Source organism: Natronobacterium haloterrestre (assembly GCF_900112205.1).
In the GTDB taxonomy this organism is placed as follows: Archaea; Halobacteriota; Halobacteria; order Halobacteriales; family Natrialbaceae; genus Natronobacterium; species Natronobacterium haloterrestre.
On the sequence record NZ_FOKW01000008.1, the window covers coordinates 114,813 to 169,356 of the forward strand.

Below are 54,544 nucleotides of genomic sequence, written 5' to 3' on the forward strand. Positions count from 1 at the left end.
GACCGCCGGGACCCGTGTCGATCGGCAGTTTATCGAGCGCCTTCGATGCCGTCGATTTCGACGTCCTCGAGCTGTTTCCAGTCTGGACGCTGTCGTCGAAGCCGCTCCCGAAGACGCCGCTTGGGTCGTTCCAGTTCTCGAGCCCGGAGCAGTTGTGGTTCTCCGGGAGCCGATGGTCGGCACAGTAGGTGCCGCCGCAGTGCCGACAGTTGTACGGCATATTGTCGTCTTTCCCACACACGTCGCACTGGGCCATTGGGCTGAGGTAAGGGGGGAGTCGTCAAGGGATTTGGGGTTCCGTCTCAGGACCCAGGACGACGACCGCCGAGGCATCGAACGCCGCGAAGCACCACTGACGTCGCCGACGGCCGGGCCCGCCGGTACCGCTCGACGGACTGTACACTTTTGGCTCCCCGGACCCCATATCGAGGCGTGCAAGAGTACGAGCGCAAGCAACTGCTCGAGCGCGTCGAGCGCGAGGGCGCGACCGTCGGCGCGGACATCCCGGAGACCATCGAGGTCCAGGGCGAGGAGATCGATCTCCGGACCTTCGTCTTCGAGATCAAGCGCCGTGACACGGTCCCGCCCGGGGAGCGCGACCGCGTCGAGCAGGCCAAGAAGAACCTGCGACGCGAACGGCTCGAGCGCCTCGAGCAAATCGAGGAGGGCGACATCTCCCGCGAGAGGGGCGAGGAACTCGCCGGCAGCATCATCGGGATCGACCGGGCACTGAACGCCCTGGAGAGCCTGGGGCCGACCGACCTCGAGCGCGAGCAGAAGGCAAAGCAGGCCCAGGATCGCAAACGCTGGATGTCGTTCCTGAAGAAAGCCCTGGGTCAGGACGACGATCAGGGCAAACGGAGGGGTCGGTGATACCGATGGCGACCAACGCCGAAATCGCCGGCCGGTTCGAGGAGTTCGCCGACCTGCTCGAGGCCGACGACGTCGAGTACAAACCCCGGGCGTACCGGCGCGCGGCCGAAAACGTCCGCTCGCACCCGACGCCGATCGCCGACTACGTCGCCGAGGGCGACCGCGACGCCATCGAGGACATCGACGGCGTCGGCGACGCCATCGCCTCGAAGATCGTCGAGTACGTCGAGACCGGGTCGATCGACGAACTCGAGGAACTGCGCGCCGAGTTGCCGATCGACATCGCCGACATCACCCGCGTCGAGGGCGTCGGCCCGAAGACGGCCGGCAAACTGTACCGCGAACTCGGGATCGAGACCTTAGACGACCTCGAAGAGGCCGCCGAGAACGGCGAGATCCAGGAAGTCAAGGGGTTCGGCCCCAAGACCGAGCAGAACATCCGGGACAACCTCGAGTTCGCCCGCCAGGTCGGCCAGCGCTACCTGCTCGGCGAGGGACGCCCGCTCGCCGACGACGTACTCGCCTTCCTCGAATCCCTCGAGGAAGTCGATCGCTGTGAAGTCGCGGGCTCGATCCGCCGGTGGCGCGAGACGATCGGCGACGTGGACGTGCTCGCGGCGACGGACTCCCCGGAAGCGGTCGTCGAACGGTTCGTCGACTGGGACTCCGTCGACGGCGAGATCGAGTCCGGACCCGCGAAGGCCAGCGTCCGGGTCGGCGAAATTCGGATCGACCTCCGGGTTGTCGCACCCGAGGAGTTCGGCTCCGCCCTGCAGTATTTCACCGGGAGCAAGGACCACAACGTCACCCTGCGCAACTACGCGATCGACCGCGGGATGAAACTGAACGAGTACGGCGCCTTCGACGTCAGCGACCTCGAGGACGCCGAGGAGGGCCAACGCGTCGGCGACCGCGTCGCGGGCGAAACCGAGGAAGGAATGTACGAGGCCCTCGGGCTCCCCTGGATCCCGCCGGAACTCCGCGAGGACCGCGGCGAGATCGAGGCCGCCGAGAACGGCGACCTGCCGGACCTGCTGACCCGGGCGGACGTCCGAGGCGACCTCCACACCCACACCGAGTGGTCCGACGGGAACAACACCGTCGCAGCGATGATCGCCGGGGCCGAAGAGCGAGGCTACGACTACTTCGGGATCGCGGACCACGCCGAAGGGCCGGGCGTCGTCGGCGACATGGGCCTCTCCGACGAGGAGATCCTGGAGCAGGTCGAGGTCGTCCGCGAGGCCGGGGAGGACAGCGACCTCGAGGTCTTCGCGGGGATCGAGGCCAACGTCGACGCGACCGGCGAGATCGATCTCGGCGAGCCAGTCATCGACGCGCTCGACGTCGTCGTCGCCTCGCCCCACAGCGCGCTCGACCAGGACGCCGAGACCGCGACCGAGCGGCTCGTCCGAGCGATCGAGAACCCCGCGATCGACGTGCTCGGCCACCCCAGCGGCCGACTGCTCAACGAGCGCTCGGGCCTCGAGTTCGACGCCGCCGAACTCGGCCGGGCCGCGGCCGCCCACGACACCGCCCTCGAGGTCAACAGCAATCCCCGCCGGCTCGACCTGTGGGGGAGCGCCGTCCAGGCCGCCGTCGAGGAGGGCGCACCGATCGCGATCAACACCGACGCCCACCGGCCGGCGACCCTCGAGTACGTCCGCTGGGGCGTTCACACGGCCCGACGCGGGTGGGCCGAGCCCGCGGACGTGATCAACACCTGGGACCTCGAGGACCTGCGCGCGTTCCTGCACTGATGCGGCTCCTCCTCGACGTCATGTGCGGCGGGCTCGTCCCCTATCTGCGGCTGTGTAATCACGACACCGCCTACGCCGGCGAGCGGGGCCGGGACCTCGAGGGCGACGACGCCGTGGTGGTCGTCGCCGAAGACGAGGACCGGACGGTCGTAACCCGCGACGTCGCGCTCGCGAACCGGACCGCCGACTCCCCGGGGTCGATCCTCCTCGAGGCCCACGAAGTCGAGGCCCAGCTGGTGGAGCTGGCGACGGCCGGCGTTCCCCTCGATATCGCGGCCGAACCACGGTTTTGCGGTCGGTGTAACGGTCAGCTCGAGCGAGTCGATCCGGACGCCGTAGACGACCTTCCCGACTACGTTCCGGGTCCACCCTCGCGAGGGGTCGACGCGAGCGGGAACGGAACGGGCGACGGAACGAACGCCGATCGCGACCGGCCGTCCGACCTCTGGCGATGCATGGATTGTGGCCAATACTTCTGGCGCGGCAGCCACTGGGATCGCATGGCGGCGACGCTGCGAGCGGTCCGGTCCGACGGAGGGGAGAAAGGGGGCGACGGGTAACCGACGCTCGAGTCGACCGAAGCGTGGACTCAGTACACCGCGACGTCTTCGAACCGCCCGTCGTAGGCGATGTGTCGGGGATGGGTCGGCTCGATCCCCGATAGAAAGAGCCGATCCACCTTCTTCCAGGTGTTCTCGTAGGCGAGATGGCCGAGTTCGCCCGCCGTCGTCGTCCACCGCCCGAGACCGTTCCGGTACACGATCCGCCGCCGGACACCGTCTTCGAGGGCGGCACGGAGGTCCGCCACCGTCTCGATCGCGGCGCCGAGGACCGTGTGGGAGATCCCGACGGTCCGCGGGAGGTGGGCGTACGACGACGTAAACGGCGGCAGATCGACCGACTCGGCGATCTCGCGCGCCCGACGATTGTGCATCGGGAGGTGTTTCGGGTTGAAGATCTCGACGGCGTCGATCAGGCCGGCGTACCGGCCGACGTCGGTCCCGGTGAGACTCACGTTGGCGAACTCGGGGTGGGGAGCGAGCACCGTCGCGTCCTGGCGCTCGAACTCGTCCATCGCGGTCTCGAGCGGGATGAAGTCCGGGACCGGCTCCTCGAGGCCGATCGCGAGGACGTGTTTGCGTTCGTACCAGGGGCCGGTGAAGACCTCCCGAGCGGGCACGACCAGCAAGTCGTCGGTCGAGTAGCGCTCGGCTTCGCGCCGGATTTCCGGGAGCCGGGTGAAGTGTGGAGCGTAGACGATCGCGTCGAGGCCTGCCTGCTCGGCCCGCGCCACGACCTCGTCGTCGAGCACTTTCACGTGGCAGTCGACTCGGGTGATGCCGTCGGCGTCGCTGTCTCGGTTGGCGTCGATCCCATCGGCGTCGTGGTCCTCCTCGACGCCGTCTCCGTCGCCGTCGTCACCATCGCCTTCGCTCTCGCTCACGCCCGACGATAACGGGACAAACGAGTTATTCGTTCTGATTCCACCGTTCCGGTCCGCTCGAGTCGTCCGTCGACCTCGGCGGGTTGTCAACGCCGGAGCGAACGGTTATATCGACTCGAGCGGACGACGAAAAGACCATTAGGTCGGCCCACCGACTACCCCCAAATGGCCTGGGAATGCGGAATCGACGGCTGCGGGGAGGTGTTCGCCGACGTCGAGTCGGCCGTGGTCCATCAGGCGACCGAACACGAGCGCCGGGAGTGCAAGGTCTGTGGCACCGTCGTTCCGGACGGCTACCTTGCGATCCGCCACGCGTTCAACGAGCACAGCCGCGCGGAGTACGTCCGGGCCTACGGGGCCGACGCCGAGGACGTCCGCGAGCGCGAGGAACTCCTGGACGAGATCGAGTCCGAAGCGGACATGGAGACGATCGCGACCGAACTGAAACGCTAGGCCGGCGTGCGTGGCGGTACCGTCAGTCCTCTCGCGAGCGACGTGATGGCCAGATCGACGACGTCGTCGTAGTATCCCTCCCGGTAATTGTCGAACTCCTCCCGGTGGATGGCGAGGTAGCCGATCGTCCCCATCACTCCGAGAACGGTGATAGGATCGTGTTCTGCGAGCGGACCGTCGCTCCGTTCCTGTAGCGATTCGACGATCGGGACGTAGTCGTCCATCTTCTTCTGACCGATCTCCTCCATCTGTTCCTGGGAGAGGCCGTTCAGGAACTCCTCGCGGTACTGGATCAGCGGGTTCTGCTCGGCGAACTCGACGTAACACCTGAACAGCCGTTCGAGCCCCTCCCGTGGCTCGTCGACGCCCTCGAGTTCCCCCTCGAGTTCCTCCAGAAACTCCTCGGATTCGCGTTCGATGATCTCCGCGTAGAGTTCGGACTTGGAGTCGAAAAATCGGTAGAACGTGCTCTTGGCGATCCCGACCGGTTCGGTAACGTCGTCGACGTTCGTCTTCCGTGGCCCGTACAGCCGTAGCAGTTCGCGGCCGGTTTCGACGAGTTCGTCCCGGATTCGGTCCCGTTCGTCGTCGCTGAACCCGCGCATATCTACAGGTGGGTGCTGAAACTCAAAAACAGATCGGTCGTCATTCATGACTTCATGACCACAAGAAGTATTTAGTCATAGAGTCAAACCCGATCATGGCATCGATCGAAGTGACGGATCTGACGAAGGAGTACGGGGATCTGGTGGCGGTGGACTCGCTGTCGTTCTCGGTCGAGGAGGGGGAGGTATTCGGCTACCTCGGACCGAACGGGGCCGGTAAGACCACGACGATCCGGACGATTCTCGGATTGCTCGCACCGACCTCGGGGACCGTCTCGGTCCTGGGGACGGACGTGCGCGACGAGGACGCGCTCGTCGAGACGAAACGACGAATCGGCTACCTGCCCGCGACGCTCGGGTTCGACGAGGACGTGACCGGAAATCGGGTGCTCGACTACCACGCATCGCTCAAAGGTGATCCGCGGCGCTCGGAACTGGTCGATACCTTCACGCCGCCGCTGGACCGCCCGATCCGCGAGTACTCGACCGGGAACGAGCAGATGCTCGGGCTCATCCAGGCGTTCATGCACGACCCCGACCTCGTCATCATGGACGAGCCGACCTCCGGACTGGATCCGCTGAAACAGGAGCAGTTCAACGAGTTCGTCGACGCCGAGCGCGAGCGAGGGACGACGATTTTCTTCTCCTCGCACGTCCTGAGCGAGGTGCGCCGCGTCTGCGATCGGGTCGCCATCCTGCGGGACGGCCAGCTCGTCGCGCTCGAGGACGTCGAGTCGTTGCTCGAGAAAGGCGGCAAGCGGGTTCGCGTCCGGACTCCGGACGACGTCGCGACCGCGGTCGAGGGGCTGGACGGTGCCGTCGACGTCGTCGAACTCGAGGACGGCGTGCAGTTCACGTACGTCGGCGAGTACAACGCCTTGCTCGAGCACCTGACGAACTACGACGTATTCGACATCGACATCAGCGAACCGCCGCTCGAGGACGTCTTCATGCACTACTACGGCGCCGACGCTACGACCGCCGTTCGCGACGCGGAGGGTATCGATGCTTGAGACGTTCTACTACGAGACGGACCGGAACGTTCGCGGAACGCTCGTCTTCGTCGCACTGGTGAGCGTCTACACCGCGTTCATCGTCGCCCTGTTCCCCTCGATCGAGGCGGCGGGCGTCGACATCGACCAGGTCGTCGAGGCCTACCCCGAGGCAGTTCGACAGGCGATGGGCGTTCAGTCGATGTCCACCATCGAGGGGTTCCTCGCGACCCAGATCTACACGTTCATCTGGGTGCTGTTGATGGGACTGTACTTCGCCTACCGATCCGCCGGACTCGTCGCAGACGACGTGGAACGGGATCGGATGGATCTGTTGCTCTCGCTTCCGATCTCCCGGTCGCGTCTCGTCCTCGAGAAGTTCGCCTCGGTGCTGGTCCCGATCGTCGCGCTCAACGTCGGCGTCGGCGCCGTCATCTACGCGGTCGGGTTCGCCATCGGCGAGTCGATCGACCTGCTCGATATGACGATGGTCCACTTGCTTTCGATTCCATACTTGCTCGCGTGTGCGGGGATCGGACTCGTCCTCTCGACGGCGGTCGACCGGGCAGACGTCGCACAGCGCGTCGCGATCGGCATCGTGTTCGCGCTCTACCTGGTCGAGACGATCGCGGCGAGTACCGACGGGTTCGAACCACTGCAGTACGTCAGCCCCACCCACTACTACGATCCGACGGCGATCCTCCTCGAGGAAAGCTACGCCTACGGTGACACACTCGTCTTGCTCGCCGTCACTGCGCTGCTCGTCGTCGCCGCCCAGTTCGTATTCCAGCGACGAGACATCTAACGCTCAGTCGTTCTCGAGGTTCGTATTCAGTGGATAGCGCGGAGCAGTCGAGCAAAGAGCGTCGATACTCGCCAGTTCGGTTTGGTCGTCCGCGTAGTAATCGACGAACTACCGCTCGTCACTGTCCAGCACGCGGATCTGGTCGCCCCGCACCGTCACCGGAATCGGGACCGTCGCGCTCCTAAATTTTACTGCGTCGGGTTCGCTCACGGCGTTCGCTCACCGCTCCTTGCAAAATTTAGTACAAAACTTCCCCGGCGTTCGCTTCGAGGATCTCGCGTCGCTCGATCCTCGTATCGCTCACGTCGAGCGAACCGACTCGCTATCGCTCGTCGGAATCGAGGACGCGGATCTGGTCTCCCCGCACCGTCACGGGAATCGGGACCGTCGCGCTCCTAAATTTTACTGCGTCGGGTTCGCTCACGGCGTTCGCTCACCGCTCCTTGCAAAATTTAGTATAAAACTTCCTCGACGTTCGCTTCGAGGATCTCGCGTCGCTCGATCCTCGTATCGCTCACGTCGAGCGAACCGACTCGCTATCGCTCGTCGGAATCGAGGACGCGGATCTGGTCTCCCCGCACCGTCACGGGAATCGGGACCGTCGCCTCGTACAGTTCGACGGTCACCTGGTCTTTGCCCTCGTCGATGCGCTGGACCTGCGCCTTCTCGCCCTTGAACGGGCCCGCGATGAGTTCCACGATGTCGCCCTCGGCGATCCCCTCGACGTCCGGCTTCGGCGAGAGGAAGTGCTCGACTTCCGAGATGTCGGACTCGCCGGGGACGATGCTCCGGGCGTGGGGAATGTCGTCTAAGACCCGCTGGAGGACGGCGTCGCCGTCGGACTCGACCATCACGTAGGAGGTCAGCGAGTCCGGCGCGAGCGCGGCGTGGATCTCGGGCTCCTCGCGGTTGATGATCATGTCCGCGACGGTGCGTTCCTGGCTCGCGGTCGTCTTGACTGCGTAGATACCCATCAGACGCCACCACCGGTCAGCACGAGCATTATCGCGCCGATGAGGAATCCCATCAACCCGACGAGCAGGATGCCAGCACCGGCGATCTTCGACACCTGAAGGAACTCGTTCGTCGTGGGTGTCGTCGCCATCTTCAACACCCTGACGTACGAGCTGAGATCGTAGGGAACGTCCATATCTATGTGTTCACAACGCGGGGCCTTTTATCTGTCTTTCGTGTCGGCTGGACGGTTCGTTCGATCTGAATCCGAGACGGGACGCGAGACGGGGCCGTTCGACTGGATCGACGTTGCACTCGACGGCCGGAGGTCCACGTCACTGGACGACGAACGACCGGTGTCATGGCCGAAGACGATAGCGACAGAACCAGCGAACGCGAGGCGGAACGGGAGGCCGAAATCGAGGACGAACTCGAGCGAATCGACCGTGATCCGGACGAGGTCGACGGCGGCGACGGCGACCTCGGGACACAGAACGCGCCGCGGGACGAGGAGATCGAGGACCTCGAGGACGCGGAAGAGCAACCGGAGGAGAGCGCGGAAACCGGCGGCGACTGACGACTCTCAGGGGCCCTCTACCGGCGGTCGTTCCTCGAGGGTCAACTCGACCGTCTCCCGCTCGCCGTCGCGAACGACGTCGACGTCGATCGTCTCCCCCGGCGACGTCTCGAGCGCCAGGTACGACGCGAGTCGCTCCTCGTTCGGGATCTCCTCGTCGTCGATGGCGACGATCACGTCGCCGCCCGCGGGAACCGGCACGCCGTCGACGGTCGCCACCTCGTCGGCCGGTTCGAGCACGCCACTGGCCGGCCCATCTGGCCTGACCTCGCGGACGAGGACGCCCCGCGGCTCGTCCAGTTCGTTCGCCTCGGCGATACGCGGATCGACGGGGTCGACCCCGACGCCGACGTAGGAGTGGGGGTACTCGCCGTCCGCGGCGAGCGCCGGCACCACCCGCGCGGCCAGTTGGGAGGAGATCGCGAACCCGATGGTCTGTCCGGCCCCGGCGAAGACCACGCCCAGCACCGACCCCTCGAGGTCGACGAGCGGGCCGCCGCTGTTGCCCGGGTTGACGGGCGCATCAGTCTGGATCGCCGCCGGAATGGAGAACCCGGTGGGACTCGGCAGCGAGCGATCGACCCCGCTGACGATCCCCTGTGTAATCGAGGCGTCGAGTCCGAGCGGGTTGCCCAGCGCGACGACTTCCTGCCCGACCGCCGGCCGCTCGTCGGCCAGCGAAAGCCCGTCGACGACGTCCGGGAAGTCGTCGACCTCGAGGACGGCGAGGTCGCTGTACTCGTCGGTGCCGAGGACCGTGGCGGTTCGCCACTGCTCGTCGGTGAACTGGAGTTCGACTTCGTCCGCGTCCCGGACCACGTGTGCGTTCGTGACGACGTGGTCGTCGACGACGAACCCGGAGCCGAGTCCGCCGGGACCCGGCCCGTCCATCCCCGAGACGGAGACAAGGACGACGTCGTCGATGATCGACTCGTAGACGTCGACGTAGCGCCCGTCGCTTGCGTCCTCGCCTTCGTCGTCCTGTGCGGCTCCACTGGCGACCGCCGTGCCGGAGCCGACGATTCCGAACCCGACGGCGGCCCGGAGCAATCCGCGACGTGTGGTGTCGATCGGAGTCTGCGTCACGCGCGCTTCCACCTCGAGCAGTGGTATAAAACCGAGGCCAGCACGGCCATCCCGTCGAATTGTGGGGCGACCGCGAACCACGACGACGTTCCGCCGGCCGAACTCGACGGGAACCGGCGGTTCAGTTCCTCGAGCGCGGGCCTCCCCCTCGAGGACCCCGAGACACACGCGACCGATCGCGGAGCGTCGTCGTGACTCGTACTCCCGGCCGCTGCCGGCCGACGCTTATTGGCTCGAGCCCCCGACGTATCGGGCACTGACACACGCCGGCCGAGGAATCGCCGTTCGACCGTTCCCGTAGCTTCACCCCACGTCCGAGCGCTCTCCAGATGGACTACCCACCGCTTCGCGATTACGGCGTCATCGGCAACGACGACCGCTGCGCGCTCGTCAGCAGAACCGGCTCGATCGACTGGTGTTGCTTCCCGCACCTCGAGGACGCGAGCGTCTTCGCCCGAATCCTCGACGCCGACCATGGCGGGCACTTCGCGGTCTCCCCGAGGGCGGCCCACGAGTCGAGCCACCGCTACGTCGACCGGACGAACGTCCTCGAAACGACCTTCGAGACCGAACGCGGGCAGGCGACCGTGACCGACTTCATGCCGATCCGGAACGGACGCAAACCCGGCTCCGGCCGCGGCCGCGACGGCGGCCACGACTACGCGTTCGACTTCGACGACGAGGACGACGCCAACCGCTTCCAGCAGGCGATCTACCGGCGGCTCGAGTGCGAACGCGGCGACGTCGAGTTCGGCCTCGAGTTCGCGCCCCGGTTCGACTACGCCCGGGTGACGCCGACGTTCGAACGGATCGCGGACGGCGTCGTCGCCCGTGGCGACGACCGGTCGCTGTTTCTGTACACGGGTTGGGAACCGCCGCTCGACGACCTCACGGTCTCGGAGTCCGACGCGACCGTCACCGGCACCGTCTCGCTCTCGGCCGGCGACCGCTGCTGGACCGGCGTCCAGTACGGCGGCCGGGGGCCGCTTTCGTCGATCGACCTCGAGACCTGCATCGACGAGACGAAACGCTACTGGCGCGACTGGCTCGGCACCCGCGACGGCGCGCCCGGAACGATGCCCGAGCGGTGGTACGAGGCCGTCGTCCGGTCGGAACTCGTCCTGAAGCTACTGATCCACCACGAGACGGGCGCGATCCCGGCGGCGGCGACGACGTCGATCCCCGAGAAGATCGGCTCCGACCGGACCTGGGACTACCGGTACAACTGGATCCGGGACGCAAAGTTCACCGTCCAGGCGTTACACGACACGGGCCACGAACGGGAGGGTCGGGAGTACTTCGACTGGTTCGCCGACGTCGCCCGCACGGACCCCGCCGAGATCCGGCCCCTCTACAGTCTGCACGGTGAAACCGGCGACGCGGTCGCCGAGCGAACCCTCGAGCACCTCTCGGGGTACCGCGACACGGGTCCCGTCCGTGTCGGGAACGCCGCGGCCCCGCAGCAACAACTCGACGTCTACGGGACGATCGTCCAGGCCCTTTATGAGACGGTCCAGTTCGACGTGTCGGTCCCGATCGAGGACGACTGGGACGCGATCCGCGACATCGTCGACTACGTCTGTGCACACTGGGACGAACGCGACGCCGGGATCTGGGAGTTTCGCGAGGAGCAGCGACACTTCCTTCACTCGAAACTGCTGTGCTGGGTCGCGCTCGACCGGGGAATCGTGCTCGCGCGGGAAAACGACCTCGAGGCCCCACTCGAGGAGTGGGAGGGGAGCCGAGCGGCGGTCCGCGAAGCGATCGAGGAACGCGGCTACAGCGAGTCGGCCGGGAGCTTCGTCCAGTACTTCGGCAGCGACGAGGCCCTCGACGCGACCGCGCTGTTGCTCCCGATCTACGAGTTCCTGCCGCCGGAAGACGACCGCGTCCAGTCGACGATCGACGCCGTCATCGAGCGACTGACGACCGACGACGGTCTCGTCGTCAGGTTCGTCGACAGCGAGGTCCGCGAGGACGAGGCGGAGCCGTTCCTGCTGTGCTCGTTCTGGCTGATCGACGCGCTGGTCCTCTCGAACCGCCTCGAGCGGGCCCGGGAGTACTTCGAGTCGGTGCTCGAGTACGCCAGCCCCCTCGGCCTCTACTCCGAGAAGGTCGACCCCGATACCGGCGAACTCCTGGGGAACTTCCCGCAGGCGTTCTCCCACCTCGGCCTGATAAACAGCGCGACGTACCTCTCGCGGGCGCTCGAGGTCGACGGCGACGTGTCCCCGGAGAACTTCGACCCGGGCCACGTGGAAACGCTGTTCAGGCGGTGAGAGGTATCCTAACGCCCCAAATCAAAGATTTGCTGGCTCGACGAAGCTAGGCTTCGTCGAACACCGTTGAGCAACGCTCAACGTACTCGACGAGGCTTACGCCTCGTCAAACAACTCCTCACCCTCGACCATATGCTCCTCGACCGCGTCCAGATCCAGGGTCACGCCGAGGCCGGGCTTCTCGGGGATTTCGATGTAGCCGTCCTCGATGACGTCCTCCTCGACGAGATCCGACCACCAGCCGAGTTCGTAGGAGTGGTACTCCACCGCGAGCGAGTTCGGAATCGCCGCGCCGACGTGGGCGCTCGCCATCGTCGCGACCGGCGAGGCGACGTTGTGCATCGCGACCGGAACGTAGTAGAGATCCGCCAGGTCCGCGATCTTCCGGGTCTCGCGCATCCCACCGACCTTCGGCATGTCCGGCGCGATGATGTCCACCGCCTGCTCCTCCAACAGTCGCCGCTGGCCGTGTTTGCGGTAGACGTTCTCGCCGACCGTGATCGGCGTCGTCGTCGACTGGGTGACTTCCCGCTGGACGTCGTGGTTCTCCGGCGGCACCGGGTCCTCGAGCCACCAGACGTCGTACTCCTCGAGGCGCTTCGCGAGGCGTTTCGCGGAGCCACCAGAGAAGGTCCAGTGACAGTCGAACGCGACGTCGGCCCGGGAGCCGACGCGCTGGGTGACGGCTTCGACGATGCTTGCCTTGTGTTCGATTTCGGGTGCGCGGAGGTGGCGGTTCGCGCGGTCTTTCTCGTGGCCGGAGGGGACGTCGAGGTCGAACTTCAGGGCGTCGTAGCCGAGTTCGGTGACGACGCGTTCGGCCTCGTCGGCGCAGGCGATCGGGTCCGCTTCCGCTTCGGTGTGACAGTCACAGTAGACCCGGACCTCGTCGCGGTACTTTCCGCCGAGCAACTGGTAGGCCGGCACCTCGAGGATCTTGCCCGCCAGATCGTGTAGCGCGACCTCGATGCCCGAAATCGCGGTGACCGTGACGCCGCCGATCGAACCCTCGCCGGACATCTTCTGGACGAGGTGTTCCGTGAGGCGATCGATATCCAGCGGATTCTCCCCGCGCAGGAACGGGGCCATCCGTTCGATGAGTTCCGGCGCGCCCGCCCCCCAGTAGGCCTCGCCGGTGCCGACGATGCCCGCGTCGGTATAAATTCGGACGAGGGTCCACGGGAAGTTGCCGTCGACCATCGTCGTCTGGACGTCCGTGATCTCGACGTCCCGGCCGTCCCCGCGCTCGCGGGTCACGTTCATCGTCTCCGCCGACAGATCCCGCATCGTGTATTCCGCGTTCGGATCGCGGAGGTTCGAGTAATCGACTCCCATAGCAAAAATCACTACTCGGGAATCAAGTAATTGTTTTCATCACGGTCCGGCCGTCGGCTCGAGGTCCGTGCCGACTACAGAGAGCCGAACTCGACGGCGGTTTTCACGACGTCGTCGCCGGTTTCGAACGCCGCGTCGTACTCCTCGAGGCCGTAGACCCCGGTCACGAGGTCGTCGGTGAACCAGTCGGGAAGCTGGGAAAGCGTGTCGACGGCCGATTCGAACTGGCCGCGGTGGGAATTGACCGTGCCGACCAGCGCCTTGTTGTGCAGGACCATCTCGCGGTGGAGGTGACCGCCGTCGACCTCGAACTCCCAGGGTTCGGGGACGCCCAGCAGCGCGCCGACGCCGTTCGGTGCGAGCGCGTCGACCGTCTCGACGGCGTGTTTCGCGTATCCCGTCGCCTCGTAGGCGAAGTCGACGGCCTCGTACGCGTCGGGGATCTCGGCGACCGGCGTCTTCCGCGAGTCGACGTACGTCGCGCCCAGTTCCTCGATGATGTCGATCGTGGGGTCGGGCCGGTCGCGCCGCCCGAGACAGTACGTCCGGTCGAACTCGTAGACCTTCTCGAGCATCGCCAGCGTGAGCAGCCCGAGCGAGCCGTTCCCGAGCACGAGGGCGGACTCGGGGTTCCAGTCGAACGCCGACCGCGAGGCGAAGGCGTGCTCGAAGGCTTTCTCGGAGATGCTGATCGGCTCGACGAGGAAGCCAAGCGCCGCGAGTTCCTCGGGGATCGAAACGAGGTACTCCGCCGGGCTGGTGAAGTACTCGGACATGAACCCGTGTTCGCCGACGATCCCGCGCTCGACGTACTCGCCGTCGGGCGCCATGTCCGGTTCGCCCCGCTCGAAGTACTCGTTGGTCCCGCCCGCGGGCGGTCGGCGCACCGTCGGGACGACGATCTCCCCCTCCTCGAGGTCGGTCCCGTTCGGATCGGCGACGACGCCGACCGCCTCGTGGCCCAGGACGAGTCGATCTTCGCCGGGGGGCAGTTCACCGTGGTGTCCCGCGATGACTTCCTGGTCGGTCCCGTCGACACCCACCCGCAGCGTCCGCACCAGCGCCTCGCCCGTACCTGGCTCGGGCTGTGGCCGCTCGACGAGCGTCGGCTCGCCGGCGCCTGGTTCGACAGCGATCGCTTTCATACTCGAACCAACGGACCGGGTCGCTAAAGTATTTACCCTATCGGTAGTAAATTGTAGAACGTCCCGACCGGCTGGTGATCGCGACGACGATCGACGGCCGGATCGCTCGAGGGGGAAGCGATCGGCAGGAAAACGAGGGATCGGATGACCGGGGACCGGCCGGACTCACTCGCTTCGCGCTTCTTCGACCGCCTCGACGAAGGCGGCGGCCGACTCCCGAACGCGGTCCATGTCGCCGTCGGCGATCGCTTCGTCGTCGACGATCGCGCTGCCGGCACCGACCGCGAGTGCGCCCGCCTCGAGGTACTCCCCGGCGTTTTCCGCCGAGATACCGCCGGTCGGAATCACGTCGACGTCCCCGAGCGGGCCCTTGATCGCGCCGATGTGGCCGGGGCCGACGGTAGAGGCCGGGAACAGTTTGAGTACGTCGGCACCGGCCTCCATCGCGGTTACGGCCTCGGTCGGCGTCATGATGCCGGGCGCGGCGAGAACGCCGTGACGGTTACAGGTACGGACGACGTCGACGTCCAGGTGCGGCGAGACCACGAACTCCGCGCCCGCGTCGACCATCGACTCCGCAGTCGCGGCGTCGAGGACGGTGCCAGCCCCGACCACGGCGTCGGTATCGGCCAGCTCGCGCGAGACCGCGGCCATCTTCTCTCGAGCGAAGTCGCCGTCGGCCGTGATCTCGATCGCGGCGACGCCGCCCTCGTGGAGCGCTCGAGCGACGGGGACGATATCGTCCTCGCCGACACCCCGGAGGACGGCGACGACGCCGCCCTCGGCGATCCGATCCCGAACCGCGCGTGCGTCGGTCATCGTCGCGACCCTCCCTCGGTCGTGGGGTTCGATGCGGCGCGGGGCCGCGCTCGACCGCGAATACTCCGTCGAGTCATTACGCCCGACGTTCTCCCTCTCGTCCCATGAAGTTTACTCACTGCACAGTAAAGGATGACCCTACTCCCCGTCCTCGAGGCGGCGAAGGGTCACCGACTCGGCCTCGAAGTCCTCGAGGAACGCGCCGCTCCCGCCGATGCTGTAGCGGTCGCCGTCGACCTGGATCTCGAACGCGTTCTCGATGGGAACGGTCGACGAGACGGGCCGGACCAGGCTCTGTCGGACGTCGACGACCTCGCCCGAGAGTCGTGTCGGCAGGTCCCGGTCGGCGACCGGCGCCCCTTCGACGGTCGCCTCGAGCCGGGTGTCGCTCGTCCGGTGGAGCGCGATCTGGAAGACTGCGTGCCGGAATCCGTCGTACGTTCCCGGCAACTCCGCCGGCGACCTGACGTATCGCTCCTCCGCGATCGGCCAGTAGTTCGCCAGGAAGGAACCGGTGAGTACGGGGACCAGTTGTTCCTGTGAGAGGGCGATCGCACGCGTATCGCTCGTGGAACTCGTGAGGATCTGGTTCGGAGCCAACAGCCCGTGAACTCGATCCACCGTCAACATCGTCGGGACGAGCGCGTCCCAGGTCCGGACAGTACTCGCCGTCCCGGCGAGCGACGCGGTATCGATCCGCTCGCCGTCGGCCGTCCCGACGAGCAGGAGGACGAGGACGTCCCGTTCGACGGTCTCCTCGAGCGTCGACCGGATCCGCGGGAGTATCGACGCGGGCAACGACAGCGTCACCTCGGTTTCGGCGTTTCCCAGCAGCTCTTCGATGCGCTTGAGGACCGTCTGTCGGGACTTGATCACCTCGAACTGCTCCCCGGTACGCTCGGTCCGCGTGTACCGGGACTCCAGTTCCGGCTCCATCTGCTCGACGCTGCGGGTGAGCCGCTGGACGACCGTCTCCGGCTGGACCGGCCGGATGACCGTCGGTACCGCGTGGTCGTCGACCTCGACGAACCCTCGTTCCTCGAGTTCCTCGCTGATGCTGTAGACGTACCGCTTCGAAACGTCGGCGGCGTCCGCGATCGTGCTCGCCTTCGATTCCCCGTGATCCAGGATGGCGAGGTACGTGTCGATCTCCTTCTCCGAGAGGCCGAATTGCTCGAGTAGTCCGGCGAGGCCGTCAGTGTCCATGAGTAGTTAGTGTTGCAAGAATTGCAGCGACGGCTGAAAAAGATTCGCGCTCGGCTCGAGTGGATCGACCGTCGATTCCACGGACGACGGCGGCTTCGTCGTCGGGCAAAAGTGGGAATACATTTTACAACAAATTTTAGACGGTGGGGGTCGTATCGGGTTCCACGATGAAACTTCACAGCGCCCTGAACGACGTCAAACGGTCGCGGGGCGACCCTCGTCGGTTTCCCGGCGAGCGACGGTCGACGTCGGGGCTGTTCTCGGGGCTCGACGATCGACTCGTCCACGTCGCCCCCGACGGGTCGGTCAGGGACTACTCCTATCCCGTCTCGGGGCTCGTCGGCATCGAGAAGTCCCGGTTCGGGGTCGAACTGGGTAACGGCACCCACTGGCTCGAGGGTGGCCAACAGCGCTACGTCGGCGATACCGCGGTCGTCGAAACCGTCCACCGGATCGATTCCGAACCCAAATCGGACCCGGTCACGCTCGTCCAGCACGACGTGACCGTCGGCCGACTACATCTCACGCACTTCGAACTCGAGGGTACCGACGGGACGGACAGCCCGTCGGAGCCGTCGATCCACGCGTGTCTCGGCTTCGCCCCCGAGGGCCGGGTCGGCCGGACCGGACAGCTCCGACACGAGGACGTCGTCGAGATCTATCACGACCGCGAACGCGATTTCGTCGCCGCCTCCTCGCCGCTCGAGGTCACGGGGCAGGTGCCGCCGAACTTCGAGGAACTGCTCGACGAAGAGCCGGTCGAGCTTCCCCGTCCGGACGCCGCCGGCCGATACGAGGAGACCTCCCTCAGCCCGATCGGGATGCTCGAGGTCACGCTGACCGGCGACGACCCGAGCGCGACGATCGCGACGCTCCTCGCGGACGCCTCCGACGGCGACCGGCTCGAGGCCCTCGAACGGGTCCGGGCCGGCGTCGCCGACCATCCCGACCGCGAGACGATCCTCGAGGTCGGCCGGACGCAGGCGCAGGGACTTCTGGGCGCTGGTGACTCCTCGAGCACGGTCGGAAACGGGACGATCGACGACGCGGTCGACGACCTGCGAACCCTCGCTCTCCTGCGGGGCTCGAACGGGTCCCGGATGGCCGGCCCCGAGTTCGACCCCTTCTTCAGGTATTCCGGCGGTTACGGCTACACCTGGTTCCGCGACGACGCCGAAATCGCGTCGTTCCTCCTCGCAGCCGACCGACGTGCCGACCTCGGTCTGGAGGAGTGGCACCGTCGAAGCGCCCGGTTCTACGTCGAGACACAACTCGAGGACGGCACCTGGCCCCACCGCGTCTGGCCCCACAACGGCGAGATCGCTCCCGGCTGGGCCAACGGCCGCCTCGAGCAGGGGTCGGCGGGCGTCGACTACCAGGCCGACCAGACGGCGAGCGTCGCGACCTATCTCGCCACGTACCTCCGGGTCGTCGACGACGAGGACGAGGACGTCCGGGCTGCGCTCGTCTCGGCCCTCGACGGCCTCGACGACACCCTCGAGGACGACGGGCTCCCCGAGCGCGTCCAGAACGCCTGGGAGAACATGACCGGGCGCTTTACTCACACTGCCGCGACCTACCTCGAGGCCTACGCCGCGATCGCTCGCGCGCCACTCGCCGACGAGTACCGCGAGCGAGCACTCGAGGGTGCTCGCGAGGTCTACGAGGGGATCGACGCGCTATGGGTTCCCGAACGGGAGTGCTACGGCCTGCGTCTCGACGACGGCGACCTCGACGACCGCCTCGATGGGAGCACCTTCGCGCTGGCCGGGGCCCACGCCGAGTACGACGCCGTCGCGGGCCTCGCCGTCGACGGCGATCGGCTCGCGCGGCTCCGCTCCCACCTCGAGACGACGATCGACGGCCTCTACCGGGACCCCGATGGACCGATCGAGGGGCTCGCGCGGTTCGAGGACGACCCCTGGCGGGTCAGCGACCAGGGCGAGCCGAAGATCTGGACGGTGACGACCGCGTGGGGTTCCCACGCAGCGGCCGAGTTGAGCGCCCTGCTGGCCGCCGCCGACGGCGACGCGGCCGCCGAGTTCGACGAGCGCGCGCGGGACCTGCTCGCGCTGGTCGAGCCGGGCGGACAGCTCCGGCGCGACGGCGAGTACTTGCCCGAACAGCTGTTCGACGACGGGACGGCCGACAGCGCGACGCCGCTTGGCTGGCCACACGCGCTTCGGCTGGCGACGGCGACCGCGCTCGCTGAGGCGGATGCGTCCGGCGTAGACGTTTCCGCGGACGGACCGACGGCGCAGGACTGACGGGCGCTCCTCGTCCGTCGAACGCGACGGGGAATCCGCGAACGATTTTCGTATTCTCTACGACGATCGTCGTGCTTCTTATTGATACAATACTGACAAGAAATACTAACTATGAAAATATATTTTATCTGTCTTATAGCGTAATATTAAATACGTGCCGTGGTGGCGATTGTCACGCAATGCAACTCGATAGGCGGTCAGCACTCAAGGGTATCGGCGCAGCAGGGGCGACGTTGTTCGTTACCGGCGTCGCATCGGCGAACGACGGTCGGGCACGCTACATCGCACGAACGGCGGAGCAGGCCGACGTGGAATCGGCCGGATTCGACGTTCTGAACGTACTCGCTGGCGGCGAGGTTCTGCTGGTAACCGGCCCGGAAGACGCAGTAGACGACCTCGAAGCCGTCGACGGGGTCACCGCTGCCGTCCGGGATCTCGAACTCGAGATCGAACCCGTTATCGAAGACGAACACGACGAGGTTCCGGACGACCCCGACGACGTCTACGACGAACTGCTCTGGGACAAGCAGGTTCAGGACGTACGCGAGGCACAGGCGCACGCGACGGGCGAGGAGACCACGGTGGCGATCATCGACACGGGAGTCGACGAGACCCACCCCGATCTCTCGAACCTCGACGTGGACGCAAGCGCCGCTATCGTCGACGGCGAGGTCGCACCTCACGAGGGCGACCCCTACGGCCACGGGACGCACGTCGCGGGGACGGCCGCTGCGACGGGTGACGAACTCATGACGGGGACAGCTCCCGACGCAACACTCGTCTCTATAGACGTGCTGGGGTATGGGACGAGCACGTTCGGGGACATCATGGTCGGAATGGAGTACGCCGCCGCCGTCGGCGCGGACGCCGCCAACATCAGTCTCGGCTTCATGGTGGCTCCGGAGGACTTCAGCGAGTTCGACACCAACGTCGGGGTCTACCGACGGCTGTTCGAACCGGTTTCGAACTACGGACAACGCGAGGGGACGCTGTACGTCGGGTCGGCCGGCAACGACGAGACCGACCTGCAGGACGGCTGGCTCCGGCTCTGGAACGGCCTGTCCGGGGTTATCGGCGTCAGCGCCACCGGGCCGAACGAGGAACTCACCTTCTACTCGAACTGGGGGCGCAACGACGTGGACGTCGGCGCGCCCGGCGGTGGCTACGAGACGCTGGAAAAAACACTCGATCCGGAGGCCGATGTCGAGTGGCCCTACCCACTCAACCTCGTGTTCTCGACCTACTCGACGCAAGCGGAGGAGGACCCCGCTCCCTACAATTGGCTGGCGGGAACGTCGATGGCGGCCCCACAGGTCACCGGGCTCGCCGCTCTCGCACGCGAACTCGACGAGGACGCGAATCCCCAACAGGTACTCGAGGCGATCCGGAAAGGGGCGGAGGTCGCGGACGACCGCGGCGACTCCTACCTCGGCGCAGGTCGGGTCAACGCGCTGAATACCGTCGAACGAATCGAGTAGCGGGCCACAGACAAACCCTCCGTGGCCGCCCCAATGACGCCGATTTCACGGTTATTCGGGCGTAGCTGTACTCGAAAACGGTTCGCTGTACTCCGTCCTACGTATCCGACCGAACCGGGACGACTGCAGCGTCTTCGACCTCGAGCACGGTGCCGCCGTCAACGCGCTCGAGGTCGCGTTCCTCGCCCGTCACGAGATCCGTCGTCTCGAGGTCGCGTTCGACTCGGACGCGTTCCGGATCGGAGCCGAAGTTCAGGACGACGGCGACCGCCTCGTCCGTACTCTCTCGAGTATAGGCGACGACCGGATCGGCGTCCGCGTCGTATTCGAGGTCGGCGAGGTCGCCCCGCGAGAGCGCCTCGGAGCCGTGGCGCGCGGCGACCAGCCGGCGGTGGAACGTCGTCGCCTCGCCGTCGCCCTCCCAGGGCATCAACTGGCGGTACTCCGTCGCGCCCCGTTCCTGCCCGTAGTAGACCATCGGCACGCCCGGCATCGTGAGGACGGCCGTCACCGCCGCCCGCTGGGCCTCGGGGCCACACTCCTCGAGGTAGCGCGTCTCGTCGTGGTTCTCGACGTAGCGCATGTGTAGCGACCACTCGGGGAACCCTTCCCGGCGCGGTGCTCGCGCGGCCTCGAGGAGGGCGTCGGCGGGCCGTTCGCCGTTGCCGACGTCCCGCAGCGCGTAGTACAGCGTCGTATCGTAGTGGACGTCGAACTCGGACTCGGCGTACTCGGGTTCGCGCGGAACGGTCTCGTCCAGCAGCAGTACCTCCGAGTCGTGGGACTTGACCCGCTCGTAGATCTCCTTCCAGAAGCCGTGGGGGACGCCCCAGGCGACGTCACAGCGGAAGCCGTCGACGACGTCGACCCACTCGTCGACGACCTCGAGGAAGAACGACCGAACGGCAAGCGAATCGTAGTTGACGTTCGGAATCCCGCGCCAGTTGAAGTAGTACTGGGCGACCTCCGTCTCGCCGTCGGGCGTCGTGCGTGCGGGCGGCGCGTAGTCCTCGCGGGGGTTCTCGGCCCCGATTTCTGCCGCGAGCTCGTCCGGCTCGACCCCGGTCTCCGCGAGGTCCTCCCAGACGTACCAGTCCTCGTACTCGGAGACACAGGCCGCGCTCATGTCGAAGGCGGCGTGCTCGCGCGCGGTATGGTTGATCACGAGGTCGAAGACCACCCGGATGTCGCTCTCGTGGCAGCGATCGACGAACGACTCGAACTCCTCGCGCGTCCCGAGATCCGAGGCCGTATCGAAGTAGTCGGTGATGTGGTAGCCGTGTTTCGTCGGGCTCTCGAGGACCGGCGTCAGCCACAGGCAGTCGACGCCCAGCGACTCGAGGTACGGCACGCGGCGCTCGAGGGATTCGAACGTCGCCTCGTCGGTGAACGAGCGGACGAAGATCTCGTAGACGACGGCGTCGCGGGCCCATTCCGGCGGGTCGTTGCGGCGCTCGACGCGTCCGTCCGGGTAGACGATCACGCAGTCGGCGACGCTGTGGCGCTCCCCGACGGCGACCGCGTGGATCCGAACGGGTTCCTCGAGGTCGGCGACCGGAACGCGGGCCCGGCCGCCGTCGACCTCGAGGTCCGCGTCGGTCAGTTCGTCGCGGTCGTCGACGTAGAACTCGACGGCGAGTTCGTCCGCGTCGTACTCGCTGTCGGTGCCCGGCGTCGCCTCGGCCGTGACCGTCGTCGCTTCGGCGTCGCCGTCGGCCTCGTCCGGCCCGTCGAGGAAAACGCGGGGCTTGCCGGGACCCGGGACCGTCACCTCTCCCCAGACCGCGTTCTCGAAGTCGTCGCCCGGAACGTAGCCGTACCGGTGGGTGCCCGGTTCGGCGTCGATCTCGTACCGATAGGTACCGCCCTCGAGCGTCGGGTGCTCCCGGTCGAAGAGGTGTTCGTTGAACGGCCCCATGATCGACACCTCCTCGGGGTCGTGATCGGGGAGTCGATCCCGCTCGAGGTCAAAGCTCGTCGACCGGCGGACGTCAGGGAACGCGCGAATGCGCTGTTCGTACCGTCCCTCGGGGGTCTCGAGTTCGAACCGGTAGGTCCCGGGTGCGTCCGGCTCGAGATGCCACACCGGATCGTCCGGTACGGAGAGGGCGCTGTCGGCAGGTGACTCGAGGATCGACCACTCGTAGCTCGCCTCGCGCTCGGGATCCGGATCCCGGGGAGCGAGTTCGACCGATTCGCCGACGGCACAGAAACGCGGCGGGCCCGGCTGGTGCATACGGATGCGAACGAGCGGGGCCGATTTATCGTTTATGGACGAAGAATTATTACACCATGATTTTTGACCGCGTCAGGGCGTCGGCGTCGTGGCCGCCGCGTTCTCGTGGAGCAGCGACTCGCCCGTCTCGTCGTCGAACAGGCGAACGTCCGTCTCGTCGAACGTGACCTCGATCCGTTCGTCCGGTTCCGGTTCGAAGTCGGCGTCGACCCGGGCCATGAACTCCTCGTCGTCGTCCCCGAGGTCGAGATAGAGGTAGTTGTCGCTGCCGACGGGTTCGACCACCCGGACGGTCGTCTCGATGCCGCGTCCGCCGTCGGTCGGAGCGATGTGCTCCGGCCGGATGCCGGCGACGACGGTGTCTCCCGCCTCGAGGGGGGCTTCGTTCGAGTACGTCGGCGAAAGCTCGTATCGGAAGCCCGCGTCGTCGTCCAGAACCAGCCGGTCACCGGACTGTTCGACGCCAACGCGCACGAAGTTCATCGAAGGCGAGCCGATGAAGCCGCCGACGAACCGGTTGGCGGGCTCGTCGTAGACGGTGTTGGGATGACCGACCTGCTGGAGTTTGCCGTCTTTGAGAATGACGATCTTGTCCCCCATGGTCATCGCCTCTTCCTGGTCGTGGGTGACGTAGACGGCGGTGATGTCCAGTTCCTCCTGGAGCCGCTGGATCTCCGCGCGCATGCTCGTCCGCAGCTTCGCGTCGAGGTTCGACAGCGGCTCGTCGAACAGGAACACGTCCGGCTCGCGGACGATCGCCCGCCCGAGCGCGACCCGTTGTTTCTGTCCGCCGGAGAGTTCGTCCGGCTTGTCGTCGAGAAGTTCGTCGATGTCCATCATCTCCGCGGTCTCGACGACCCGCCGTTCCCGCTCGTCTTCGGTCATGTCCGTGCTCATCCGGAGCCCGAACGCCATGTTCTCGAAGACGGTCTTGTGGGGATACAGCGCGTAGTTCTGGAAGACCATCGCGACGTCACGGTTCTTCGCGTGTACGTCCGTGACGTCCCGGCCGCCGATCTCGATGCGCCCGTCCGTCGGCTTCTCGAGGCCGGCCAGCATCCGCAGCGTAGTCGTCTTTCCACAACCCGACGGCCCCACGACGGTGACGAACTCACCGTCTTCGATCTCGAGGTCCAGATCGTCGACCGCGACGACCCGTCCGACGTCGTACTCCTTCCGGAGGGAGTCGATGGTGACCCGTGCCATTTGCCAGGAGTTAGTCCCGATAATATAAAGTCTTTCCCAAAATTGGCAATCTAAGATGTAATATTTCACCACGCATTTCTCGAAATTCGCTCCGCTCCGATTTTCCCCCGATCTAACTCCTCTCGAGGCGACACAGCGGACGGCCATCCCGACGCGGACCCTAACGATTAAATATATGAAGACATAATTCGTAACTACTTTCATGCCAATGCAACGCAGGAAGCTCCTGGCGGGGATCGGTGGGATGGCTACGCTGACCGCAGCGGGCTGTCTCGGGAACGAAGAGCAAGGGACCACTCTCTGGCACGACTTCACCGAAGGCGAGCAGGACGCGCTCGAAGAACAGGTGGCGACGTTCAACGAGGGCCGCGAGGACGAACTGAACGTCGAACAGGTGCCCGAGATCGTCGACCAGCTGGACACGGCGATTCCCTCCGGCGAAGGGCCGGAGACGTTCGCCTGGGCCCACGACTGGGTCGGTACCTACTACGATCGCGAGTTCATCTACGACGCGTCCGACGACCTCTCGATCGACCTCGACGACACGTTTACCGACGCCGCGGCCGACGCCGCGCGGTGGGAAGGCGGCGTGTACGGGCTCCCGTACGCCGCCGAGACGACGACGTTGATGTACAACAAGGAACTCGTCGACGAGGCCCCGGAGACCCTCGACGAGATGGTCGACATCATGGAGGAGTACCACGATCCGGAGGGCAACATGTACGGCCTCTCCTGTCCGCCGGCGGATCCCTACTTCATCAGCGCGTTCGTCCAGGCCTTTGGCGGCCGGTTCTTCGACTCCGAAACGGAAGACACCCACATCGACGACGACGAGTTCGTCGAGGGCGTCGAACTGCTCCGGGACCAGATCTGGCCGTACGTGCCGCAGGACCCGGACTACGACGCCCAGGTTCCGGTCTTCGCCGACGGGAACGCCCCGTTCGCGATCAACGGCCCGTGGGAAGTCGGCGGCTTCCGCGACGGCGGTATCGACGTCGGCCTCACCTCGATGCCCGACATCGACGGCGGCGACCCCACGCCGTACACCGGCATCCAGCTGTGGTACTTCACCACGAACCTCGAGGACGCGCCCGAAGAGGAGGTCGAGACCGCCGTCGAGTGGGCCGAGTGGCACTCGACGAACGAGGACGCGATCCTCTCGAACGCGGAGAACCACGGCTTCATCCCGGTCCACCGGGACTACACAGACGCCGACGACCTCGGTGAGGACGTCGCTGCCTTCGCCGAGACGGTCAGCATGGGCGTCCAGATGCCTGCCCACGAGCGGATGGATCAGGTCTGGAACCCGGTCGAGGCCGGCCTCGAGCAGGTGTTCAACGACCAGTCGACTCCACAGGAAGCGATGGAATCGGCAGCGGAAGAGATTCGGGGGCGCTGGGAGTAACCTCACTACGCCGCTATCCAATCATGTCCACGTCATTCTTCGAGCGCTTTTCACAACGCAGCCAGCAGCGGCTCCCGGACCGCCTGGAGAACCGCGACTGGCTGGCGTTCTTCCTCGTTGCACCGGGTATCGCCCTGTTCCTGTCGTTCATGCTGTTCCCGATCGCGTTCCTGATCTATCTCTCCTTTACCGACGCAACCCACACCGGAACCGTCATCGGGGGCGGCGCGAGTCTGATCGGATTCGACAACTACATCTCGCTGTTCTCCGACGCGCAGTTCTGGAACTCCCTCGGGGTGACCTGGCTGTTCATGGCGGTGAGCGTCACCGCCAAAATCGTCGTCGGGATCGCCATTGCGGTGGTCCTCACGCACGCTCGCGTCCGCGGGAAACGGTACATGCGCGCGCTGGTGATCGTCCCGCTCGGGTTCCCGGAGATCTTCTCGATCACGGTCTGGCGAGGGCTGTTCAGCAGCGCCCGGTTCGGACCGTTCAATCAGATCCTCTCGATGTACAACGGGGCCGTAACGGCCGTCGTCGGCGCGATCGACTCGGTGCTGTTCTTCCTGTCGATCAACGCGCCGGAGTTCCTGCTCGCCGACGTTCCGGTCGCGTGGATGGGCAGTCGCTGGGGCGCCTTCGGCTCCTACGTCACGACCGAAGTCTGGCTGGCGTACCCGTTCATGGTGATCATCATCGTCAGCGCCCTGCAGGACGTGCCGATGGAACTGCACGACGCGGCGAAAGTCGACGGTGCCGGCTACCTCCAGCGGTTCAGACACGTCACGCTGCCAGCGATCAAGCGACCGGTGATGTTCGCCTCGATCCTCACCGCGGCGGCCTCGTTCCAGCAGTTCCTGGTCCCGTGGGTGTTCAACCGCGGGGGCCCCGCGCGGGACAACGAGCTCATCCTCGTCTACGGGTTCCGCGAGGCGATCGAACTCAACGAGTACGGGCTCTCATCGGCGATCATGGTCACGGCACTCGTGTTCGTCGGCATGTTCATGTGGATCGCGGTGAAGAAAGGCGACCTCGCTGACGGGGTGGGTAACGAATGATCGATACGGTACGAAAGACCATCGAACAGGTACAGACCGGCCGACGAAGCCTCAGTGACGTCGGCAAGACGATCGCGGGAAGCACCGGCGCCACCTTGCTGGTATTGCTGTTGATGTTCCCGGTGTACTGGATCGTCACGGCATCGTTCTCGCAAGGCGCGGGCCTGATGAGTTCCGAGGGGCTGTTCGCGGACCCCTCGACGTACAACCTCGACGCCTACCGCTGGGTGCTGTTCGAGTCGAACTTCGTCTTCGAGGACGGCGAAGTCGGCAAGCCCGGCGCGCTGTTTAACAGCCTGATCGTCGTCTTCGTCACCGTCAGCGTCTCGCTGTCGGTCATCATCCCCGGCGCGTACGCGCTCTCGAGGCGGAAGTTCGCGGGCCGTGAGAAGGTCCTCTACGGCTACGTCCTCTTCACCCAGGTCGGCGCGGGGCTGTCGATCGCGACGCTGGTCGCGCTGTACGCCCTGTTCGTCAACCTCGGGCTGAGCAACAACCTGCTCGTGCTCGGGCTGTTCTACGCCGCGGGGGCGATCCCGTTCAACACCTGGCTGCTGAAGACGTTCATGGACAACATCCCCGTCTCCTACGAGGAGGCCGCGATCGTCGACGGCGCGAGCCAGTGGCAGGTCATCCGCGAGGTGATCCTGCCGCTCGCGAAGCCGGGTATCGCCGTCGTGCTCATCTTCACGTTCCTGGCCGGCTGGAACGAGTTCATCATCGCACAGACGCTCCTGCAGCCGGAGAACTACACGCTCTCGGTCGAACTGTACGCGCTGGTCGACGACTACGAGACCCCCTGGACCGAGTTCGCGGCGTTCGCGATCCTGTTCGCGCTGCCCGTCGCGATCATCTACTTCGCGGCACAGAACTACGTCGAGAGCGGACTCTCGTTCGGCGGGATGGAAGGCTGACGGAAACGGAGCGCCCGTTCTTCCGTTCCCGTTCCGGTTCTCGTTCTCGCGGCTCCGGCCCGTTCTCGCGGCTCCGGCCCGTTCTCGCGGCTCCGGCCCGATCCGATCTTTTCGAGCCACATCGACTCGACGAACTCGAGTTCCGGTCAGGTCTCGTCGAACAGCGCAAATCAAAGATTTGCTGGCTCGACGAAGCTAGGCTTCGTCGAACACCGTTGAGCAACGCTCAACGTGCTTGACGAGGCTTACGCCTCGTCAAACAACTCCTCACCCTCGACCATATGCTCCTCGACCGCGTCCAGATCGAGGGTGACCCCCAGTCCTGGCTCCTCGGGCACCTCGATGTAGCCGTCCTCGATGACGGCCTCCTCGACGAGATCCGACCACCACTCGAGTTCGTAGGAGTGGAACTCGATCGCCAGCGCGTTCGAGATCGCCGCGCCGACGTGGACGCTCCCCATCGTCGCGACCGGCGAGGCGACGTTGTGCATCGCGACCGGAACGTAGTACAGATCCGCCAGATCCGCGATCTTGGCCGTCTCGCGCATCCCACCGACCTTCGGCATGTCCGGCGCGATGATGTCGACCGCCTGCTCCTCGAGCAGTTGTCGCTGGCCGTGGGTCCGGTAGACGTTCTCCCCGACGGCGACGGGCGTCGCCGTTCCCTTGGTGATCTCGCGCTGGACGTCGTGGTTCTCCGGCGGCACCGGGTCCTCGAGCCACCAGACGTCGTACTCCTCGAGGCGCTTCGTGAGTCGCTTCGCGCTCTCCGCGGAGAACGACCAGTGGCAGTCGAAGGCGACGTCGGCCTGCGAGGCGACCCGTTCGGTGACGGCCTCGACGATGCTTGCCTTGTGTTCGATCTCGGGTGCGCGGAGGTGGCGGTTCGCGCGGTCTTTCTCGTGGCCGGAGGGGACGTCGAGGTCGAACTTCAGGGCGTCGTAGCCGAGTTCGGTGACGACGCGTTCGGCCTCGTCGGCGCACGCGATCGGATCGGCCTCTTCCTCGGTGTGGCAGTCACAGTAGACCCGGACCTCGTCGCGATATTTCCCGCCGAGCAACTGGTAGGCCGGCACCTCGAGGATCTTGCCCGCCAGATCGTGTAGCGCGACCTCGATGCCCGAAATCGCGGTAACGGTGACGCCGCCGGTCGATCCTTCCCCGGACATCTTCTGGACGAGGTGTTCCGTGAGGCGATCGATGTCGAGGGGGTTCTCCCCGCGCAGGAACGGGGCCATTCGCTCGATGAGTTCCGGCGCGCCCGCCCCCCAGTAGGCCTCGCCGGTGCCGACGATGCCTGCGTCCGTGTAGACCCGAACCAGCGTCCACGGGAAGTTGCCGTCGACCATCGTCGTCTGGACGTCCGTGATCTCGACGTCCCGGCCGTCCCCGCGCTCGCGGGTCACGTTCATCGTCTCCGCCGACAGATCCCGCATCGTGTACTCCGCGTTCGGGTCCCGCAATTTCGAGTAATCGATGCCCATGCGGCGTCCTTCACCCGGACTTCAGGAATAGGTTACACCGGCGAATGAACGCCGGGCGTCTCCCACCGGTCTCGAGTTCGTTCGTCGGTCGCCCCCAGTTGTTAGCTCGCGCCTCGGGCGTTCGATCGATTGAACGAACGAAAGTGTTTAGTTACGGTAATTTCCAATTCGAGTTGCTGTCGGTCATGCCTATCCGGACGTCCCCACGATCGTCCACGACAGCACCCGACGCTTACTCCCGGTCGAGGTAGCGCCCGATCCTTTCGGGCGCAGCGTCGAACCCTCCCCCTTGTGCCAACCGATCCGAGCCGCCGCCACCGCCGCCGAACTCCGCCCCCAACTCCTCGAGGACGGCCGTCGCAGGCTGGACCTCGGGGGCAGCCGATCCGACGACTGCGAACGTGGTCTCGTCGCCCCCGAGTGCGACGACAACGACGACGTCCGCGTCGACCGGGTCGTCCCCGTCCGGGCCCGTGTGCTCGCGCACAGCGTCGCTGACCGGGTCGACCGGGAGGTCGCCGACGGTCGCCACCAGCCAGGTTTCCCCGTTCTCGTCACCGTCACCGTCACCGTCACCGTCACTGTCCCCGTCACGTTCGATAACCCACGCGTCCTCGCCCGTGAGACGTGACGCCGCGAGCTGTCGTTCCCGTGTCGCTACCCGGTCGGCGAGTTCCTCCCGGTCATCGACGACGCGTGTTACCTCCTCGCCGACATCCGCGATCGACGCGCCGAGCGTCCGCTTCGCGTCGAAAACTGCCCGCTTCTCGGTCGTCCGCCGTTCGATCGCGGCCGGCCCGACGGCCAACTCGACCCGCGTCAGACCCTCGCCCGGGTTCGAGCGGCCGAGCACGGTCACCGGCCCGATCTCGCGAGTGTTTCGGACGTGGGTTCCGCCGCAGGCGGCCACGTCCCAGGTGTCGTCCCCAAGTCCGGATCCCGAGCCGTCACCGATCGGCTCGTCCCCGCCGCTCGAGGTGACGACTTTCGGTCCCGCGCCATTGCGTCCGAAGCCACCGGTTCCGGCCCCGGTGCCGCCGTTTCCGTTCTCGTCTTTCCCGCCGATCGTCACGATTCTGACGCGCCCTTTTCGGAGCGCACCGTCCTCGGTCGCCTCGTTGAAGGCCACGTCATCGCGCTCGCGGGCCTCCGCGACCGGCACCGACTCCCAGGAGACGGGGCGGGATTCCCAGACCGCGCGGTTGACCAGTTCGTTCAACTCGATCAGCGTCTCGTCGTCGATCTCGGTACTCGTCTCGAGGTCGACCCGGACCTTCTCCTCGCCGATGTCGAACCCGCCGTAGCCCAGGTCCTCGAGGAGCCGTCGCCCGGCCCCGTAGAGGACGTGACTGGCCGTGTGCGCGCGCATGCAGTACATCCGGAACGACCAGTCGATCGAGCACAGCACTCGCCTTCCGACCCGGAACGACGGTTCCTCCGCCAGCACGTGGACCGGCTCGCCGTCGTCCAGTTGAACGTCGACGACTTCGGCGTCGCCGATCCGGCCGCGGTCGGCCGGCTGGCCGCCGCTTTCCGCGTAGAAGTAGCTTCGTTCGAGCCAGACCCGCTTCCCGTCGATCGACGTCACTTCGGTCTCGAACCGCGTGGCGTACGGCTCGGCTGCCGCCAGTTGCCCGCTCATCGGTTTCACTCCGGTGGCCGACAGTAAAAGTCTGCTCGCCGACGCGCCGTCCGGCTACTCGCGGTCGCCGGTCGACGTCGACGCCGACGCCCCCTCACTCCGAGAGCGTGACGTCCAGCCGCTGCTCGAGGGCCTCGATCAGCCCGCCACCGACGCCGGCCTGGGTTGCCCGGCCCTGCTCGACCGCGAGGATGTCTTTCTCCGGAGCCTCGAGTTCCTCCGCGAGTTCCTCGCGCTGGAGGCCGGCCTCCTGTCGGGCCTCGACGAGTTTCTCGCCGTAGTCGGAGACGAGGTACGGCAGGGGGTCGTCGTCGTAGTTCGTCCCCTCCTTCTCCCAGTGTTCGGAGTCGCCGTCCCAGACCGGGTTGGCCTTCGCGACGTTCTGGGCCGCTTTCTGCTTGCGACTGGGGCCGTCATCCTGACCGGACCCGCTCGCGCCGCCGGCCGAGGCCGAACCTGAACCCGAACCCGACCTCGAGCCCGACCGCCTCCCTTCGCCGTGTGGCGCACAGTCCGGGCACACCTCGAGTTCCGCGCCGGCAACCGACGCGAGCTCGAGGGAGTCGCTTTCCGCACCGCAGAGTTCGCAGTTCGTCCCGCCGCCGCCGGAGGACGAACCCGTCGAATACTTGGCCATGGTACAGTTTGGCAACTGCGCCATTTCAACTCTCCGCTCCACCCGTTCCGTGTGACCTCGCCGCAGGCATCGACCGAAAAGAAAGGTCTTTTATAATCACGCTGGATACGAATGAGTGCGGAAAAGAAAGAGACTGCGAGCGTGGGTAGCCAAGCCAGGCCAACGGCGCAGCGTTGAGGGCGCTGTCCCGTAGGGGTCCGCCGGTTCGAATCCGGTCCCACGCATCGCATGCGCGGCATGACGCCGCGAAACGTGAGGCGAGCGCGGGGCCTCCGGGTCCCGCGGCTGCCACGGGCTCGCCCGTGACGCAGTTCACCGCCGAGCGACACGATGCAGGTGATCTCCCTTCGTGGACATCACCCACGCATATTTCCTTTGGAACCAAGTCCGACGAGCGACGGCTGTCGTCGATCTCCGCTGTCCGTTCGACACACAATCCACCAGTGAGACCGCTGTCCCGGCGGAATCCGCCGACGTGGTCGACCGATTCGACCGTTGGACGACAACCCTTTTTGAAAACCGGTGCCTCGGTCGAGACACCCCAGACTGTCGGCCGATCGGGGACTCAACGATGGCTATCGATCCGATTACACTCGCGCAACTGCTCGAACAGTACATCAGCCTCGGTATTTTCGTCGTCGGGTCGACACTCGCGTTTTTTAGCTATTTGGCGTGGCGTCGCGAACGCGACCGTCGGATGCTCGTCGTTACCGTCGGGTACGGCATGTTCGCAGTGTACGGCCTGATCGTCTTCCTCGAGTACCTCCTGCTCCCGTACTTTCGCTACGATTTGATCGAACTGGTCGAACACGGCGCGGCAGTCCTCATCCTCGGTGGACTGCTCACGTTCTTCGTCGCGTTGACCCAGGAGTAACGATGACGGATCCGACGTCCGATTCCGAAGCGGACCGGAACCCGGCCCTCGAACTCGAGACCCGCCGAGAAATTTATAAGGAAATTGATGACACTCCCGGCGTTCACTTCCGAGCATTGCTCGAGGAGTTCGACTATGCCAAGGGGACCCTCCAGTACCACCTCCGCCAACTCGAACGCGGTGGGCTTCTCGAGGCGTCGGACGACGGAACATACACCCGTTACTACCCGGCCGGGTCGTTCGACGAGGCCGATCGGGCGGTAATGAACGCACTCCGTCGCGAGTACGCCCGTCGCATCGTCGCACACCTCGCCGTCGAAGGCGGACTGACGACGACCGAGCTGAGCGACCGACTCGATCGGTCGCCGTCGACCGTCTCCTGGCACCTCTCGAAGCTCGAGGACGCGGAACTCGTGACGAAAGATCGGGACGGCCGGCGCGTCGTCTACGAACTGACCGACCCGGATCGCGTCGAGTACCTCTATACGGTTCACCGGAGGTCGTTTACCGACCGGGTCGTCGACCGACTGTTCGACCTCTGGGACAGTTACTGAGTCACCAGAGACAGTTACCGACTCGAGTGAGCCAGTAACCGAGTCACACGTGAATGGTATGGAGGCAACCGAGCCAGTAACGGAGTCGACCGAGGTAGTTACCGAGTCGCTGTGGGCGTCGACAGCCACTCCTGTTCCGACAGCAGGCGCAACAGGAGCACGTACGCGAGGAACGCGATCGCCGGGCCGAACACTGGCCGGATCAGTCCAGCGACGTCGGTCCCGACGGCCGCCGCGTGGACCGTTGCGAACCCGAACCCGCCGTAGGCGAACGCATGAACGACCCGCGGTCCCCAGGGCCGTTCGAACCGCCTCGCGTCGGTGAACCCGAGCACAGCCACCGCGAGAAGTACCAGGGCACCGACCCCGACCGCGACGCCTCCGAGGAAGTACGACGTCGAGTACGCGGTCTCCGTTACCCGGCCCGTGACGACGTACCACGTATCGATCGTGCCGAGGACGCCGTGGACGACCGTCACGAGCATGGCGAAGACGGACAGTTCGATGTGCACGCGGCGCGAAACGTCGTGTAAGACCCCGAACGAGGACGCGTTGTAGAGGATGCCGGTCAGCACGGCCAGGTACAGCGCGGGGAAGGCGACGAGCGCCGACGCCCGGTCGAGCAGCCAGAGCAGGCCCATCAGGAGGCCCCCGTCGTTTCGACGACTCTCGGTCCATCGGTTCCCTCACCGGGTCTCCGTGGCGGCCCTGCCCGATCGTCGTGACCTCGGTCGTGGTCGTCGATCGACGCCCCGGCGATCGGATCCGCCTCGTCGGGGAGGTCCGCCCGGTCGGCCTCGGCTGCCTGGATCGATCGAACCTCGGCGATGCCCCACGTGATCGGAACCGTCGTGATCAGGACGACGATCGCGACGACGGTGATCCACTGTCTATGCGACATGATTGTCGAACCCCTCCGTCGTGTGAAAGACGCCGTCGTGAACTACGAGCGCCTCGAGGCCGGACCAGGCGGACGCGAGGTCGAGGGCGTCAGACAGCGGCATGGCCGCGAGGGCCGTCGCGAGCGCATCGGCCTCGGTGCAGTCGCGCTCTGCGACCACCGTCACCGTCTCGTGTCGAGCGCCGATGTCTCCCCGCGTCGGATCGTAGACGTGATCGACGCCCCCACGACGACGACGGTAGCCGCCGGACGTGGCGACGTACCAGTCCGTCTCGAGTACCCGGAGCGGGCGCGCGTCGCCGTAGGGACTCTCGACGGCGACCGGCCCCGTGGGCGGCGTCATGTCGCCACCGCCGGAGACGAATCCCTGGCGGCCGAGTCCCGACAGCGCGGCTGCCGCCCGATCGACCACGTACCCCTTCGCGAGGCCGTTCAGATCGAGCGCCGTCCCCTCGACGACGGTGACCCGATCGCCGTCGACCTCGATCGTGCCGTCGTCGAACCGCGCCGGCGGGGACTCGCAGTTCCCCCGGAGGTACGCCTTCAAGTCGTGTTCGAGCCGTCCCTGTCGTACGTCGAAGACCCCGTCGGTCCGCTCGTGGTACTCGAGCCCCCGCCGGACCAACCTGGCGACGTGTTCGTTCTCGGCGCGACCCGTCCGGTTTAACTTCGAGACCGCGCTGTCCGGATCGAACGCGTTCAGTTCGCGTTCGAGGGACTGGGCGATCCGCCGGGCCCGAGCGGCCGTCGCGTTGGCCCGGTAGCCGGTTGCGTGGACGACGAAGTCGGTGTCACAGCACCGAAACGACAGCCGGGCATCACCCAGACGTGCGGACATCCCGGTGAGCGTATCCGTCAGACCCATTGTCAATCCTCGTACCGGTCGTCGTCGTACTCCTCGTATTCGTCCTCGTACCGGTCGTCGTCGTACCCCTCGTATTCGTCCTCGTACCGGTCGTCGTCGTACCCCTCGTATTCGTCCTCGTACCGGTCGTCGTCGTACCCCTCGTATTCGTCCTCGTACCGGTCGTCGTCGTACCCCTCGTATTCGTCCTCGTACCGGTCGTCGTCGTACCCCTCGTATTCGTCCTCGTACCGGTCGTCGTCGTACCCCTCGTATTCGTCCTCGTACCGGTCGTCGTCGTACCCCTCGTATTCGTCCTCGTACCGGTCGTCGTCGTACTCCTCGTATTCGCCGTATTCCTGGTATTCGGCATACTCCTCGTATTCGTCCTCGTATCGGTCGTCGTCGTACCCCTCGTACTCGTCTTCGTACCGATCGTCGTACTCCTCGTATTCGCCGTATTCCTGATATTCGACATACTCCCCGTACTCATCGTACTCGTCGTGGTCACCGAGTTCGGTTACGGACGCCCCATCGTCGTCTCCCGCGAGGTCGAAGCCGGGGGCAGCAAGCCCGATCGCGACGCCGGTGGTCAAGACGGCACCGATGAGCGTGAACGCCACGAGCCTGTTGGTCGGTACTGGAATGCGCATACCAATACCGGTGCTGGACGCACGTGTATCTCTTCGCGTCCACGCCTCGAATGTTCGTCCGTCCGTCGAATCGTCTCGAGTCGACGGCCAGGAACTCCCGATGATCCGGTACCGGCGATTCGAACGGCAGAGGAAAACGGCTTTCCCGTATCGGTCGAACCACAAGACATGGAGTACGTGCCTCGAGAGCGCGTTCGGTCGCTCGCCGCCGTCTTGAGCGTCGTCTCGCTTGCGGTCGTCTTCGCGGCCGCCGGCGGACGGATCCCCCAGTCGGCCGTCCCGACGGCCCCCGAATGGGTCCTCGACCTGATCCCCCACGTCAACGTCGTCATCAGCGCGACCGCGATCGGGACGATCACGGCCGGCTGGCGTGCGATCCGTCGCGGAAACGTCGACAGACATCGTGGCGCGATGATCACCTCGTTCGGGCTGTTCGCGGCGTTTCTCGCCCTCTATCTCTACCGGCTCGTGGCCACGGGCGGCCCCCAGCCGTTCCCGGGGCCGGAAAGCGTCTACCTGTACGTCTACCTGCCGGTGCTGGCGATCCACATCCTCCTCGCGGTCGTCTGTATCCCGTTTCTCTACTACGCGCTGTTGCTCGGGTTCGCGTACCCGATCGAGGAACTACCCCGGACCGCCCACGCCCGGTTCGGCCGGATCGCAGCCAGCCTGTGGCTGATCTCGTTCAGCCTGGGGATCGTCGTCTACGTCCTGTTGCACGTCGTCTACTGAACGGGGGGCGCTCGAGATCCGGCCGCTCGGACTCCGCTTCCGTCCGGTTCGTCCGATACCTCACGTGACCAGTTGCTGGAAGAAATCGCTAAACGTGATCAATATGAGGCCAGCGATGACGATCAGGATGAGGAACCCGAAGAAGATGAGTATCGCCTGTCGGCCCGTGAGCGATTCGCCCTCGAGAAACTCGTTTACGTCCATAGCGGACGTTCTACGGGGCCAGTAAAAAACGGACCGACTGGACTCAAAGGATCGAGTCGCGTTCGGGGGTCGTCAGCCGTCAGCCCCACCCACAGCAGTCAGTCGTCGGCGACCGTCCGATCGGGCTCGAGGTCGGGTCGGGTGACGTCGCGGTCGGTCTCCTCGCCCTCGATGTCGTAGGGATACTCGCCGGTCACACAGCCCAGACAGAGGTCGATCCGATCCTTCCCGAGCACGTCGGCCACGGCGTCGGTCGAGAGATAGGCGAGACTGTCCGCGTCGATGGCCTCGCGGATCTCGTCGACGCTTTTGTCCGCGGCGATCAGTTCCTCGCGGGTCGCCATGTCGATCCCCATGTAACACGGCGCAGCGATCTCGGGCGCGCCGATGCGCATGTGGACTTCCTCCGCGCCGCAGTCTTTCAGCAGTTTGACGAGCTGCGTCGACGTGGTGCCGCGGACGATCGAGTCGTCGATCAGGGTAACCGTCTTCCCCTCGACGGTGGACTTGATCGGGTTGAGCTTCAGCCGGACCGCGCGCTCGCGCTCGTCCTGGGTCGGCATGATGAACGTGCGGCCGACGTAGCGGTTCTTCATCAGCCCCTCGGCGAACTCGACGCCGTCGTCGTCCTCGTCGCGGGGCTCGCCGTCTGCGGTCGTCTCCCCGGCGGCGTCGGCGTAGCCCGAGGCGAACGCCCGGCCGGAGTCGGGGACGGGCATCACCACCTCGGTTTCGACGCCGCTTTCTTCCCAGAGTTTTCGTCCGAGGTTCCGGCGTGCCTCGTAGACGAGCGTGTCGTCGATGACGCTGTCCGGGCGGGCGAAGTAGACGTGTTCGAAGAAACAGTGGGCCGTATGGTCCCGTTCGACCAGCTGGTAGGAGTCGAACCCGCCGCCGTCCTCGTCCAGGACGATCAGTTCGCCGGGCCGGACGTCACGGATCAGCTCCCCGTCCAGGGTGTCGATCGCCGCGGACTCGGAGGCGAGGATGTAGCCGTCCTCGAGTTTTCCGATACAGAGCGGCCGATTCCCCTGCGGATCCCGGACGCCGAGGACGGTGTCGTCGTGGCTGATCGTCAGCGAGTAGGAACCGTGGATGCGGTTCATCGTCCGCTTGACCGCGCGCACGAGGTCCTCCTCGAGGAGGTTGCGCGCGAGGTCGTGGGCGATGACCTCGGTGTCGCCGTCGCTGGTGAACGCGTGGCCGACGGCGGCCAGTTCCTCGCGGATCTCGTCGGCGTTGACGAGGTTGCCGTTGTGCGAGAGGCCGAGCGAACCGCTCTTGAACGAGACCGAGAACGGCTGGGCACAGGAGGAGTCGACCGAGCCCGCGGTCGGGTAGCGGACGTGGCCGATGCCGGCCGACCCCGCCAGTCCGTCGAGGTCGTCCTCGCCGAAGACGTCGCCCACGAGGCCCATCTCGACGTGGCTGTGCTGTTGGAAGCCGTCGTGGGTGACGATGCCGGCCGACTCCTGGCCGCGGTGCTGGAGCGCGTACAGCGCGTAGTACAGCGGCCGCGCCGCCGGACGACCGGCCAGCGAGACGCCGACGACGCCACACTTTTCGGTCATCCCTGTTCGCCGGGGAGTCTCGCCCCGCCCATCAGTCATGGTCGACCGTAGCGTGCTCCCCCGATAAAAATCCCGTGTTTGTGCCCTCAATACCGGATCGAAAACGTGTTTTTGTCCACGTTTGTGTATATCGAAACCGCAACCACGCTCGAGGCCACCTCCCGCGCTACTCCTCGAGACGAACCAGTTCCTCGACGTCTGGCAACTCGCCGTCGTCGACGATCTGTGCCATCCGGTCGCGGTGTTTCTCCGCGGCGTAGCCGACGAGAGTCTCGTCGTCGACGCCGGTCGCATCCTCCTCGACCGACTCACCGACGATTCCCTGAACGAGCATCGCGAGTTCGCCGACCGTCCCCTCGATCAGGGCGGGATCGACGCCCGCCTCGTGGACGAGCCGCTCGAGTTTCCACATCCCGAAGCCGACGTGTCGGCCCTCGTCGCTCCGGATGCTGGAGAACCCCTCGACCAGCCCCGGCAGCCGCGGGAGGTCCGCGTACTCGCCGCTGAAGTTCCGCTGGACGCCGTAGTAGCCCGTCTGGGCGAGAATTCCCTCGATCGCCATGTGGTAGTGACAGTACGCGAGCGCGCGGTTTTCCGGCGTGTCCTCGACCAGTAATCGGCCCATCGCCGTCTCGTTTCGCTCGAACAGTTCCTCGTACGGTTCGGAGAACCACCGCTCGTCGGTCGGGGCGGTCGACTCGAGGCCTCGCCGCCGTTCCTCGGGCGTGATCACCGTCCGCCAGTAGCGGTCGAAAAAGTCCGCGTGTTTGGCCTCCTCGTAGAGTTGCGTCGTCACGAACAACTGGTCGGCGACGTCCTCGAGGACGACCCCGAGCGGCGAGAGGTCCTCGGTGACGGCCTCCTCGCCCGCCCCGAACAGCGCGAGCGTCTCCCGCAGGCCGTCGAACGCCGGTTTCGGCACGTCCCGGATCGCGTCACGGTCCGCCTCGAGGTCGATCCCGTGGGGGTCCCAGTGACGCTCGACGGCGTTGCGGTAGTACCGAAAGGAGCGACGATCGTGATCGATCCGACCGCTCGAGTCATTCGTTGACATGGAACGGCGTTCGACGCCACCGGGAAAAACGGTACCGCTCGGTCAGGCGTCCGCGCCGGTCTTCGGCGCGAAGACGACAAGCGCCGTGCTCTCCTCTATAGCGTGTGGCGAGACCTCACTGTCGCCGTCGAACCGCACGAGGTCGCCCGCCTCGAGGTCGTAGGTCTCTCCGTCGAGGTCGAGGTCGACGGCCCCCGACAGGACGTGGAAGAGGACGTGCGACTCCGGGTGTCGGTGTTCGGGGATCCGCTGGTCGGCCTCGAGTTCGAGGCGAACGGTTCGGGGCTCGTCGTCGAACGCGACCGCGTGTGGGGTGTCGGTGAGCGACTCGAGCGACGTACGTTCTGGCATGAATGGGGCGTGGTCGCTCGTACACTTGTACTCACGGCGAACTCCGGGACTGTGGGAACACGGGAGTTCTCGAGCGCGGAAGAGAGGGGTCCGTCGGATCAGATCGCGCAGCCGACCTCGCGGTAGAGCCAGTGGGTCATCACGTAGACGCCCAGCACGATCCCCACGGCCGCGATGAACGAGTGGACCGACAGCGAGGCGATCCCGGAGTAGATGTTGCCGATGTTACAGCCCGGCGCGAGCCGGGAGCCAGCACCCATCAGGAAGCCGCCGACGACGGCGTTCGGGAGCCGCTGGAGCTTCGGGGTCCGCACGGAGAAGTCGCCGCTCCAGGCGGCGGCGATCCCCGCGCCGACGATGACCATCGCGATCATGATCATGTCGACGGTAACGGTGACGCCTTCGCCGGCAAAGAGGATCGACCCCCAGTACTCGTAGGAGCTCGCGTCGACGCCGACCTGCTGGAGCAGGTAGCCCGTCCAGCGCGCTTCGGGACCCGTGACGCCGACGATCGACACCTGCGAGAACCAGAGGACCGCGACGGCGGTGATCCCGAGCGCGGCCGTCCGCGGGTCCCAGGGTCGCTTCGAGGCGGCTATCGGGTCGTCGATCTCGCGGAAGCCCCGGACGTACGAGCGCGTCCCCTCGAGGAGTCGCCGGGTTCCGACGACGGGCGTCGCGAGGACGACCGGACGGAACTCGGCGGCCTGTTCCCGTCCAGTCCCGGTCTCGCCGGCTTCGCGGCCGACGACGGTGACGTACGCGAGGCCGATCAGCGCCGAGGCCAGCAGCGCCACGAGCGGCGCGGGCAGCGAGGACGCCTCGAAGAGCGTGACGCCCTCGCCGAAGGTCAGCGGCGCGAAGTACGTCGACTGCAGCGTCGGGAAGGCGACGGAGAAGGCCGCGTAGCCGACGCCCATGAACAGCAGGGTCAGCCAGAAGTGCAAGTACCCCTGGCCGGCCCGGTAGAGGGTCCCGCTCGCACAGCCACCGGCGTAGGTCATCCCGACGCCGAAGACGAAGCCGCCGACAAGCCCCGTCAGCCCCCAGTCGGGGGTCCAGAACCCCTGGTAGTAGCCGAGCTGGTAGAGCACGCTCCAGCCCAGCATCGTCGATACGACCGCGACGAGGACGCCCTTGGTAACTCGGGTGTCCTTGAACGCGAACAGGTCGCGGAACGCGTGGACGAAACAGAACCGGCCCTTCTGGAGGAAGACGCCCAGTCCGAGGCCGACCACCGCCGCGACGAGCAGCGTCGATGTCATCACCGGTCGTTCTCACTGCCCCTCCTAAACCGCCCCCGTTACGGGAACCTCTGCACGGATCGATGACGGCCCTCAGGCCGAGATATGGCGCTTCGGTGACCGATACGGCCGACTCAGCCCGATATCCCTCGGATCGGCGCTCTGAGGCCCCGGCAACACTGGCTTCTATCTACGATCGTCTCCGTCGCGACCTGTCCGGGCCGATTTCGCCGATCCGGAGTGGATAGCTTAAGGGGCTGTAACCCCCAGCCACGCGCATGATCGAACTGTTGCGTTCGGCGTACGACGAGATCGTCTACCAGGCCTACGACGGCGACGAGCGGGAGGTCTGTGGGATCCTCGCCGGCGAGTACGACCCGGACCACACCGTCGTCACCGACGCCTATCCGGCCGAGAACGTCGCCGACAACCCCGAGATCCGGTACGCGATCGATCCCGAGGAACAGTTCGAGATCACCGAACGGATCGAGGAGGAAGGCCTCGAGGTCGCGGGCTTCTACCACTCCCACCCGGCGGGGCCGGCCGAACCCAGCGAGACGGACGCGGCGCGGGCGACGTGGCCCGATTTCTCGTACGTCATCGTCGCGCTCGACGGCTACCCGTTCGTCGGCTCGTGGCGCTGGCGCGACGAAGAAGAGCGGTTCGACGGTGAGCGGGTGCGCGTGGTCTCGAGCCGGAGCGACGGGGACGACTCCCGTTAGTTGTCGTTGATCGTCGTCATCCGTCGTCAGTCGTCACTGGCTTCGATCTCCGGCTCCTCCGCCGTCCCGTCGATCGAACACGATGCCGTGTACTCGACGTCGTGGACCGAGTCGATCGCGGGATCGTCGCCACAGACCGGACAGTCGTCTTTCTTGGTGATCTCGACGGTGTCGAACTCCATGTTCAGGGCGTCGTAGAAGACCATCCGGCCGTCGAGGAGGTCGCCCTTGTCGAGCAGGAACTTCACGGCCTCGGTGGCCTGGATACAGCCGACGGTGCCGGGGAGGACGCCCAGCACGCCAGCAGTCGCGCAGTTGGGGACCATCCCCGCCGGCGGGGCTTCGGGGAACATACAGCGGTAACACGGCGAGTCCTCGCCGCCGGCGAAGGTCGTGATCTGGCCCTCGAACTTGAAGATCGAGCCGTGGGAGAAGGGGACGCCGGCGAGGGTACAGGCGTCGTTGACGAGATAGCGGGTCTCGAAGTTGTCAGCGCCGTCGATCACGAAGTCGTAGCCCTCGATCAGGTCCTCGACGTTGTCGGGCGAGACGCGGAGTTCGTGTTTCTCGACGTCGACGTCGGGGTTGATCGTCTCGACGTACTCCGCGGCGCTGTCGACCTTCTTGCGACCTACGTCGTCGTCGCCGTGGATGACCTGCCGCTGGAGGTTCGAGAGTTCGACCTCGTCGTCGTCGGCGATGCCGATCGTTCCGACCCCCGCGGCCGCGAGGTACTGGATGATCGGGGACCCGAGTCCGCCCGCGCCGATCACCAGCACGCGCGAGTCCAGTAGATCGCTCTGTCCCTCCGGGCCGACCTCGTCCATGATGATGTGTCTCGAGTACCGGTCCAGTTGCGTCGGCGAGAGATCCAGGTCGCTCATCGTCCCCCGTTGGCACCGGCGCGGAATAAGGACCCCTCCGTCGGCGTCATCTGCCGCCATCCGCGACGAGAGCCGTTCTTGCCGAGGGCGGGGCCCTTTTAGGACGGTGTCGCCAACCGCCGGGTATGCCAACCATCAAGGTACCAGCCGTACTGAGCGGCGGCGGCGCCTCCTCGCGCGTCGAGGTCGAGGGGGAGACGCTCCGCGAGGCGTTCGACGCCCACGCCGCAGAACACGGCGAGTCCCTGCGCGACAGCGTGATCGAGGACGGCGAGATCAAGGAGTTCATCAACGTCTACGTCGACGGCGACGAGGTCTCGGACCTCGAGGTCCCCGTCGATGAAGGGTCCCAGATCCGGGTCATTCCGGCGGCCAGCGGCGGCGCGCGGTAGGCCCCCGGGGTCTCACTTCTCGCGTAGTTCACGGTGTAGCTCCTCGAGGCGCTCGGTTCCCGCCTCGGCGTAGCCGCCGTGGTAGCAGACCACGCCGTCGACCTCGAGACCGGCCAGGTCGCCGACCGATTCGATCGCGCGATCCATGTCCGGCGTGAACTCCGGTTTGGGTCCCTCGAGCGTCTCCGTGCCGTCCGCGACGAGCGCGTCGCCGGCGAGCAACACCCCGCTCTCGGGGAAGTAAAGCGACACGTGCCCGGGCGCGTGGCCGGGCGTCTCGACGACTTCCATCGGGCCGGCGATCGTCGGAATCCGGACGCCGCCGGCGAGTTCCAGGTCGACCTCGACCGGCGGGTAGCGGTCGCCGTCGCCCCCGAGAGGGTCGCGTTCGCCGGTCAGGAACGGCGCTTCCTCGCGGTGGGTCGCGACGACCGCGTCGGTGTGCTCGAGCAGGGCCGCGAGTCCGCCCGCGTGGTCGGCGTCGTGGTGGGTGACGACGACCAGCCAGACGTCCGCGAGTTCGTGGCCGAGGCTCCGGACGTGCGTTCGCAACGACTCGAGGCTCCCCTCGGGGCCGGCGTCGATCAGGACGAGGCCGCGCTCGGTTTCGACCAGCGCGGGCGTGACGGTTAGCTCGCGGCCGCCGTGGTCGACCGCGATCGGGAGCGCGTGCAGTCCGACGTCGTCCTCCTGTCGTGACATGCGCGTCCGTTCGTGCGGGACGTAGTTAGGTGTTCAGCGATCGGTCCTGGCTCGACGGCTCACTCGAGTCCGGCCTCGAAAGCCCGCTCGAGGTCGGCGATCAGGTCGTCGACGTGCTCGATCCCCACCGAGACGCGGATCAGGCCGTCCGTCAGGCCGGCCTCGATGCGCTCCTCGCGGGGGATCGCGGCGTGGGTCATCGGCGCGGGCTGTTCGATCAGGCTCTCGACGCCGCCCAGGCTCTCCGCGAGGGTGAACACCTCCGTCGAGGAGACGACCTCGCTCGCCTCCTCCATGCTCGCGTCGAGTTCGAAACTCAGCATGCCGCCGAAGTCGTCCATCTGCTCGCGGGCGATCTCGTGGCCGGGATGGGACTCGAGGCCGGGGTAGTAGACGCGGTCGACCTCGGGGCGGTCCTGGAGCCAGTCCGCGATCTTGCGGGCGTTCTCGCAGTGTCGGTCCATGCGGACGGGCAGCGTCTTCGTCCCGCGGAGAACGAGGAACGACTCGAAGGGGCCGGGCGTCGCGCCGACGGAGTTCTGGTAGAACCCGAACTCCTCGTCGAGGTCCTCGTCGTTCGTGAGGAGCGCGCCGCCGACGACGTCCGAGTGGCCGCCGAGGTACTTGGTCAGCGAGTGCGAGACGACGTCCGCGCCCAGGTCGAGCGGGTTCTGGAGGTACGGCGTCGCGAACGTGTTGTCGATCGCACAGAGGGCGTCGTGGTCGTGGGCGATCTCGGCCGCGCCCGCGATGTCGACGATCGACATGAGCGGGTTGGTCGGGGTCTCGAGCCAGAGCAGTTCCGTGTTCTCCCGGAACGCCGCCTCGATCGCGTCGAGGTCCGTCATGTCGACGAAGCTAAACTCGACGTCGTAGTCCTCGTAGACCTGCGTGAAGATGCGGTGGGTACCGCCGTAGACGTCGTTGCCGGTGACGACGTGATCGCCGGCCTCGAGCAGGTTGAGGACGGTGTTGATCGAGGCCATCCCCGAGGCGAAGGCGCGGCCGTACTCGGCGTTCTCGAGGGAAGCGAGGTTCTCCTCGAGGTCGGTTCGCGTGGGATTGCCGGTCCGGGAGTACTCGTAGCCGCGGTGGTCGCCGGGAGCGTCCTGCTCGTAGGTCGAGTTGGCGTGGATCGGCGTCATCAGCGCGCCGGTCTCCTCGTCGGGGTCCTGTCCCGCGTGGATCGATCGGGTCTCGATCCGATAGTCGGAACTGCTGTCGTGCTCGTCGCTCATGGTCGCCACGATGCGCGGCCGAAAGTTACGTCTGTCCATCCTCGTTCCGCCGTCGGAACCCCCGACGTCCCGGCCGCAAAACGTCCCACTGGCAGGATGTCAGTCACAGGCGAGTGGGACGGGCAGGGGATGATGTCACATAGTGGACGGAACCGATCTGGCAACGACTGATTCCCCCAATCCCCTGCCAGGCGTCCCTATACGGTCCGTCCCTGTAAACTTGTTGGTTATCCAACTATCCGGGGTCGGATCGAGACGGGATCGGATCGGATCGGATCGGATCGGATCGGCGTCCCGGGCGAGCGACGCAACACCGGTCGTGACGAACCCGGAACGTGCGTTTTATAACGGTCACCAAGTAAGAGGGTCGTACGACTATGCCGAACTCTAATGGCCCTCGTCAGGGAACCCGGAACAAACTCTCGAACGATCCCCGAGAACGCGGAGCATCACCGCCACAGCGCGCGATTCAGGAGTACGAGGAGGGCGAGAAGGTCCACCTCAAAATCGACCCGAGCGTCCACAAGGGTCGCTTCCACCCGCGCTTCGACGGTCTCACCGGCGAAGTCGTCGGCAAGCAAGGCGACGCGTTCAAGGTGCAGATCAACGACGGCGGCAAGGACAAAACGCTGATCGTCACCGCCGCCCACATGCGCGCACAGGAACGCGCCGAGGACCGGGTCTGAACGCTCCTCACCCGAACACAGCATGACGATCTTCAAAGAGATCGTCGACGAGGAGTTCCTGACGGTCTCGGAAACGAAGGAACTGCTCGCCGACATCGAAGCCGAACGCGCGTTAGACGAGGACCGCGAGCTCCCCTACGAACTCGCGCGAGCGATCGAACACGTCAACCGCTTCGCCCACCTCGAGCCCGAGGAGGCCCAGCAGCTGGTCGACGACCTCCAGGACGTAGAGAAGGTCGACGAAGCGACCGCGTACAAGATCGCTAACCTCCTGCCGCGCAACCGGGACGAACTCCGCTCCGTGTACGCACAGCAACGCTACTCGCTGTCGGGGGACGAACTCGACGAGATTCTCAACGTCGTCGCGCAGTACGCCTGACGACGAGTCTTTCCGACCGTCTCGAGCATCGAGGACCTGGCGGCGGTCCGATCGTCCGCGGGCGGGCCGATTCTTTAAGTAAGCCGTCCTCGTATCTACCCGTTATGAGCGAAGCCGACAGCGATGGGACGGACGCGGACGATGACGTTCGGCGCGCAGTCGTGTTGGATTACCTCGCCCACGGCCTGTCGGACGACGGACGACCGCAGTACGAGAAGTCCCCCGCGGGGTACGCCCTCGGCGTCGAGGACTTCCAGCTGTACCAGGTCGCGTTCGACGAGGACGAACGGCTCACGATCGGTACGGAGGTCGTCGTCGAGCCGCCCGCCGAGCGCGACGTGGTCACCGAGTGCAACGAGGTCGAGTACGAAGATCTCTCCTCGGGAGCCCAGTCCGAACTCGAGTACGTCGTCCAGGACCTGGTCGAGGAGAACGAACAGCGGTTCGTCGACTTCTACAACGAGGCCCAGCCGATCACCCTGCGGCTCCACCAGCTGAATCTGCTTCCGGGGATCGGCAAGAAACTGCGAAACAGCATCCTCGACGAGCGAAAGCGCAAGCCCTTCGAGAGCTTCGAGGACCTCTCCGAGCGGGTCTCGGGGCTGCACGACCCCGACGAGGTGCTCGTCGAACGTATCCTCCAGGAACTGCGGGACGACGACCTGAAGTACCAGACGTTCGTCGGCCGGGGGCAGGAACAGTAAGCCGGTTTCGCCGACTCGGTGCTGTGCGATCCCCGTTCTCACGGCTCGATCGTCCGCCAGCCGTCGGCGTCGCGACCGGCTCGAGACGGTGCGTTTACACCCGCCGCCCCCCAACCGCCGGCAATGAGAGACCCCGACGCGCTGATCGCCCGGGCCGGCGTCCGCGGCGATCCTGACCGCGACCAGCACTTCCTCGTCGACGATCGCGTCCTCGATCGACTCCCCACCTACCTCGAGGAGATCGATGCCGAGACGAACCACCTGCTCGAGATCGGCGGCGGAACGGGGGCGCTGACCGATCGCCTCCTCGATCTCGGCGACGAGGTGACCGTCGTCGAACGCGACCCCGACCTCGCGGCCTTCCTGCGCGAGGAGTTCGTAGATGCCATCGACGACGGTCGGCTGACGGTGATCGAGGGCGACGCTCTCGAGGCCGACCTCCCCGAGTTCACGGCGTCGGTGTCGAACCTCCCGTACGGCGTCTCGAGCGAGATCGCCTTCCGTCTGCTCCCGGAGGGGCGTCCGCTGGTGTTGATGTTCCAGCAGGAGTTCGCCGAACGGATGGTCGCCGATCCCGGCACGTCCGAGTACGGTCGGCTGTCGGTCTCGACGCAACACTACGCCGACGTCGAACTCGTCGAGACGGTCCCGAAGGAGGCGTTCTCGCCGCCGCCGGCCGTCGAGAGCGCGGTAATCCGCGCGGTGCCGCGCGATCCCGAGTACGAGGTCGAAGACGAGGACTTTTTCCTGCGGTTCGTGAAGGCCCTGTTCACCCAGCGACGGAAGACGATCCGCAACGGGATCCGGAACACGGCCCACATCTCCGGGCTGACGGATCCGGACGCGGTCGTCGACGCGGCCGACGAGGACCTTCTACGAAAGCGGGCCGACGCGATGGCACCCGCGGAGTTCGCCGCGCTCGCCGAACTGGCACTCGAAGTCAGCGGGCTCGAGGACGACTAATCGGGGCCGTAGAGACCCAAACCTGCCGACGGCTCGCCGACACCGACCAACGGATACTCAAAGCTCCGCGGTGGACTGCTGGCAGAGAGAACGACCATGTCGGCGTTACTGACCGGACTCGACTGGCTGTCGCGGGCCGTGGAGCCGACGGAACTACGTTTCGCGGTGACCGTCGCGGCCGTCGGGCTCCTGCTCGTCGCATTGCTCGGCTATCGGCGAGTGCAACGCTGGGTCACCGAACGGTCCAGGCCCCTGTACGGCGATATCGTCGCCTTCACGTTACTCACCGGCGCGTGCCTGCTCAGTCTGGCAATCGTCGTCGGCGTGTGGGGCCAGACGAGCGAACTCCAGTCGATCTACGCCGAGCGCGGGCTGGGCGGCGAGGTCGTCGCGCGAGCGATCGTCTCGTTCATCCTGCTCGTCGCGACGTACATCTTCGTTCGCTTTCTCAAACGGGTCCTCGACGAGGTGCTTGGCTCGGCGACGGCCGTCACCGACCACCAGCGCGAGATCACCCACCGGATCACGCAGGTCCTCGTCTGGTCGGTGTCGCTGGTCGTCGTCCTCGGCGTCTGGATCGACGACCTCGGCGGCCTGCTGGTCGGGGCCGGCTTCTTGGGGATCGTCGTCGGTATGGCCGCACGACAGACGCTGGGCACCGTCCTCGCCGGCTTCGTGTTGATGTTCGCCCGCCCGTTCGAGATCGGCGACTGGATCGTCGTCGAGGACGAGGAGGGGCTCGTCACCGACATCTCGATCGTGAACACGCGGATCAAGTCGTTCGACGGCGAGTACATCATGATCCCCAACGACGTCATCGCCTCGAGCACGGTGACGAACCGATCGCGGCGGGGCCGGCTCCGGGTCGAGATCGACGTCGGCGTCGACTACGATGCGGACGTCGAACGTGCCGCCGATATCGTGGAGGGGGTCCTGTCGGACCTCGACCGGGCGCTCGACGCGCCTGCTCCGCAGGTCGTCTCCAAGGAGTTCGGCGACTCGTCGATCGTGCTCGGCGCGCGGTTCTGGATCGACAAGCCGAGCGCCCGTCGGCGCTGGAAGGCCCGAACGGCCGCCATCAACGCGATCAAGCGCGAGTTCGAGGAGGCAGGCGTCGACATCCCCTATCCACAGCGTGAACTCTCGAGTCGGGAACGGACGGACGTCCGACTCGAGACGACGAGAGGGACCGTCGACGGCGACGACTCGAACTCCGAATCCGAAGACGGAAACGGCGAGAGCCGCGAGTACCGCATGAGCCAACCGGAGGATCACTAGATGGGACTGCGCGACCGACGGGACATAGAAACGGACGTCTACCAGCCCGCCGAGGACTCGCAACTGCTGGCCGAGGCGGCCCGTGACCGACTCGAGGCGAGCGACCGGGTGCTCGAGGTCGGCACCGGCTCCGGCTACGTCGCCGACCGGATTGCCGAGGAGACCGACGCGCGAGTGATCGCCGCCGACCTGAATCCCCACGCGGTCCGGCAGGCCCGCGAGCGTGGTCTCGAGACCGTCCGGGCGGATCTCGTCTCGCCGTTCGCCGACGGCGCGTTCGACGCGGTCCTGTTCAACCCGCCGTACCTGCCGACCGACCCGGACAACGAGTGGGACGACTGGATGGAAGCCGCGCTGTCGGGCGGCGAGGACGGCCGGGCCGTGATCGACCCGTTCCTCGAGCGCGTCGGCCGCGTACTCGCGCCGGACGGCGTCGTCTACCTGCTGGTCAGCAGCCTGACGGGGGTCGACGAGGTCGTCGAGCGCGCCGGCGAGGAAGGGTTCAGCGCCGTCGCGGTCGCCGACGAGTCGTTCCCCTTCGAGACGCTGACCGTCCTCGAACTGGTTCGATAACGGAGCTGATCGCGCTGCTTCTTCACTGAGGTTTTGGCCCGGTTCATGGCGGCGCGCGTCTACCGGAACGCCGTTCTCGAGTCCCCTCCCTCGAGACGCGCCGTGCCGTATCGATGTACGGGCACGTTTCGGAGATACCCGCCGGTCGGCGTGACAGAGGCGTCCGACAGTCGCTCGAGGGAAGGGGGTGTACCCGGGTCGCTCGAAAGTCGCCGGGTAGCGGTTTTCGGTCCTCGCTTTCCCTACGGAGTCAGCGAACGTCTACCGGACGGTCAGTTCCACAGGCGAACTCACGATCGACGTCCGTTCGTCGATGAAAACGTGATACCAGGAGACGTACATGAGTATCATCCAGAGGGTTCGACCGACGGATCTGTCACCGCGGCGGTGAGCGATTCGCAACGCCATGGCCTCTTCAGCGTCGACGTACGGCGTGTTCCGTAGCTTCGCTTCCGTAAACCACGACTCGATAGCCTCGTGTTCGTCGCGGAACCAGTCTTCGACGGGCGGTCGCATTCCTTGCTTCTCCCGCTCGACGATCTCGTCCGGGAGCAGGTCACTGACCGCTCGTTTAAGCACCCGCTTCACGTCCTGATCCGTCATTTTGTGCTGGATCGGCAACGAGCGGGCGAACTCCACGATATCCGTCGACAGGAAGGGGACCCGAAGCTCCAGCGAGTGGGCCATGCTCGTGTGGTCGGCCTTGTAGAGGTGATAGTCCGGGAGCGTATAGTGTGTCTCGAAGGCAGTCATGTGTTGCTCGGGAGCCGGATCGTCGACGTGGTCGGTCACCCTCGCGACGCGCCGACGGAGGCCCGACGTCTCGGCCGTCTCGCCGGTCTCGAGGAAGTCCTCGGGTTCGGGTCTGAACGGCATGAATCCACACGTCTGGTGTAATACCATCTCGGTGTTGTTTTTCAGCCACGAGAGGTACCTGAAGTATTTAGTTCCGATCGGCGAAACGGGGGCGACGGTGCCGGCGACGTCGTGTGCGATCCCGGGAAGGGGGTCGACTTTCCGTTTGTAGTTCCCGACCTGCTGGTACCGGGGATACCCCGCGAACAACTCGTCGGCGCCCTCTCCCGCGAGGGCGACTTTCACGTCCTCGCTGGCGCGACGGGAGAGTGCGAAGATGGGGAGCATCTGCAGGTGGCCGGTCGGTTCCCCCAGATACGTTATCATCTCGTCGAACAGGTCCATCGAGGAGAGGTCGACGTGGACTTCGTGGTGATCGGTTCCGAAGTGGTCGGCGACCAGCCGGGCCTCGTCGCTCTCGTCGAACCGGTCGTTGCTGAACGACAGGGAGTACGTCTTGAGCGGTCGGTCCGTCAGATCCGAAGCGATCCCGACGATTGCGGAAGAGTCGAGACCCCCCGACAGGAACGCACCCACTGGGACGTCAGCCATGAGTCGCTGCTCGACCGACCGTTCCAGCAGACCCGTCAGTCGGTCGGCTGCGCTCTCGAAGCTCGTCGTTGCGCTGCCGGTGTCGACGTCGAGGAGGCTCCAGTACTCCCGCTCTCGCACTCCGTCGGGGTCGATCCGGATCGTATGGCCCGGCTTGACCTTGTTGACGTCCCGGAGGAGAGTCTGCGACCCCGGCGTGTACTCGAGCGAGAAGTGATTGTACACGGCTGCCGGATCGATGGTCCGATCCACGCCGCCGATCAGCAGTGCCGGAAGTTCGCTCCCCCAGACGTACCCGTAGTCGGTTCGCCCGTAGTACAGCGGCTTGATGCCGAGCCGATCGCGGGCGAGGAAGACCGTCTCCTCCGTTTCGTCCCAGATGGAGAACGCGAACATCCCTTCCAGGTGGTCGACCATCCCGTCGCCGTACTCCTCCCAGAGGTGGACCAGAACCTCGGTGTCGGACCGGCTTTCGAAGCGGTGTCCCTGCCGTTTCAGCGATTCCCGCAGTTCAGCGTGGTTGTAGATCTCCCCGTTGAAGACGACACGGACCGACCCGTCTTCGTTGACTTTCGGCTGCGAACCGCCGGTGAGGTCGACGATCGAAAGCCGACGCGCTCCCATCACGAGTCCGGCGTCCCGGTCGATATACGACCCCTCCTCGTCCGGCCCCCTGTTCTCGATCCAGTCCAGCATCTCGGAGAGCATGCGCTCGTCCGCTTCGCCGTACGCACCGACGATACCGCACATGCCCGCAGGGGCCGTGGCTACGCTTATTGTAAGGCACCTCTTCAAAACGGTTGAAAAGCCATAATTTTGGCGTGTAAGACCATCCTACTGGGCTTTCATGGTCAGGATCGAGGACTGTACTCGTGTCCAGAACGCGTTTGACGACCGAATTGGACCGAGCCTCGAGGCCTTCTCACGCGCTCGCGCAGACTTCTGGACCGGGGGACCGGGATTCTCGGCGGGTACCCGTTCGAGTCCCGAAGTCGTCGACCGTTCATACGGTTTCCTGTCCGTCAGTTCCGGCGCAACCGCGACCCGCGCGGCGGTTGGACCGGTACATCGGGACAGGGATCCGTATCAGGAGCGGCGCTCGAGCACGCCCAGCCGACGCCCCAGGACGTCCGAGTCGAGGAAGGCGACGCGTCCCTCCGGCCACTCGAGCGGCTCCTCCAGCGGGTACGCCTCCCGGGCGGCCTCGAGGTCGTCGGTCGCCAGCAGGCAGCTACACGGGGTGCCGGGGAACCGCTCGAGACGGTCGGCGAGCCAGCCGTCGCCGTCGGGGGCCGCGAACGCCACCGGCTGGCCGGGGACCGACGCGACGGTGCCGAACCCGGCCGGCGAGTCGCGGATCGGCGTCGGAATCCCGTAGCAGTCACGGAACGCCCGGATCGCGTCCTCGAGTCCGCCTGGATCGACCCCGAGGACGACCTGGCCGATGCCCTCGAGGGGGCCGCCGGAGACGCTCGCGGCGGGCTCGACGCGATAGGAAAGCGGCGTCCGGTCGGCGATGACGAAGGGGAACGGCACGTCCTCGTCGGTCCCCGACCCGAACTCGGCCATCTCCCACTCGACGAGCGTGCCGTCCTCGCGCTCGCGCGATCCCGACAGCGGGCCGTAGACTGCGTAGCCGCGCTCCAGGAGCCGTTTACACTCCTCGCGGACGTCGGGGACGCGACAACACCACGCGGCCGGCCCCGCGTCGGCACGGATGTGTTCGGGCCAGAAGTCGTGGTCCTCGCCCTTTCTCCGCTCGCGTTCGGCGATCAGTTCCACGTACGAGCGGTCGTCGAAGCCGAGCACGCTCATGTGGGTGACGCCGTTGCCGTGGACGCCGCCGTACTCGGGCTCGAGTCCGAGTCGAACGAACTCCTCGGTGATCGACTCGAGATCCGCGAACGCGAACGGAACGTGGTCGACGGTGAGGTCCATACCGGGCGTTTCGCGGCCGGGCGTATAATTCGCGGCGGCCGCCGTGGCGTTTCACCCCGACGACTCGAGGCCCGAGGGTCCTTGGACCGACCGATGTCTCCCGATAGATTACTAATACGCATTAAACAGGATGGAAAATATTAAGCACTGGTATAGCCTAGCCGTCCGTACGATGACTGAGTACGTTTCGACCACGCCGGGGCTGTTTCCGCTCCCGGACTGGGCGAAAGACGACCTCTCGGACCTGAAAGGACACCAGAAGGGCGACCTCATCGGCGGCGACGAAGGTGAGGAGATCACCGCAGCCTACGAGGAGGCACGCGAGGAGGTGATCGCCGCCCAGGAGGACGCGGGCCTGGACCGAGTCGTCGAAGGCCAGCTCCGGTGGGACGACATGCTCGCACACCCGCTTGCCGTCCACGACGCCGTCGACACTCAGGGGATCGTTCGGTACTACGACAACAACAACTTCTATCGCGACCCCGTCGTCCAGGGCGAACTCGACTTCTCGGGCGACGTCGCGAGCGAACTCGAGTCGGCGTCCGAACTGACCGAGGGCGACGCCCTCCAGGCCGTCCTCCCCGGCCCGTACTCGCTGGCCGACCTCGCGACCGACGAACACTACGGGGACGAGGCGGACTTCCTCGCAGCCATCGCGGACTTCCTCGCCGGCGAGGTCGAGGCGTTCCCCGCCCACGAGACGCTGTTCCTGCTCGAACCCTCGCTGATCGAGAATGCGCCCGAAGACGGCGTCGACGAGCGCGCCAGCGAGGCGATCGATACCGTCGCGTCCGCGACCGACGCGGACGTCGTCGTCCAGCCCTACTGGGGCGCACTCGAGGAGAAGGTCTACGCCCACCTGCTCGACGCCGACATCGACGCGGTCGGCTTCGACTTCGTCGCGAACCAGGAGGAAAACGTCTACAACCTCCAGGAGTACGGCGCGACCGACGCCGTCTCGCTCGGGCTCGCCGACGGTCAGAACACGCTGGTCGAGGACCCCGAGGCGATCCGCGACCGCGTCGACTGGGTCTACGACCAGATCCCGGTAACGGAGTTCGAGACGGTCTACCTGACGACCAACACCGAGACGTTCTACCTGCCCTACGGCAAGTTCGAGGAGAAACTGGCCGTCCTTGCCGAGGCCGCGGACCTCGCGGAGGTGAAAGCAGCATGACTACCAAAGAGCAGTTCCGACCCGAGGACCACCCGAACGACAGCTTCCTGCTGACGACCGTCGTCGGCTCCTACCCGAAGCCCAAGTGGCTCAACCGCGCGAAGGAACTCTACCAGGACCCCGACCACGAGTTCGACGCCGAGGACTGGCAGGAGGCCAAAGACGACGCCGCCCGCCTCATCACCGACGAGCACGAACGCGCCGGCCTGGACGTCGTCGTCGACGGCGAGATGCGGCGAACGGAGATGGTCGAGTTCTTCGCCCACCGCATCGAAGGCTACGAGTTCAACGGGCCCGTGAAGGTCTGGGGCCACAACTACTTCGACAAGCCCTCCGTCGTGAGCGAGGTCGAGTACGACGAAAACTGGCTGGTCGACGAGTACGAGTTCACCGCGGCCGCGAGCGACCGCCCGGTCAAGGTCCCCATCACGGGGCCGTACACCCTCGCGAACTGGTCCTTCAACGAGGCCTACGAGGACGACGAGGAACTCGCCTACGACCTCGCGGACCTCGTCAACGAGGAGATCGAGAAGCTCGTCGACGCCGGCGCGCGTTACATCCAGATCGACGAACCCGCACTCGCCACGACCCCCGACGACCACGCCATCGTCGGCGAGTGTCTCGAGCGCATCGTCGCGGACATTCCCGAAGAAGTGCGGATCGGCCTCCACGTCTGTTACGGCGACTACTCCCGCATCTACCCCGAGATCCTCGAGTTCCCCGTCGACGAGTTCGACCTGGAACTGGCAAACGGGGACTACGAGCAACTGGACGTCTTCAAGGACCCCGAGTTCACGAAGGACCTGGCGCTCGGCGTCTGTGACGCCCACGTCGCGGAAGTGGAGTCCGTCGAACAGATCGAGGAGAACATCAAGAAGGGGCTCGAGGTCGTCCCGCCGGAACAGCTCGTGGTCTCGCCGGACTGCGGCGTGAAGCTCCTCCCGCGAGAGGTGGCCTACGGCAAGATGGCGAACATGGTCGAGGCGGCCCGCAACGTCGAGGAGGACATCGACGCCGGGAATATCGACGTCGAACGCGGCGCGCCGGCTCCCGCGGACGACTGACGAGCGACGCTGAGCCGATCGCCCCGTCCCGGTTCGCTTTCTACGCGGCCCGTCTTTCCGCTTTCTCCCACTGACAGTAGAAAGAGTGACAGTTGCTCTCCATGCCGAATGTCCACACGAGCCGACGACACGACCGTTACTAGGTAACCCTATTGTCCAAAAGAATACATAATCGACCGGGCCCAACGAACGGATGATGCAAGAGCCCGTATCGAAACGACGCGATCTCCGCGAAGACGTCGCCGAGCACCGTGACCCCGAACACGACGTCGATCCGCTGTTCGTCAACCGGTGGTCCCCGCGCGCGATGAGCGGGGAACCGCTGCCCGAAGACGAGTACATGCCGCTGTTCGAGGCCGCCCGCTGGGCACCCTCCGCGTTCAACAACCAGCACTGGCGGTTCCTCGTCGCCGACCGCGAGGACGAGGAGTGGGAGACCTTCGTCGGTCTCCTGAACGAAATGAACGAGGCGTGGGCGAGCGACGCCGCGGCCCTCGCCGTCATCGCCTCGAAGACGACGTTCGACCACAACGACGACCCGGCCCCAACCCACGCGTTCGACACCGGCGCGGCCTGGCAGAACCTCGCTCTCGAGGGCGCGCGCCGCGGCCTCGCCGTCCACGCAATGGCCGGCTTCGACTACGAGCGCGCGGCCGACGAACTGAACGTCCCCGAGGAGTTCGAGGTCCAGGCGATGGTCGCGATCGGCGAGCGCGCTCCGCCGGAGACGCTGCCCGACGACCTGCAGGAGCGAGAGCAGCCGAGCGACCGCAAGCCGCTCGAGGATCTCGTCCACCG

56 protein-coding genes, 1 tRNA gene and 2 pseudogenes (2 of these 59 only partly in view) are annotated in these 54,544 nt (G+C 66.0%); 28 read left to right on the top strand and 31 right to left on the bottom strand.

The genetic code is table 11. The annotated features are described in order from the left end of the window. A protein-coding gene (locus BM113_RS15470; protein WP_089788951.1) for a rhomboid family intramembrane serine protease crosses the window boundary here: on the bottom strand, positions 1 to 256 show its start. It extends 710 nt beyond the left edge of the window; only the first 256 of its 966 coding nucleotides appear in the window; its start codon is at positions 254 to 256; its stop codon lies beyond the left edge, outside the window. 176 nt (positions 257 to 432) lie between these two features. On the opposite strand from BM113_RS15470, the gene BM113_RS15475 reads away from it, so the two are divergent. The 3 genes from BM113_RS15475 to BM113_RS15485 are packed head-to-tail and all read left to right on the top strand — an operon-like array spanning position 433 to position 3,190. Beyond that, complete coding sequence (locus BM113_RS15475) at positions 433 to 873, top strand: DUF5788 family protein (protein ID WP_089788952.1); 441 nt, start codon at positions 433 to 435, stop codon at positions 871 to 873. A gap of 5 nt (positions 874 to 878) precedes the next feature. Next, positions 879 to 2,630 carry a DNA polymerase/3'-5' exonuclease PolX gene (polX, locus tag BM113_RS15480; RefSeq protein ID WP_089788953.1) on the top strand — a complete coding sequence of 584 codons (1,752 nt, stop codon included), beginning with the start codon at positions 879 to 881 and terminating at the stop codon, positions 2,628 to 2,630. After that, positions 2,630 to 3,190, top strand: a complete 561-nt coding sequence (locus tag BM113_RS15485; RefSeq protein ID WP_089788954.1) for a Mut7-C RNAse domain-containing protein — start codon at positions 2,630 to 2,632, stop codon at positions 3,188 to 3,190. Before polX ends, BM113_RS15485 begins: the two co-directional genes overlap by 1 nt. A 29-nt stretch (positions 3,191 to 3,219) precedes the next feature. Here BM113_RS15485 and BM113_RS15490 read toward each other — a convergent pair whose 3' ends face one another. Beyond that, entirely contained in the window at positions 3,220 to 3,969 is a 750-nt protein-coding gene (locus BM113_RS15490; protein ID WP_177209194.1) for a PHP domain-containing protein, read from the bottom strand. A gap of 270 nt (positions 3,970 to 4,239) precedes the next feature. Here BM113_RS15490 and BM113_RS15495 point away from each other — a divergent pair, with 270 nt between their 5' ends. Continuing rightward, a complete protein-coding gene (locus BM113_RS15495) occupies positions 4,240 to 4,527 on the top strand; it encodes a DUF7565 family protein (protein ID WP_089788956.1) in 288 nt (95 codons plus the stop codon). On the opposite strand, the gene BM113_RS15500 is transcribed toward BM113_RS15495, so the two are convergent. Continuing rightward, positions 4,524 to 5,132: a TetR/AcrR family transcriptional regulator gene (locus BM113_RS15500; protein ID WP_089788957.1), complete on the bottom strand. Its 609-nt coding sequence runs from the start codon at positions 5,130 to 5,132 to the stop codon at positions 4,524 to 4,526. The two genes, BM113_RS15495 and BM113_RS15500, sit on opposite strands and share 4 nt — an antisense overlap. 95 nt (positions 5,133 to 5,227) lie before the next feature. Here BM113_RS15500 and BM113_RS15505 point away from each other — a divergent pair, with 95 nt between their 5' ends. Together BM113_RS15505 and BM113_RS15510 are read left to right on the top strand one after the other, a co-directional pair. Beyond that, complete coding sequence (locus tag BM113_RS15505) at positions 5,228 to 6,145, top strand: ABC transporter ATP-binding protein (RefSeq protein WP_089788958.1); 918 nt, start codon at positions 5,228 to 5,230, stop codon at positions 6,143 to 6,145. After that, entirely contained in the window at positions 6,138 to 6,929 is a 792-nt protein-coding gene (locus tag BM113_RS15510) for an ABC transporter permease subunit (RefSeq protein WP_089788959.1), read from the top strand. Before BM113_RS15505 ends, BM113_RS15510 begins: the two co-directional genes overlap by 8 nt. Positions 6,930 to 7,037: 108 nt before the next feature. Here BM113_RS15510 and BM113_RS21950 read toward each other — a convergent pair. From BM113_RS21950 to BM113_RS15520, 4 genes and pseudogenes are all read right to left on the bottom strand, one after another. Further along, positions 7,038 to 7,121: pseudogene (locus BM113_RS21950) on the bottom strand (transcription elongation factor Spt5); the annotation flags it as partial. Positions 7,122 to 7,251: 130 nt separating this feature from the next. After that, positions 7,252 to 7,335 (bottom strand): annotated as a pseudogene (locus BM113_RS21955) (transcription elongation factor Spt5); the annotation flags it as partial. A gap of 130 nt (positions 7,336 to 7,465) precedes the next feature. Further along, on the bottom strand, positions 7,466 to 7,903 hold the full coding sequence (locus BM113_RS15515) for a transcription elongation factor Spt5 (RefSeq protein ID WP_089788960.1): 438 nt from the start codon (positions 7,901 to 7,903) through the stop codon (positions 7,466 to 7,468). Continuing rightward, positions 7,903 to 8,079, bottom strand: a complete 177-nt coding sequence (locus BM113_RS15520; RefSeq protein ID WP_089788961.1) for a protein translocase SEC61 complex subunit gamma — start codon at positions 8,077 to 8,079, stop codon at positions 7,903 to 7,905. The genes BM113_RS15515 and BM113_RS15520 overlap by 1 nt, the downstream gene beginning before the upstream one ends. A 165-nt stretch (positions 8,080 to 8,244) precedes the next feature. On the opposite strand from BM113_RS15520, the gene BM113_RS15525 reads away from it, so the two are divergent. Further along, on the top strand, positions 8,245 to 8,460 hold the full coding sequence (locus tag BM113_RS15525; RefSeq protein ID WP_089788962.1) for a hypothetical protein: 216 nt from the start codon (positions 8,245 to 8,247) through the stop codon (positions 8,458 to 8,460). Between the two features lie 6 nt (positions 8,461 to 8,466). Here BM113_RS15525 and BM113_RS15530 read toward each other — a convergent pair whose 3' ends face one another. Further along, positions 8,467 to 9,546: a S1C family serine protease gene (locus BM113_RS15530; RefSeq protein WP_394327720.1), complete on the bottom strand. Its 1,080-nt coding sequence runs from the start codon at positions 9,544 to 9,546 to the stop codon at positions 8,467 to 8,469. 329 nt (positions 9,547 to 9,875) lie between these two features. Between BM113_RS15530 and BM113_RS15535 the strand changes: the two genes are divergently transcribed. After that, complete coding sequence (locus BM113_RS15535; RefSeq protein ID WP_089788963.1) at positions 9,876 to 11,825, top strand: glycoside hydrolase family 15 protein; 1,950 nt, start codon at positions 9,876 to 9,878, stop codon at positions 11,823 to 11,825. Positions 11,826 to 11,921: 96 nt separating this feature from the next. Here the strand turns inward: BM113_RS15535 and BM113_RS15540 are convergent, their stop codons facing one another. From BM113_RS15540 to BM113_RS15555, 4 genes are all read right to left on the bottom strand, one after another. Beyond that, a complete protein-coding gene (locus tag BM113_RS15540; RefSeq protein WP_089788964.1) occupies positions 11,922 to 13,160 on the bottom strand; it encodes a mandelate racemase/muconate lactonizing enzyme family protein in 1,239 nt (412 codons plus the stop codon). A gap of 74 nt (positions 13,161 to 13,234) precedes the next feature. Continuing rightward, complete coding sequence (locus BM113_RS15545; protein ID WP_089788965.1) at positions 13,235 to 14,305, bottom strand: glucose 1-dehydrogenase; 1,071 nt, start codon at positions 14,303 to 14,305, stop codon at positions 13,235 to 13,237. A gap of 165 nt (positions 14,306 to 14,470) precedes the next feature. Next, the gene (locus BM113_RS15550) at positions 14,471 to 15,124 is read right to left on the bottom strand and encodes a bifunctional 4-hydroxy-2-oxoglutarate aldolase/2-dehydro-3-deoxy-phosphogluconate aldolase (RefSeq protein ID WP_089788966.1); all 654 of its coding nucleotides are present in this window, start codon (positions 15,122 to 15,124) and stop codon (positions 14,471 to 14,473) included. Positions 15,125 to 15,262: 138 nt separating this feature from the next. After that, the gene (locus BM113_RS15555) at positions 15,263 to 16,330 is read right to left on the bottom strand and encodes a TrmB family transcriptional regulator (protein ID WP_089788967.1); all 1,068 of its coding nucleotides are present in this window, start codon (positions 16,328 to 16,330) and stop codon (positions 15,263 to 15,265) included. 167 nt (positions 16,331 to 16,497) lie between these two features. Between BM113_RS15555 and BM113_RS15560 the strand changes: the two genes are divergently transcribed. Both BM113_RS15560 and BM113_RS15565 read left to right on the top strand, forming a co-directional pair. Then, positions 16,498 to 18,597, top strand: a complete 2,100-nt coding sequence (locus BM113_RS15560) for a DUF7997 domain-containing protein (RefSeq protein WP_089788968.1) — start codon at positions 16,498 to 16,500, stop codon at positions 18,595 to 18,597. Positions 18,598 to 18,776: 179 nt separating this feature from the next. Beyond that, positions 18,777 to 20,075: a S8 family peptidase gene (locus BM113_RS15565; protein WP_177209190.1), complete on the top strand. Its 1,299-nt coding sequence runs from the start codon at positions 18,777 to 18,779 to the stop codon at positions 20,073 to 20,075. Positions 20,076 to 20,172: 97 nt separating this feature from the next. Here BM113_RS15565 and BM113_RS15570 read toward each other — a convergent pair whose 3' ends face one another. After that, complete coding sequence (locus tag BM113_RS15570) at positions 20,173 to 22,311, bottom strand: alpha-amylase family glycosyl hydrolase (RefSeq protein ID WP_089788969.1); 2,139 nt, start codon at positions 22,309 to 22,311, stop codon at positions 20,173 to 20,175. A gap of 72 nt (positions 22,312 to 22,383) precedes the next feature. Beyond that, entirely contained in the window at positions 22,384 to 23,517 is a 1,134-nt protein-coding gene (locus BM113_RS15575; RefSeq protein WP_089788970.1) for an ABC transporter ATP-binding protein, read from the bottom strand. A 208-nt stretch (positions 23,518 to 23,725) separates the two neighbouring features. Between BM113_RS15575 and BM113_RS15580 the strand changes: the two genes are divergently transcribed. The 3 genes from BM113_RS15580 to BM113_RS15590 are packed head-to-tail and all read left to right on the top strand — an operon-like array spanning position 23,726 to position 26,894. Further along, the gene (locus BM113_RS15580) at positions 23,726 to 24,922 is read left to right on the top strand and encodes an extracellular solute-binding protein (RefSeq protein WP_177209195.1); all 1,197 of its coding nucleotides are present in this window, start codon (positions 23,726 to 23,728) and stop codon (positions 24,920 to 24,922) included. Between the two features lie 23 nt (positions 24,923 to 24,945). Continuing rightward, the gene (locus BM113_RS15585) at positions 24,946 to 25,980 is read left to right on the top strand and encodes a carbohydrate ABC transporter permease (protein ID WP_089788972.1); all 1,035 of its coding nucleotides are present in this window, start codon (positions 24,946 to 24,948) and stop codon (positions 25,978 to 25,980) included. Then, positions 25,977 to 26,894 (top strand): sugar ABC transporter permease, encoded by a 918-nt coding sequence (locus BM113_RS15590; RefSeq protein ID WP_089788973.1) that lies wholly within the window; start codon positions 25,977 to 25,979, stop codon positions 26,892 to 26,894. The genes BM113_RS15585 and BM113_RS15590 overlap by 4 nt, the downstream gene beginning before the upstream one ends. Positions 26,895 to 27,139: 245 nt before the next feature. Here the strand turns inward: BM113_RS15590 and BM113_RS15595 are convergent, their stop codons facing one another. The 3 genes from BM113_RS15595 to BM113_RS15605 all read right to left on the bottom strand — a co-directional run bounded on the left by BM113_RS15595 (position 27,140) and on the right by BM113_RS15605 (position 30,657). Next, entirely contained in the window at positions 27,140 to 28,378 is a 1,239-nt protein-coding gene (locus tag BM113_RS15595; RefSeq protein WP_089788974.1) for a mandelate racemase/muconate lactonizing enzyme family protein, read from the bottom strand. A 232-nt stretch (positions 28,379 to 28,610) separates the two neighbouring features. After that, complete coding sequence (locus BM113_RS15600; RefSeq protein ID WP_089788975.1) at positions 28,611 to 30,020, bottom strand: alanyl-tRNA editing protein; 1,410 nt, start codon at positions 30,018 to 30,020, stop codon at positions 28,611 to 28,613. 94 nt (positions 30,021 to 30,114) lie between these two features. Further along, positions 30,115 to 30,657, bottom strand: coding sequence for a helix-turn-helix domain-containing protein (locus BM113_RS15605; protein WP_089788976.1), 543 nt, complete (start codon positions 30,655 to 30,657; stop codon positions 30,115 to 30,117). A 139-nt stretch (positions 30,658 to 30,796) separates the two neighbouring features. On the opposite strand from BM113_RS15605, the gene BM113_RS15610 reads away from it, so the two are divergent. From BM113_RS15610 to BM113_RS15620, 3 genes are all read left to right on the top strand, one after another. Further along, positions 30,797 to 30,881: transfer RNA gene (locus tag BM113_RS15610), tRNA-Leu, on the top strand. A gap of 347 nt (positions 30,882 to 31,228) precedes the next feature. After that, positions 31,229 to 31,531 carry a hypothetical protein gene (locus BM113_RS15615; RefSeq protein WP_218149966.1) on the top strand — a complete coding sequence of 101 codons (303 nt, stop codon included), beginning with the start codon at positions 31,229 to 31,231 and terminating at the stop codon, positions 31,529 to 31,531. A gap of 2 nt (positions 31,532 to 31,533) precedes the next feature. Continuing rightward, complete coding sequence (locus BM113_RS15620) at positions 31,534 to 32,085, top strand: winged helix-turn-helix transcriptional regulator (RefSeq protein ID WP_089788977.1); 552 nt, start codon at positions 31,534 to 31,536, stop codon at positions 32,083 to 32,085. Between the two features lie 98 nt (positions 32,086 to 32,183). Here the strand turns inward: BM113_RS15620 and BM113_RS15625 are convergent, their stop codons facing one another. The 4 genes from BM113_RS15625 to BM113_RS15640 are packed head-to-tail and all read right to left on the bottom strand — an operon-like array spanning position 32,184 to position 34,483. Then, positions 32,184 to 32,726 carry a hypothetical protein gene (locus BM113_RS15625; protein WP_089788978.1) on the bottom strand — a complete coding sequence of 181 codons (543 nt, stop codon included), beginning with the start codon at positions 32,724 to 32,726 and terminating at the stop codon, positions 32,184 to 32,186. Then, positions 32,726 to 32,986 (bottom strand): hypothetical protein, encoded by a 261-nt coding sequence (locus BM113_RS15630; RefSeq protein WP_089788979.1) that lies wholly within the window; start codon positions 32,984 to 32,986, stop codon positions 32,726 to 32,728. Before BM113_RS15630 ends, BM113_RS15625 begins: the two co-directional genes overlap by 1 nt. After that, the gene (locus tag BM113_RS15635; protein WP_089788980.1) at positions 32,976 to 33,851 is read right to left on the bottom strand and encodes an FAD:protein FMN transferase; all 876 of its coding nucleotides are present in this window, start codon (positions 33,849 to 33,851) and stop codon (positions 32,976 to 32,978) included. The genes BM113_RS15630 and BM113_RS15635 overlap by 11 nt, the downstream gene beginning before the upstream one ends. A 2-nt stretch (positions 33,852 to 33,853) precedes the next feature. After that, positions 33,854 to 34,483 carry a hypothetical protein gene (locus tag BM113_RS15640; RefSeq protein ID WP_143095848.1) on the bottom strand — a complete coding sequence of 210 codons (630 nt, stop codon included), beginning with the start codon at positions 34,481 to 34,483 and terminating at the stop codon, positions 33,854 to 33,856. Between the two features lie 168 nt (positions 34,484 to 34,651). On the opposite strand from BM113_RS15640, the gene BM113_RS15645 reads away from it, so the two are divergent. Next, entirely contained in the window at positions 34,652 to 35,215 is a 564-nt protein-coding gene (locus tag BM113_RS15645) for a DUF420 domain-containing protein (RefSeq protein WP_089788982.1), read from the top strand. 60 nt (positions 35,216 to 35,275) lie between these two features. Here BM113_RS15645 and BM113_RS22375 read toward each other — a convergent pair whose 3' ends face one another. From BM113_RS22375 to BM113_RS15665, 5 genes are all read right to left on the bottom strand, one after another. Continuing rightward, entirely contained in the window at positions 35,276 to 35,419 is a 144-nt protein-coding gene (locus BM113_RS22375; protein WP_007143414.1) for a hypothetical protein, read from the bottom strand. Between the two features lie 98 nt (positions 35,420 to 35,517). After that, on the bottom strand, positions 35,518 to 36,990 hold the full coding sequence (gene purF, locus BM113_RS15650; protein ID WP_089788983.1) for an amidophosphoribosyltransferase: 1,473 nt from the start codon (positions 36,988 to 36,990) through the stop codon (positions 35,518 to 35,520). Between the two features lie 166 nt (positions 36,991 to 37,156). Next, on the bottom strand, positions 37,157 to 38,044 hold the full coding sequence (locus BM113_RS15655) for a ferritin family protein (RefSeq protein ID WP_089788984.1): 888 nt from the start codon (positions 38,042 to 38,044) through the stop codon (positions 37,157 to 37,159). 42 nt (positions 38,045 to 38,086) lie between these two features. Further along, complete coding sequence (locus BM113_RS15660; RefSeq protein WP_089788985.1) at positions 38,087 to 38,395, bottom strand: cupin domain-containing protein; 309 nt, start codon at positions 38,393 to 38,395, stop codon at positions 38,087 to 38,089. A gap of 98 nt (positions 38,396 to 38,493) precedes the next feature. Then, complete coding sequence (locus BM113_RS15665) at positions 38,494 to 39,660, bottom strand: YeeE/YedE family protein (protein ID WP_089788986.1); 1,167 nt, start codon at positions 39,658 to 39,660, stop codon at positions 38,494 to 38,496. A gap of 257 nt (positions 39,661 to 39,917) precedes the next feature. Here BM113_RS15665 and BM113_RS15670 point away from each other — a divergent pair, with 257 nt between their 5' ends. Then, on the top strand, positions 39,918 to 40,361 hold the full coding sequence (locus tag BM113_RS15670) for a desampylase (RefSeq protein WP_089788987.1): 444 nt from the start codon (positions 39,918 to 39,920) through the stop codon (positions 40,359 to 40,361). Positions 40,362 to 40,387: 26 nt separating this feature from the next. Here the strand turns inward: BM113_RS15670 and ubaA are convergent, their stop codons facing one another. Continuing rightward, complete coding sequence (ubaA, locus tag BM113_RS15675) at positions 40,388 to 41,245, bottom strand: SAMP-activating enzyme E1 (protein WP_089788988.1); 858 nt, start codon at positions 41,243 to 41,245, stop codon at positions 40,388 to 40,390. A 125-nt stretch (positions 41,246 to 41,370) separates the two neighbouring features. Here ubaA and BM113_RS15680 point away from each other — a divergent pair, with 125 nt between their 5' ends. Further along, positions 41,371 to 41,637, top strand: a complete 267-nt coding sequence (locus tag BM113_RS15680; RefSeq protein ID WP_089788989.1) for a MoaD/ThiS family protein — start codon at positions 41,371 to 41,373, stop codon at positions 41,635 to 41,637. A gap of 12 nt (positions 41,638 to 41,649) precedes the next feature. Here the strand turns inward: BM113_RS15680 and BM113_RS15685 are convergent, their stop codons facing one another. Beyond that, positions 41,650 to 42,339 carry an MBL fold metallo-hydrolase gene (locus BM113_RS15685; RefSeq protein ID WP_089788990.1) on the bottom strand — a complete coding sequence of 230 codons (690 nt, stop codon included), beginning with the start codon at positions 42,337 to 42,339 and terminating at the stop codon, positions 41,650 to 41,652. Between the two features lie 59 nt (positions 42,340 to 42,398). Then, positions 42,399 to 43,577: a cystathionine gamma-synthase gene (locus BM113_RS15690; protein WP_089788991.1), complete on the bottom strand. Its 1,179-nt coding sequence runs from the start codon at positions 43,575 to 43,577 to the stop codon at positions 42,399 to 42,401. A 377-nt stretch (positions 43,578 to 43,954) separates the two neighbouring features. Here BM113_RS15690 and BM113_RS15695 point away from each other — a divergent pair, with 377 nt between their 5' ends. The 6 genes from BM113_RS15695 (at position 43,955) to BM113_RS15720 (ending at position 48,160) form a co-directional block, all read left to right on the top strand. Further along, positions 43,955 to 44,263 carry a 50S ribosomal protein L21e gene (locus BM113_RS15695; RefSeq protein WP_007143403.1) on the top strand — a complete coding sequence of 103 codons (309 nt, stop codon included), beginning with the start codon at positions 43,955 to 43,957 and terminating at the stop codon, positions 44,261 to 44,263. 22 nt (positions 44,264 to 44,285) lie between these two features. Continuing rightward, positions 44,286 to 44,642: an RNA polymerase Rpb4 family protein gene (locus BM113_RS15700; RefSeq protein WP_089788992.1), complete on the top strand. Its 357-nt coding sequence runs from the start codon at positions 44,286 to 44,288 to the stop codon at positions 44,640 to 44,642. 104 nt (positions 44,643 to 44,746) lie between these two features. Next, positions 44,747 to 45,346, top strand: a complete 600-nt coding sequence (locus BM113_RS15705) for a DUF655 domain-containing protein (protein WP_089788993.1) — start codon at positions 44,747 to 44,749, stop codon at positions 45,344 to 45,346. Positions 45,347 to 45,469: 123 nt separating this feature from the next. Continuing rightward, the gene (locus BM113_RS15710) at positions 45,470 to 46,309 is read left to right on the top strand and encodes a 16S ribosomal RNA methyltransferase A (RefSeq protein ID WP_089788994.1); all 840 of its coding nucleotides are present in this window, start codon (positions 45,470 to 45,472) and stop codon (positions 46,307 to 46,309) included. Positions 46,310 to 46,405: 96 nt separating this feature from the next. Then, positions 46,406 to 47,587, top strand: a complete 1,182-nt coding sequence (locus BM113_RS15715; RefSeq protein WP_089788995.1) for a mechanosensitive ion channel family protein — start codon at positions 46,406 to 46,408, stop codon at positions 47,585 to 47,587. Then, a complete protein-coding gene (locus tag BM113_RS15720; RefSeq protein ID WP_089788996.1) occupies positions 47,588 to 48,160 on the top strand; it encodes a HemK2/MTQ2 family protein methyltransferase in 573 nt (190 codons plus the stop codon). 261 nt (positions 48,161 to 48,421) lie between these two features. On the opposite strand, the gene asnB is transcribed toward BM113_RS15720, so the two are convergent. Beyond that, complete coding sequence (gene asnB / locus BM113_RS15725; RefSeq protein ID WP_089788997.1) at positions 48,422 to 50,317, bottom strand: asparagine synthase (glutamine-hydrolyzing); 1,896 nt, start codon at positions 50,315 to 50,317, stop codon at positions 48,422 to 48,424. 336 nt (positions 50,318 to 50,653) lie between these two features. Next, positions 50,654 to 51,505: a VOC family protein gene (locus BM113_RS15730; RefSeq protein ID WP_089788998.1), complete on the bottom strand. Its 852-nt coding sequence runs from the start codon at positions 51,503 to 51,505 to the stop codon at positions 50,654 to 50,656. Between the two features lie 172 nt (positions 51,506 to 51,677). Between BM113_RS15730 and BM113_RS15735 the strand changes: the two genes are divergently transcribed. From BM113_RS15735 to BM113_RS15745, 3 genes are all read left to right on the top strand, one after another. Then, positions 51,678 to 52,682: a 5-methyltetrahydropteroyltriglutamate--homocysteine methyltransferase gene (locus BM113_RS15735; protein WP_089788999.1), complete on the top strand. Its 1,005-nt coding sequence runs from the start codon at positions 51,678 to 51,680 to the stop codon at positions 52,680 to 52,682. Beyond that, positions 52,679 to 53,746 (top strand): methionine synthase, encoded by a 1,068-nt coding sequence (locus BM113_RS15740; protein WP_089789000.1) that lies wholly within the window; start codon positions 52,679 to 52,681, stop codon positions 53,744 to 53,746. Before BM113_RS15735 ends, BM113_RS15740 begins: the two co-directional genes overlap by 4 nt. Positions 53,747 to 53,942: 196 nt before the next feature. After that, positions 53,943 to 54,544: the 5' portion of a nitroreductase family protein gene (locus BM113_RS15745; protein WP_089789083.1), read on the top strand. Its footprint extends 16 nt past the window's final position; 602 of the gene's 618 nt are visible here — the first part of the coding sequence; the start codon lies at positions 53,943 to 53,945; the stop codon falls past the right edge of the window.

What these genes read in the sequence shown, in the direction of transcription:
- polX (WP_089788953.1), top strand. Translation starts at nt 879, where the DNA reads ATGGCGACCAACGCCGAAATCGCCGGCCGGTTCGAGGAGTTCGCCGAC.
- BM113_RS15485 (WP_089788954.1), top strand. Translation starts at nt 2,630, where the DNA reads ATGCGGCTCCTCCTCGACGTCATGTGCGGCGGGCTCGTCCCCTATCTG.
- BM113_RS15495 (WP_089788956.1), top strand. Translation starts at nt 4,240, where the DNA reads ATGGCCTGGGAATGCGGAATCGACGGCTGCGGGGAGGTGTTCGCCGAC.
- BM113_RS15500 (WP_089788957.1), bottom strand. Translation starts at nt 5,132, where the DNA reads ATGCGCGGGTTCAGCGACGACGAACGGGACCGAATCCGGGACGAACTC.
- BM113_RS15505 (WP_089788958.1), top strand. Translation starts at nt 5,228, where the DNA reads ATGGCATCGATCGAAGTGACGGATCTGACGAAGGAGTACGGGGATCTG.
- BM113_RS15510 (WP_089788959.1), top strand. Translation starts at nt 6,138, where the DNA reads ATGCTTGAGACGTTCTACTACGAGACGGACCGGAACGTTCGCGGAACG.
- BM113_RS15515 (WP_089788960.1), bottom strand. Translation starts at nt 7,903, where the DNA reads ATGGGTATCTACGCAGTCAAGACGACCGCGAGCCAGGAACGCACCGTC.
- BM113_RS15520 (WP_089788961.1), bottom strand. Translation starts at nt 8,079, where the DNA reads ATGGACGTTCCCTACGATCTCAGCTCGTACGTCAGGGTGTTGAAGATG.
- BM113_RS15525 (WP_089788962.1), top strand. Translation starts at nt 8,245, where the DNA reads ATGGCCGAAGACGATAGCGACAGAACCAGCGAACGCGAGGCGGAACGG.
- BM113_RS15535 (WP_089788963.1), top strand. Translation starts at nt 9,876, where the DNA reads ATGGACTACCCACCGCTTCGCGATTACGGCGTCATCGGCAACGACGAC.
- BM113_RS15540 (WP_089788964.1), bottom strand. Translation starts at nt 13,160, where the DNA reads ATGGGAGTCGATTACTCGAACCTCCGCGATCCGAACGCGGAATACACG.
- BM113_RS15545 (WP_089788965.1), bottom strand. Translation starts at nt 14,305, where the DNA reads ATGAAAGCGATCGCTGTCGAACCAGGCGCCGGCGAGCCGACGCTCGTC.
- BM113_RS15550 (WP_089788966.1), bottom strand. Translation starts at nt 15,124, where the DNA reads ATGACCGACGCACGCGCGGTTCGGGATCGGATCGCCGAGGGCGGCGTC.
- BM113_RS15555 (WP_089788967.1), bottom strand. Translation starts at nt 16,330, where the DNA reads ATGGACACTGACGGCCTCGCCGGACTACTCGAGCAATTCGGCCTCTCG.
- BM113_RS15560 (WP_089788968.1), top strand. Translation starts at nt 16,498, where the DNA reads ATGAAACTTCACAGCGCCCTGAACGACGTCAAACGGTCGCGGGGCGAC.
- BM113_RS15565 (WP_177209190.1), top strand. Translation starts at nt 18,777, where the DNA reads ATGCAACTCGATAGGCGGTCAGCACTCAAGGGTATCGGCGCAGCAGGG.
- BM113_RS15570 (WP_089788969.1), bottom strand. Translation starts at nt 22,311, where the DNA reads ATGCACCAGCCGGGCCCGCCGCGTTTCTGTGCCGTCGGCGAATCGGTC.
- BM113_RS15575 (WP_089788970.1), bottom strand. Translation starts at nt 23,517, where the DNA reads ATGGCACGGGTCACCATCGACTCCCTCCGGAAGGAGTACGACGTCGGA.
- BM113_RS15580 (WP_177209195.1), top strand. Translation starts at nt 23,726, where the DNA reads ATGCAACGCAGGAAGCTCCTGGCGGGGATCGGTGGGATGGCTACGCTG.
- BM113_RS15585 (WP_089788972.1), top strand. Translation starts at nt 24,946, where the DNA reads ATGTCCACGTCATTCTTCGAGCGCTTTTCACAACGCAGCCAGCAGCGG.
- BM113_RS15590 (WP_089788973.1), top strand. Translation starts at nt 25,977, where the DNA reads ATGATCGATACGGTACGAAAGACCATCGAACAGGTACAGACCGGCCGA.
- BM113_RS15595 (WP_089788974.1), bottom strand. Translation starts at nt 28,378, where the DNA reads ATGGGCATCGATTACTCGAAATTGCGGGACCCGAACGCGGAGTACACG.
- BM113_RS15600 (WP_089788975.1), bottom strand. Translation starts at nt 30,020, where the DNA reads ATGAGCGGGCAACTGGCGGCAGCCGAGCCGTACGCCACGCGGTTCGAG.
- BM113_RS15605 (WP_089788976.1), bottom strand. Translation starts at nt 30,657, where the DNA reads ATGGCCAAGTATTCGACGGGTTCGTCCTCCGGCGGCGGCGGGACGAAC.
- BM113_RS15615 (WP_218149966.1), top strand. Translation starts at nt 31,229, where the DNA reads ATGGCTATCGATCCGATTACACTCGCGCAACTGCTCGAACAGTACATC.
- BM113_RS15620 (WP_089788977.1), top strand. Translation starts at nt 31,534, where the DNA reads ATGACGGATCCGACGTCCGATTCCGAAGCGGACCGGAACCCGGCCCTC.
- BM113_RS15625 (WP_089788978.1), bottom strand. Translation starts at nt 32,726, where the DNA reads ATGGGCCTGCTCTGGCTGCTCGACCGGGCGTCGGCGCTCGTCGCCTTC.
- BM113_RS15630 (WP_089788979.1), bottom strand. Translation starts at nt 32,986, where the DNA reads ATGTCGCATAGACAGTGGATCACCGTCGTCGCGATCGTCGTCCTGATC.
- BM113_RS15635 (WP_089788980.1), bottom strand. Translation starts at nt 33,851, where the DNA reads ATGGGTCTGACGGATACGCTCACCGGGATGTCCGCACGTCTGGGTGAT.
- BM113_RS15640 (WP_143095848.1), bottom strand. Translation starts at nt 34,483, where the DNA reads ATGCGCATTCCAGTACCGACCAACAGGCTCGTGGCGTTCACGCTCATC.
- BM113_RS15645 (WP_089788982.1), top strand. Translation starts at nt 34,652, where the DNA reads ATGGAGTACGTGCCTCGAGAGCGCGTTCGGTCGCTCGCCGCCGTCTTG.
- BM113_RS22375 (WP_007143414.1), bottom strand. Translation starts at nt 35,419, where the DNA reads ATGGACGTAAACGAGTTTCTCGAGGGCGAATCGCTCACGGGCCGACAG.
- purF (WP_089788983.1), bottom strand. Translation starts at nt 36,990, where the DNA reads ATGACCGAAAAGTGTGGCGTCGTCGGCGTCTCGCTGGCCGGTCGTCCG.
- BM113_RS15655 (WP_089788984.1), bottom strand. Translation starts at nt 38,044, where the DNA reads ATGTCAACGAATGACTCGAGCGGTCGGATCGATCACGATCGTCGCTCC.
- BM113_RS15660 (WP_089788985.1), bottom strand. Translation starts at nt 38,395, where the DNA reads ATGCCAGAACGTACGTCGCTCGAGTCGCTCACCGACACCCCACACGCG.
- BM113_RS15665 (WP_089788986.1), bottom strand. Translation starts at nt 39,660, where the DNA reads ATGACATCGACGCTGCTCGTCGCGGCGGTGGTCGGCCTCGGACTGGGC.
- BM113_RS15670 (WP_089788987.1), top strand. Translation starts at nt 39,918, where the DNA reads ATGATCGAACTGTTGCGTTCGGCGTACGACGAGATCGTCTACCAGGCC.
- ubaA (WP_089788988.1), bottom strand. Translation starts at nt 41,245, where the DNA reads ATGAGCGACCTGGATCTCTCGCCGACGCAACTGGACCGGTACTCGAGA.
- BM113_RS15680 (WP_089788989.1), top strand. Translation starts at nt 41,371, where the DNA reads ATGCCAACCATCAAGGTACCAGCCGTACTGAGCGGCGGCGGCGCCTCC.
- BM113_RS15685 (WP_089788990.1), bottom strand. Translation starts at nt 42,339, where the DNA reads ATGTCACGACAGGAGGACGACGTCGGACTGCACGCGCTCCCGATCGCG.
- BM113_RS15690 (WP_089788991.1), bottom strand. Translation starts at nt 43,577, where the DNA reads ATGAGCGACGAGCACGACAGCAGTTCCGACTATCGGATCGAGACCCGA.
- BM113_RS15695 (WP_007143403.1), top strand. Translation starts at nt 43,955, where the DNA reads ATGCCGAACTCTAATGGCCCTCGTCAGGGAACCCGGAACAAACTCTCG.
- BM113_RS15700 (WP_089788992.1), top strand. Translation starts at nt 44,286, where the DNA reads ATGACGATCTTCAAAGAGATCGTCGACGAGGAGTTCCTGACGGTCTCG.
- BM113_RS15705 (WP_089788993.1), top strand. Translation starts at nt 44,747, where the DNA reads ATGAGCGAAGCCGACAGCGATGGGACGGACGCGGACGATGACGTTCGG.
- BM113_RS15710 (WP_089788994.1), top strand. Translation starts at nt 45,470, where the DNA reads ATGAGAGACCCCGACGCGCTGATCGCCCGGGCCGGCGTCCGCGGCGAT.
- BM113_RS15715 (WP_089788995.1), top strand. Translation starts at nt 46,406, where the DNA reads ATGTCGGCGTTACTGACCGGACTCGACTGGCTGTCGCGGGCCGTGGAG.
- BM113_RS15720 (WP_089788996.1), top strand. Translation starts at nt 47,588, where the DNA reads ATGGGACTGCGCGACCGACGGGACATAGAAACGGACGTCTACCAGCCC.
- asnB (WP_089788997.1), bottom strand. Translation starts at nt 50,317, where the DNA reads ATGTGCGGTATCGTCGGTGCGTACGGCGAAGCGGACGAGCGCATGCTC.
- BM113_RS15730 (WP_089788998.1), bottom strand. Translation starts at nt 51,505, where the DNA reads ATGGACCTCACCGTCGACCACGTTCCGTTCGCGTTCGCGGATCTCGAG.
- BM113_RS15735 (WP_089788999.1), top strand. Translation starts at nt 51,678, where the DNA reads ATGACTGAGTACGTTTCGACCACGCCGGGGCTGTTTCCGCTCCCGGAC.
- BM113_RS15740 (WP_089789000.1), top strand. Translation starts at nt 52,679, where the DNA reads ATGACTACCAAAGAGCAGTTCCGACCCGAGGACCACCCGAACGACAGC.